This is a genomic window from Streptomyces sp. NPDC059866, assembly GCF_042731325.1.
In the GTDB taxonomy this organism is placed as follows: Bacteria; Actinomycetota; Actinomycetes; order Streptomycetales; family Streptomycetaceae; genus Streptomyces; species Streptomyces flavusporus.
The window spans coordinates 228,545-284,580 of record NZ_JBHWJT010000006.1 but is presented as its reverse complement, the minus strand read 5'-3'; the positions used below and the strand labels follow the sequence as shown (position 1 = coordinate 284,580).

50 protein-coding genes, 1 tRNA gene and 3 pseudogenes are annotated in these 56,036 nt (G+C 69.6%); 27 read left to right on the top strand and 27 right to left on the bottom strand.

Annotated elements, in window-relative coordinates:
- Positions 1-64 precede the first annotated feature (64 nt).
- Both ACFV7R_RS11795 and ACFV7R_RS11790 read left to right on the top strand, forming a co-directional pair.
- Complete coding sequence (locus ACFV7R_RS11795; RefSeq protein ID WP_385262644.1) at positions 65-631, top strand: hypothetical protein; 567 nt, start codon at positions 65-67, stop codon at positions 629-631.
- Positions 632-1,691: 1,060 nt separating this feature from the next.
- A complete protein-coding gene (locus tag ACFV7R_RS11790) occupies positions 1,692-4,286 on the top strand; it encodes an NB-ARC domain-containing protein (RefSeq protein ID WP_385262641.1) in 2,595 nt (864 codons plus the stop codon).
- 254 nt (positions 4,287-4,540) lie between these two features.
- Here ACFV7R_RS11790 and ACFV7R_RS11785 read toward each other — a convergent pair whose 3' ends face one another.
- Together ACFV7R_RS11785 and ACFV7R_RS11780 are read right to left on the bottom strand one after the other, a co-directional pair.
- Positions 4,541-4,936, bottom strand: coding sequence for a hypothetical protein (locus ACFV7R_RS11785; protein WP_385262639.1), 396 nt, complete (start codon positions 4,934-4,936; stop codon positions 4,541-4,543).
- Between the two features lie 190 nt (positions 4,937-5,126).
- On the bottom strand, positions 5,127-5,672 hold the full coding sequence (locus ACFV7R_RS11780) for a hypothetical protein (protein ID WP_385262636.1): 546 nt from the start codon (positions 5,670-5,672) through the stop codon (positions 5,127-5,129).
- Positions 5,673-5,954: 282 nt separating this feature from the next.
- Between ACFV7R_RS11780 and ACFV7R_RS11775 the strand changes: the two genes are divergently transcribed.
- The gene (locus ACFV7R_RS11775) at positions 5,955-6,350 is read left to right on the top strand and encodes a hypothetical protein (protein WP_385262634.1); all 396 of its coding nucleotides are present in this window, start codon (positions 5,955-5,957) and stop codon (positions 6,348-6,350) included.
- Between the two features lie 504 nt (positions 6,351-6,854).
- Here the strand turns inward: ACFV7R_RS11775 and ACFV7R_RS11770 are convergent.
- Positions 6,855-8,177 carry a hypothetical protein gene (locus tag ACFV7R_RS11770; RefSeq protein ID WP_385262630.1) on the bottom strand — a complete coding sequence of 441 codons (1,323 nt, stop codon included), beginning with the start codon at positions 8,175-8,177 and terminating at the stop codon, positions 6,855-6,857.
- A gap of 445 nt (positions 8,178-8,622) precedes the next feature.
- Positions 8,623-9,720 (bottom strand): DUF1152 domain-containing protein, encoded by a 1,098-nt coding sequence (locus tag ACFV7R_RS11765; RefSeq protein WP_385262628.1) that lies wholly within the window; start codon positions 9,718-9,720, stop codon positions 8,623-8,625.
- 99 nt (positions 9,721-9,819) lie between these two features.
- On the opposite strand from ACFV7R_RS11765, the gene ACFV7R_RS11760 reads away from it, so the two are divergent.
- The 13 genes from ACFV7R_RS11760 to ACFV7R_RS11700 all read left to right on the top strand — a co-directional run bounded on the left by ACFV7R_RS11760 (position 9,820) and on the right by ACFV7R_RS11700 (position 18,383).
- Positions 9,820-10,560: a GntR family transcriptional regulator gene (locus ACFV7R_RS11760; RefSeq protein WP_385262626.1), complete on the top strand. Its 741-nt coding sequence runs from the start codon at positions 9,820-9,822 to the stop codon at positions 10,558-10,560.
- A gap of 276 nt (positions 10,561-10,836) precedes the next feature.
- Complete coding sequence (locus ACFV7R_RS11755; protein WP_385262623.1) at positions 10,837-11,274, top strand: ATP-binding protein; 438 nt, start codon at positions 10,837-10,839, stop codon at positions 11,272-11,274.
- Between the two features lie 92 nt (positions 11,275-11,366).
- The gene (locus ACFV7R_RS11750) at positions 11,367-12,095 is read left to right on the top strand and encodes a GntR family transcriptional regulator (RefSeq protein ID WP_385262622.1); all 729 of its coding nucleotides are present in this window, start codon (positions 11,367-11,369) and stop codon (positions 12,093-12,095) included.
- 134 nt (positions 12,096-12,229) lie between these two features.
- Positions 12,230-12,580 (top strand): hypothetical protein, encoded by a 351-nt coding sequence (locus tag ACFV7R_RS11745; RefSeq protein WP_385262620.1) that lies wholly within the window; start codon positions 12,230-12,232, stop codon positions 12,578-12,580.
- A gap of 5 nt (positions 12,581-12,585) precedes the next feature.
- Positions 12,586-13,959: an FtsK/SpoIIIE domain-containing protein gene (locus tag ACFV7R_RS11740; RefSeq protein WP_385262618.1), complete on the top strand. Its 1,374-nt coding sequence runs from the start codon at positions 12,586-12,588 to the stop codon at positions 13,957-13,959.
- Positions 13,960-14,039: 80 nt separating this feature from the next.
- Entirely contained in the window at positions 14,040-14,696 is a 657-nt protein-coding gene (locus ACFV7R_RS11735) for a DUF2637 domain-containing protein (RefSeq protein ID WP_385262615.1), read from the top strand.
- An 18-nt stretch (positions 14,697-14,714) separates the two neighbouring features.
- Positions 14,715-14,906 carry a hypothetical protein gene (locus ACFV7R_RS11730; RefSeq protein ID WP_385262612.1) on the top strand — a complete coding sequence of 64 codons (192 nt, stop codon included), beginning with the start codon at positions 14,715-14,717 and terminating at the stop codon, positions 14,904-14,906.
- Complete coding sequence (locus tag ACFV7R_RS11725; protein WP_129798710.1) at positions 14,906-15,097, top strand: mobile element transfer protein; 192 nt, start codon at positions 14,906-14,908, stop codon at positions 15,095-15,097. Before ACFV7R_RS11730 ends, ACFV7R_RS11725 begins: the two co-directional genes overlap by 1 nt.
- Before the next feature lie 9 nt (positions 15,098-15,106).
- Positions 15,107-15,301: a hypothetical protein gene (locus ACFV7R_RS11720; protein ID WP_385262609.1), complete on the top strand. Its 195-nt coding sequence runs from the start codon at positions 15,107-15,109 to the stop codon at positions 15,299-15,301.
- A 26-nt stretch (positions 15,302-15,327) separates the two neighbouring features.
- Positions 15,328-15,585: a SpdD protein gene (locus ACFV7R_RS11715; protein ID WP_385262606.1), complete on the top strand. Its 258-nt coding sequence runs from the start codon at positions 15,328-15,330 to the stop codon at positions 15,583-15,585.
- 152 nt (positions 15,586-15,737) lie between these two features.
- On the top strand, positions 15,738-17,021 hold the full coding sequence (locus tag ACFV7R_RS11710) for a replication initiator (RefSeq protein WP_385262604.1): 1,284 nt from the start codon (positions 15,738-15,740) through the stop codon (positions 17,019-17,021).
- The gene (locus tag ACFV7R_RS11705) at positions 17,014-17,226 is read left to right on the top strand and encodes an excisionase family DNA-binding protein (protein WP_385262601.1); all 213 of its coding nucleotides are present in this window, start codon (positions 17,014-17,016) and stop codon (positions 17,224-17,226) included. Before ACFV7R_RS11710 ends, ACFV7R_RS11705 begins: the two co-directional genes overlap by 8 nt.
- Positions 17,226-18,383, top strand: coding sequence for a tyrosine-type recombinase/integrase (locus ACFV7R_RS11700; RefSeq protein WP_385262598.1), 1,158 nt, complete (start codon positions 17,226-17,228; stop codon positions 18,381-18,383). The genes ACFV7R_RS11705 and ACFV7R_RS11700 overlap by 1 nt, the downstream gene beginning before the upstream one ends.
- A gap of 81 nt (positions 18,384-18,464) precedes the next feature.
- On the opposite strand, the gene ACFV7R_RS11695 is transcribed toward ACFV7R_RS11700, so the two are convergent.
- The 5 genes from ACFV7R_RS11695 to ACFV7R_RS11675 all read right to left on the bottom strand — a co-directional run bounded on the left by ACFV7R_RS11695 (position 18,465) and on the right by ACFV7R_RS11675 (position 23,360).
- Positions 18,465-18,537 (bottom strand) — tRNA-Arg (locus ACFV7R_RS11695).
- Positions 18,538-18,667: 130 nt separating this feature from the next.
- A complete protein-coding gene (locus ACFV7R_RS11690) occupies positions 18,668-19,891 on the bottom strand; it encodes a beta-ketoacyl-[acyl-carrier-protein] synthase family protein (RefSeq protein ID WP_385262596.1) in 1,224 nt (407 codons plus the stop codon).
- On the bottom strand, positions 19,881-20,177 hold the full coding sequence (locus tag ACFV7R_RS11685; protein WP_129799994.1) for a phosphopantetheine-binding protein: 297 nt from the start codon (positions 20,175-20,177) through the stop codon (positions 19,881-19,883). The genes ACFV7R_RS11690 and ACFV7R_RS11685 overlap by 11 nt, the downstream gene beginning before the upstream one ends.
- Before the next feature lie 119 nt (positions 20,178-20,296).
- Positions 20,297-21,970 carry an IclR family transcriptional regulator C-terminal domain-containing protein gene (locus ACFV7R_RS11680; RefSeq protein WP_385262593.1) on the bottom strand — a complete coding sequence of 558 codons (1,674 nt, stop codon included), beginning with the start codon at positions 21,968-21,970 and terminating at the stop codon, positions 20,297-20,299.
- Positions 21,971-22,070: 100 nt separating this feature from the next.
- A complete protein-coding gene (locus ACFV7R_RS11675; RefSeq protein WP_385262591.1) occupies positions 22,071-23,360 on the bottom strand; it encodes a M6 family metalloprotease domain-containing protein in 1,290 nt (429 codons plus the stop codon).
- Between the two features lie 311 nt (positions 23,361-23,671).
- Here ACFV7R_RS11675 and ACFV7R_RS11670 point away from each other — a divergent pair, with 311 nt between their 5' ends.
- On the top strand, positions 23,672-24,316 hold the full coding sequence (locus tag ACFV7R_RS11670) for a TetR/AcrR family transcriptional regulator (RefSeq protein WP_385262590.1): 645 nt from the start codon (positions 23,672-23,674) through the stop codon (positions 24,314-24,316).
- Between the two features lie 147 nt (positions 24,317-24,463).
- Positions 24,464-26,011 (top strand): MFS transporter, encoded by a 1,548-nt coding sequence (locus tag ACFV7R_RS11665; RefSeq protein WP_385262588.1) that lies wholly within the window; start codon positions 24,464-24,466, stop codon positions 26,009-26,011.
- Between the two features lie 102 nt (positions 26,012-26,113).
- On the opposite strand, the gene ACFV7R_RS11660 is transcribed toward ACFV7R_RS11665, so the two are convergent.
- Positions 26,114-26,623 carry a MarR family winged helix-turn-helix transcriptional regulator gene (locus tag ACFV7R_RS11660; protein WP_385262586.1) on the bottom strand — a complete coding sequence of 170 codons (510 nt, stop codon included), beginning with the start codon at positions 26,621-26,623 and terminating at the stop codon, positions 26,114-26,116.
- Between the two features lie 130 nt (positions 26,624-26,753).
- Between ACFV7R_RS11660 and ACFV7R_RS11655 the strand changes: the two genes are divergently transcribed.
- On the top strand, positions 26,754-27,521 hold the full coding sequence (locus tag ACFV7R_RS11655; RefSeq protein ID WP_385262845.1) for a dioxygenase: 768 nt from the start codon (positions 26,754-26,756) through the stop codon (positions 27,519-27,521).
- A gap of 16 nt (positions 27,522-27,537) precedes the next feature.
- Here ACFV7R_RS11655 and ACFV7R_RS11650 read toward each other — a convergent pair whose 3' ends face one another.
- The gene (locus ACFV7R_RS11650) at positions 27,538-28,056 is read right to left on the bottom strand and encodes a GNAT family N-acetyltransferase (RefSeq protein ID WP_385262584.1); all 519 of its coding nucleotides are present in this window, start codon (positions 28,054-28,056) and stop codon (positions 27,538-27,540) included.
- A 188-nt stretch (positions 28,057-28,244) separates the two neighbouring features.
- Here ACFV7R_RS11650 and ACFV7R_RS11645 point away from each other — a divergent pair, with 188 nt between their 5' ends.
- Together ACFV7R_RS11645 and ACFV7R_RS11640 are read left to right on the top strand one after the other, a co-directional pair.
- On the top strand, positions 28,245-29,243 hold the full coding sequence (locus tag ACFV7R_RS11645; protein ID WP_385262583.1) for an RNA polymerase sigma factor RpoD/SigA: 999 nt from the start codon (positions 28,245-28,247) through the stop codon (positions 29,241-29,243).
- A 501-nt stretch (positions 29,244-29,744) separates the two neighbouring features.
- Positions 29,745-30,437 carry a TetR/AcrR family transcriptional regulator gene (locus ACFV7R_RS11640; protein WP_385262843.1) on the top strand — a complete coding sequence of 231 codons (693 nt, stop codon included), beginning with the start codon at positions 29,745-29,747 and terminating at the stop codon, positions 30,435-30,437.
- Positions 30,438-30,466: 29 nt separating this feature from the next.
- Here ACFV7R_RS11640 and ACFV7R_RS11635 read toward each other — a convergent pair whose 3' ends face one another.
- Positions 30,467-31,447, bottom strand: coding sequence for a helix-turn-helix transcriptional regulator (locus ACFV7R_RS11635; RefSeq protein WP_385262581.1), 981 nt, complete (start codon positions 31,445-31,447; stop codon positions 30,467-30,469).
- Between the two features lie 63 nt (positions 31,448-31,510).
- Here ACFV7R_RS11635 and ACFV7R_RS11630 point away from each other — a divergent pair, with 63 nt between their 5' ends.
- Positions 31,511-33,031: an MFS transporter gene (locus ACFV7R_RS11630; protein WP_385262579.1), complete on the top strand. Its 1,521-nt coding sequence runs from the start codon at positions 31,511-31,513 to the stop codon at positions 33,029-33,031.
- A gap of 375 nt (positions 33,032-33,406) precedes the next feature.
- Entirely contained in the window at positions 33,407-35,197 is a 1,791-nt protein-coding gene (locus tag ACFV7R_RS11625) for an HEXXH motif domain-containing protein (RefSeq protein WP_385262577.1), read from the top strand.
- Between the two features lie 67 nt (positions 35,198-35,264).
- On the opposite strand, the gene fxsT is transcribed toward ACFV7R_RS11625, so the two are convergent.
- From fxsT to ACFV7R_RS11595, 6 genes and pseudogenes are all read right to left on the bottom strand, one after another.
- Positions 35,265-39,008 carry an FxSxx-COOH system tetratricopeptide repeat protein gene (gene fxsT, locus ACFV7R_RS11620; RefSeq protein ID WP_385262574.1) on the bottom strand — a complete coding sequence of 1,248 codons (3,744 nt, stop codon included), beginning with the start codon at positions 39,006-39,008 and terminating at the stop codon, positions 35,265-35,267.
- Positions 39,009-39,199: 191 nt separating this feature from the next.
- A complete protein-coding gene (locus ACFV7R_RS11615; RefSeq protein ID WP_385262572.1) occupies positions 39,200-40,168 on the bottom strand; it encodes a MoxR family ATPase in 969 nt (322 codons plus the stop codon).
- Between the two features lie 73 nt (positions 40,169-40,241).
- Positions 40,242-41,750 (bottom strand): hypothetical protein, encoded by a 1,509-nt coding sequence (locus ACFV7R_RS11610; protein ID WP_385262570.1) that lies wholly within the window; start codon positions 41,748-41,750, stop codon positions 40,242-40,244.
- Positions 41,747-42,142 (bottom strand): annotated as a pseudogene (locus tag ACFV7R_RS11605) (toll/interleukin-1 receptor domain-containing protein); the annotation flags it as partial. The gene ACFV7R_RS11610 and the pseudogene ACFV7R_RS11605, both read right to left, overlap by 4 nt.
- A gap of 21 nt (positions 42,143-42,163) precedes the next feature.
- Positions 42,164-42,301, bottom strand: a pseudogene (locus tag ACFV7R_RS11600) (DUF2510 domain-containing protein); the annotation flags it as partial.
- A gap of 42 nt (positions 42,302-42,343) precedes the next feature.
- Positions 42,344-42,583: pseudogene (locus ACFV7R_RS11595) on the bottom strand (hypothetical protein); the annotation flags it as partial.
- A gap of 276 nt (positions 42,584-42,859) precedes the next feature.
- Here ACFV7R_RS11595 and ACFV7R_RS11590 point away from each other — a divergent pair.
- The 3 genes from ACFV7R_RS11590 to ACFV7R_RS11580 all read left to right on the top strand — a co-directional run bounded on the left by ACFV7R_RS11590 (position 42,860) and on the right by ACFV7R_RS11580 (position 46,864).
- The gene (locus ACFV7R_RS11590) at positions 42,860-43,621 is read left to right on the top strand and encodes a DeoR/GlpR family DNA-binding transcription regulator (RefSeq protein WP_129799978.1); all 762 of its coding nucleotides are present in this window, start codon (positions 42,860-42,862) and stop codon (positions 43,619-43,621) included.
- Positions 43,618-44,565, top strand: coding sequence for a 1-phosphofructokinase (gene pfkB, locus ACFV7R_RS11585; RefSeq protein ID WP_385262567.1), 948 nt, complete (start codon positions 43,618-43,620; stop codon positions 44,563-44,565). Before ACFV7R_RS11590 ends, pfkB begins: the two co-directional genes overlap by 4 nt.
- 232 nt (positions 44,566-44,797) lie before the next feature.
- Positions 44,798-46,864 (top strand): fructose-specific PTS transporter subunit EIIC, encoded by a 2,067-nt coding sequence (locus tag ACFV7R_RS11580; RefSeq protein WP_385262564.1) that lies wholly within the window; start codon positions 44,798-44,800, stop codon positions 46,862-46,864.
- 75 nt (positions 46,865-46,939) lie between these two features.
- Here the strand turns inward: ACFV7R_RS11580 and ACFV7R_RS11575 are convergent, their stop codons facing one another.
- From ACFV7R_RS11575 to ACFV7R_RS11560, 4 genes are all read right to left on the bottom strand, one after another.
- On the bottom strand, positions 46,940-47,686 hold the full coding sequence (locus tag ACFV7R_RS11575; RefSeq protein ID WP_385262563.1) for a DUF6227 family protein: 747 nt from the start codon (positions 47,684-47,686) through the stop codon (positions 46,940-46,942).
- Between the two features lie 194 nt (positions 47,687-47,880).
- A complete protein-coding gene (locus ACFV7R_RS11570; RefSeq protein ID WP_385262561.1) occupies positions 47,881-49,107 on the bottom strand; it encodes an Ig-like domain-containing protein in 1,227 nt (408 codons plus the stop codon).
- A 151-nt stretch (positions 49,108-49,258) separates the two neighbouring features.
- A complete protein-coding gene (locus ACFV7R_RS11565) occupies positions 49,259-50,299 on the bottom strand; it encodes a P1 family peptidase (protein WP_385262560.1) in 1,041 nt (346 codons plus the stop codon).
- Positions 50,300-50,365: 66 nt separating this feature from the next.
- Positions 50,366-51,607, bottom strand: coding sequence for a low temperature requirement protein A (locus ACFV7R_RS11560; RefSeq protein WP_385262558.1), 1,242 nt, complete (start codon positions 51,605-51,607; stop codon positions 50,366-50,368).
- A gap of 82 nt (positions 51,608-51,689) precedes the next feature.
- On the opposite strand from ACFV7R_RS11560, the gene ACFV7R_RS11555 reads away from it, so the two are divergent.
- Positions 51,690-51,872, top strand: a complete 183-nt coding sequence (locus tag ACFV7R_RS11555) for a hypothetical protein (RefSeq protein ID WP_385262557.1) — start codon at positions 51,690-51,692, stop codon at positions 51,870-51,872.
- A 49-nt stretch (positions 51,873-51,921) separates the two neighbouring features.
- On the opposite strand, the gene mscL is transcribed toward ACFV7R_RS11555, so the two are convergent.
- The 5 genes from mscL to ACFV7R_RS11530 form a co-directional block, all read right to left on the bottom strand.
- The gene (gene mscL, locus ACFV7R_RS11550) at positions 51,922-52,398 is read right to left on the bottom strand and encodes a large conductance mechanosensitive channel protein MscL (protein WP_385262554.1); all 477 of its coding nucleotides are present in this window, start codon (positions 52,396-52,398) and stop codon (positions 51,922-51,924) included.
- A 141-nt stretch (positions 52,399-52,539) separates the two neighbouring features.
- Positions 52,540-53,040, bottom strand: coding sequence for a hypothetical protein (locus ACFV7R_RS11545; RefSeq protein WP_385262553.1), 501 nt, complete (start codon positions 53,038-53,040; stop codon positions 52,540-52,542).
- A 270-nt stretch (positions 53,041-53,310) separates the two neighbouring features.
- The gene (locus ACFV7R_RS11540; RefSeq protein ID WP_385262550.1) at positions 53,311-54,144 is read right to left on the bottom strand and encodes an S-methyl-5'-thioadenosine phosphorylase; all 834 of its coding nucleotides are present in this window, start codon (positions 54,142-54,144) and stop codon (positions 53,311-53,313) included.
- 99 nt (positions 54,145-54,243) lie between these two features.
- Positions 54,244-54,546 (bottom strand): FmdB family zinc ribbon protein, encoded by a 303-nt coding sequence (locus ACFV7R_RS11535; protein WP_385262547.1) that lies wholly within the window; start codon positions 54,544-54,546, stop codon positions 54,244-54,246.
- Positions 54,547-54,614: 68 nt separating this feature from the next.
- Positions 54,615-55,904: an MFS transporter gene (locus ACFV7R_RS11530; protein WP_385262544.1), complete on the bottom strand. Its 1,290-nt coding sequence runs from the start codon at positions 55,902-55,904 to the stop codon at positions 54,615-54,617.
- Positions 55,905-56,036: the final 132 nt, after the last annotated feature.

The following is a 56,036-nucleotide window of genomic DNA, read 5'->3' as shown; positions in this document are numbered from 1 at the left end:
ACTGGTTGGGCTGAGCCCTCCTGCGACGAATAGGCGCCGCCTTGCCCAGGGCAGGATGGACGCCATGAATGAAGCCTGGGCCGCCATCATCGCCGCCATCGCAGCCGGCGTCTTCGGCATTGGGGGCGCTTACGTCGGTCTCATTGCTGGCCGCCGCCAGACCGCCGATCAAGCCCACGTTGAGCACGGCCAATGGCTGCGTGGCCAGCGTCAGGAGGCGTACCTCGCATTTCTCGACGCCTGGGACGCTGCCATCCGGGACCTTCAGCAGTTCCAGAACGGCTGGGACGACATGGTTCAGGAGGCGCGCGAGTATGGCGAACTCCCGGGTCCCTCCGAGACAGCCGAGGAGAAGCTGACCGAGGTGTGGACCGCGGTGCGTGTCCGTCTTGAGCGTGCAGAGCTTCTCGGCCCGCAGGCCGTGGACCTGGCGGTCAGGGGCATAGAGGACGCGTTCCGGCAGCTTCGCGAGGAACTCATGGAGCAGGCCGACCGAGAGCCGCCTTGGGCGGACTGGGAACGGTGGAACCGGGTTCTGGGCAAGGCGTTCGTGGCGCGGGGAAACTTCCAGGTGGCCGCCATGCAGACGTTGCGGACACCACCGAGCCCGGTAGGGGAGCCGCTGCTGTGACCTGGCGGCGGCCAGGCTCGCAATGATCGGCACCGGCGAGAGACATGCGTGCCGGACCGGCCAACTCGTGCTGCGCCTTTGGCGTGTTGTGACATCAGCTTGGGAAGCTGCGAACATTTGGGGCCCGTTGGGCCGCTGAACTGGGCGGACGGCCGAGGGATGGCCTTGTCGAGCTTGGCTGCTTTCACCGTGATTCCCCGCGGTTCCCCGCTCGATCTGGTGCGCTTGTGGTGCGACCGTGAGCACCCGCGTCGAGACTTGATGTCACCGGGACACGCAGACAAGGCGCCCATAATCTTCGATCTGCTTCTGTTGTTCTTCTGGGCGAGGCGCGTACTCGTCGTCTCCGCATCGGAGGACCGTTCCGTCGTCTCCTTCAAATACGGAGACAACGCCTCCGTGATGGCTACAGGCTCCTCGGCTGCCGATGGACTCTGAGGACCACCCGTCTGCGCACTCGTAACCCTGACTCGTCCAGTGAACTGGGGTGTACGTGGCCGACGGAGTCCCAGAGCTGACAGGCAGATCCTCGACATCGCCGTTCCAGCCACCGAGTTGAGCTGTGACCGGGAGGACGACGAAGATGCCCACGCCGATGAGGCCCGCCAGGGAGTAGCACACCACCCGACCGATCTGCCAGGCACGGCTCTTGACGAGCCTTCGCAGGAGACTACGCACAGAAGACTTGTAGCTCAGCGATAAGCCGAAGGGAGCGTCTACGCCGACATTGGCGACAGCTCACATCAGCGGCGGTGGAGAGCGGTAGCCCGCTGTCGTGCCGCCGGCCACCGCACCCACCAAGGGGTCTTTTGGCGGATTGGCCAGGTGTCTGTGTCGCAACGCGCAGAGCGTGCGCCCCCATGCACCCTACGTGCCGCAAGCGCCTGCCGTTCCTGTGACGACCACCTGACATGGCGTCATCCTTCACATAGCCTGAGGTGCACAAGGCGGAGGGGGCCACTTGCTTCACACTCGCATGACGCGTGCACGACTTTACGTACTCGTGGACTCGTTCGAATCTGACGTACGGCAGATGATCCTGAGGTTCATCCTCGACCACATGAGTGAGACCGAGGCTCTGGGCGACAGCTATGTGCGGGCAGCTGAACGCCGTCACGCAGACGCCAGTGACGACGAGCTCTCCATTGTCGAATACCTCGACATGCGTGAGGCGTACGACATTCTGAACCGCCATCGGGAAGCACTCCCCGTGGAGCTGGCCCGGGAATTGCGCCATGGCACGCCACGAATGGACATCCTGGTACCGATCCGCAACCGTGTTATGCACGGACGTCCGCTACAAGCTGGTGACGCCGAAAAGGCGGTAAGTGCATGTCGAGAATTTAAGAGTCGATTTTGGCCAACGATGCGTGACACCTTGGACAGGTTGAGCGCTGAGCCGGAGTGGGAGCCGGCATTCAACGGCGCAGATCGACGTTACTCGGACCGAATTCTCCATAATCTTCCACCATTCGACTACGACGACACTGGCCTTATCGGAAGGGCTCAGGCATGCAGCGCCATAGTGAAGCACCTTTTGAGGCGCCGCGAGCCTATGATCACTATCACAGGGGAAGGCGGAATCGGTAAGACAGCCCTCGCGTCTGACGTCGCCTATTCACTCCTTGACAATCCGGATTCCCCTTACGAGTGCATTCTGTGGACTTCTTTGAAGACGGAGCGACTAACAGCTAACGGAGTCGTGGAGATTGCGGGCGCAGTGCGCGACATCACCGGTGCCACTCAGACCTTGGGTAAGGTGCTAGCAGACGATTTTAAGGGCGGCGCCGAAGAGCTAGCTGAAGCTCTCCAGGGAATTGAGACGCTACTCATCATCGATAACCTCGAAACGGTTAGCGGTAGCGAGATCGTAACGCTGTATGAAACGCTCCCCGATAACGTCACGTACCTAATGACGAGTAGGATCGGCGTGGGGCAAATTGAGCGCCGCATCCCTCTTCCCCCGCTAGAGAAGAAAGACGCACAGACGCTCTTCAGGTCGTTTGCTAGAGTGCGCGGGGGGCGGGCCGAATTCTTGGCAAGCCTGAAGCAGGAAACTGTCGAGCAGATTGTCACTCGACTGCGTTTCAGCCCATTGGCTATTCGATGGTACGTCCTTTCCGTTGAATCCGGGCGAGAACCTCATCCCACCTTGACTGATCAGGACGAGTTGATCGACTTCTGCGTCCGGTCGGTATTTGACGCCCTCAGTGAAACACCAAAAGCAATCCTATCCGTTCTCTATGCTCTCGATCGATCTTCGACATTCGACGAACTGGCAGTCCTGACCGACTCTCCAATCGATGCCCTGAACCTAGCAGTTAAGGAGCTAAGCGCAGGTTCTCTGGTAAGTCAGAAGCCAGATCCCGATGACGAGTTGATTTCACGAGTCCAGATAACTGAAGCGGCTCAACACTTCCTGCGTCGAGTCGCGCCGCCGCCAAAGGCAGACATCAGTAGGACACTGCTGCGAGAGCAGGAATTCAAGCGCTCAGAGGAGCAACGTCGTGCGGACGAGAGTAAGCGTCAGCTTGCTCCCAACGTTGTGAGGGTTCGTTCGCCTCATGACGAGCCCACAGCGCATCTACTGCGGCTCGCATTGGCGCAGTCGCGCGCGGGGTCAATCGACCGTGCTCAAAGTTATCTGACGCGTGCCCGGGCCCTGAATCCCGAGTTCTGGGAGGTGGATCGCGTGGAAGCCTTCATCCTCTCCCAAAACGATCAAATCGACCAGGCCAGCTCCCTTTACCGCTCGGCCCTGCGTAAGGCTGATGAGGCCGGTAAGGCTGTTATCTCCTACTACTTCGCGGGGCACCTTGCCGGCCGCGGCCACGATGTGGATGCCGCTCTGCCTCTGGCCGAGTCGGCTCATGAGCACTTTCAAACTGCTGATACCGCACAGCTACTGGGTAAAATTAATCTCTGGGCCCGCAACTATGAAGAGTCCCAGATGCACCTTGAATGGGCCCTAGAAAACATGACTGGTCGAGGAAGGCTTCGACTGATCATCCTTACCAGTCTCGTGGACTCTTGGCGCCGGTGGTCTGAGTCGCTACTTGAAGATGATCGGCGGCCCATGGAAGCCGCGCATAAGGCATCGGCAGGGTTCTCTCAGGGCATTAAGGAGCTGGACTCGGGGGCATGGGATCAACGACTTGCCGAGATGCTTCTTGAAAGTGCGAATGCTTTCCTGCGAGCGATTGGCGAGCTCGGGATATTTCCTCCCAATTTTGAGAATGATGCAGTCCGCATCCTGAAAGGGGTGAAGCGTCATGCTGTCCTTTTTGAGCGCTGCGTTGCATGGCGTCACTTTCCCGGACGGGTCGGCAGGTTGTATCGCCTAGCGGGCATCAGCGAAGAAGTATCGAGTCTTTGTGAGGACTTGGTGAATGTGGCCAAGCCGAAACTGGGTGGTGGCTCAGATACGTCACCCCGAGGGATTATCAAGGCCTGGCGCGGGACTTACGGTTTCATCTCGCACCCCGACTATCCTAGCGACGTCTTCTTTCCCGGGGCGGCAGTGCAAGAAGTGCACGGTGTGAAATGGGACCCCCTTAACCCTGTAGGCGTACACGTTGTTTTTGAAGTCGACGAGCACGGCAAGGGGGACCGCCCGCGCGCCAACTACGTGTCTCCTATCTCCGTAGACGAGTAGCGAGGATGCTCCGCCATTAACACAAGGGCGGCGGAGTCTCAATGGGCGTGGCAAGCGCCGGCAACTGCGCTCAGTAGCCGGTCTACTGATCACCGCTTCCGCTGACCAGCGGAGCAGAAGAAGCCCACGGCTCTGACCAGCTCAGATGCCGTGGGCTTCTGTCGTTGCTGGTCGGCGTCGGGTGACCTTGGACGGCCCAGAGACGGCCCAGACTGAGCCTAGGGACGTCGCCGGTTCCAGCGGCCTGGGCAGTCCTAGAGGTCGATGCGGGACTCGGTGTCGCCCCGCCTGAGAACGACGTGCGCCGGCCTGAACGGCAGACTGCGCAGAGTCGGCTCCATGACCTTGAAGAGAGCATCTGCATCCGGACCGTAGGCATACAGCACAACTTCGCCGCCTCCGAACTCGTTGCCGTCGACCTCCCCGACACCGGCCTCCTCCGTCGCTGCTGCCATCACCTCCTCAGCTTCGTAGACCTGCTCTCGCTGGTCGGCGTCGCCAAAACCGCCAGCAGCAAGCTGGAAGTGGGCAATGACAGCGTGCTCTTCATCCCCGTTGTCAGGGGCTGTAGGTGTCTCCATGCCCGACACACTCTCATCGGGTTCTGACATCGCCGGACTGAGGTCACCACTGCCAAGCGCTGATGCCACGACCTCTTGGTCCCGAAGCAACCTGGACAGGATTCGGACCAGGGGTAAGTGTTCGGCTGATCTGCTGCGACGGTACGCCGTTGTCCGCACCTGTCCATCGTTGTCCGTCGCGGTTGTCACTCAGTCAGATACTCACTACGGCTGGTCCTGCTCCGTGATGCCCACGCCCGCCCTCGTCACGGCGGGGCCTTCAGGCGTCGCCCGTGTTCTGAGTCAGGGCGCCCAACTCGTCCAGATTCCAGCGGACTCCAGCCTCGTCGACGAAGCTCACCGCGATCAGCCCCACCACGGTGTCTGGCCGTGCGAACGCAGCCCCCTGGCCCGAGCCGAGGACCTCCACAGGCGGATCACCGCCATCGAGCTCGCCTCTGAGGAGCGCCTGCAACTGCGCTTCAGGCGACTGATCACGGGAGACGTACGCGGTTCGCCTGACTTCGTCGCCGAAATGACAGACGACGTCTCGGATGGGCCCCTCACTGCCGTTCACGACACTGAGGTATGGCCGTGTGAGCTCCATCCGCACCCTTCGAGCTTGGGCCTCTTTGCGCTCCTGCGCCACGGCTATGAGCTCGGCCCGTTCCAACTGCAGGTTGGCCGACTGCTCCTCGATGAAGCGGCGCTGCTCGTCGATCTGGTCACGCTGGCTCTTCAGGGTCCAGATAGCGGCCGCGGCCGCCGTAGCAGCGAATACAGCCCCGGCCCAGGTAGGGGCATCACCCCAGTCGATCAGGCTCATGCAGGCAGCCTAGTGATCGCCCCGTGAGGTGTGCCGCGTGAACGCCGCCTTGTAAGTTCGATCACTCGACGGTGGGGCCTCCTCTAACGGTGCCTTGGGTTCGGCTCTCGCTCCTGGCGGCGGTCGTCGCTGTCCGCCATCGTTCAGCGCCGTTGATGTCAGCTGGTGATGTCAACCAGACGGCTGTGGGTCGGCGCGTTCGCCCACCCCCTCTCGCTCGCGCGCGTCCGGCTGACCCGCTAGGTTCTGGTCGACTGTCGACCTGGGGAGTGGAGGCGTCGGGTGCAGATCTCAGGTGTTGAGGTGTACGTGAATCACCCGGTGCTGCACCTGGGCGCGACCGATTGGGTACCCGTCTCCCTGGAGCTGGGCGATGCGGACGCAGCAAGTTGCGAGACCCATGTTGCGGTCCGCGTCCGGGCACAGTCGGATCTCATTCGCGTGCGCCTGTTCCAGGACCTCGGCGACTCCGTCTGCGCCGACCCGTCGTTCATTACCGTGTTCGACGGCCAACTCCTACTGGACAACGGACGCCTGGCCGTCGGCGACGTCGAAGGCCTCACCCGCTTCGTGCACCAGGTGGGTGACCGAGGAGCCTGGAACGTCCGTGTAGCCGTGGACCGCCCGGGCTGGGACGCTCGTGCCATTGACGTAACCGTCAGCCGACCCGCCAAGTAGTCACGAGCGATGTCCAATGACGCCATGACCTCGGCTTGGGAAGCTGCGAGCATTCGCGGCGGGTCTGGGCTCTGACCTGGGCGAACCGTCGGGGCATGGCCCCGTCGGGCTCGGCTGCTTTCACCGTGATTCCCCGCTGTTCCCCGCTCAATCTGGTGCGGTTGTGGTGCAGCCGTGGAACCGACGATCTTGAAAACCGTCGTGGCAGCGAGGTCACCGTGGGTTCAAATCCCACCGCCTCCGCTCCTTGAGCAGTGAGAACGGCCCCTGACCAGGTCAAACGGACAGGGGCCATTGTGCTGCGTGGTGCCCGCTCGCCGCCGCGGTTCCCCGTGGTTCCCCGAGCGATCGGGCACGGAAGGGGCACGGACCTCTTCGTCCCGAAGCAACTGGGAGAGGCGTCCGACCTGGGATAGCGGTGCCTCTGCCCTGTTGCGATCGTCCACAGGCGTCCGTACTCGCCAGGATGTCAGCAGAGATGCGGTCGGCGCGCGAAATTGCTGACTATTCCTGAAGTGGGTTATCGGTAGCATCTGGTTCGGCGATTGGGATCGACTGAGCTTCGAGCTGGACGACGCTTTCTGCCACAGGGCGCCCCCTACTGGGCTGCAGCGGAAGATGCGGCGTCGGCACTTCGTCTGCTGGGTACTCCTTCCCGGTTGCCTGCTCTTCGATTTCCCTGGGTTGTGGACGGGTAGCAGACTTAGGCTTTTCATGACTGGCAAATACTGCTGAGATGAAGATGTGGGGATCGACGGTTCCCCCGTCCTTCATCCACCTTGCTTGCTCCTTGTGGATACGGTGGTAGTCAACATCCCCCTCCGGTGTGTCCGGGCGGCGGAACGCTTTGCACGTGCAGCCAATTGCATCGAAGATGGGCTCTTCCCAGCGTTCAATATTCTCTACTGCCTTTTCCAGGGCCTCCTTTAGGTGTGATAGGTACTCGTCAAGGAAATCCTCATGCACAATATCGTAGAGTCGGACGTTTCCCTCAGTTCGGCTAGTCCCCCCTCTCGGGGAAGGGGCTGGCTCAAGCCGGGACATACGGACCCAGGGCACGTTTTGGAGAACCTCGCCTGACTTGGCGCGACTCACGGCCACCATAGGGGCCCTTAGAACAGCCAGACCGAGGATGAAGCGCAAGTTCACGAACATACGCTCGCTCTTGGGCTCATCCGCATCGGGCCTCACAAGCGAGGACAGGTGGTCCATGGCCTTGAAGATGGGCAGCGTCAGAGACCTGTAAGCCTCTTCACCCGTGAGTTCCAGAGACCCACCCTTGCGCCAAGCCGCCTTAGAGAGGGAGATTGCAAGCGGGGCCATTTCGCCGCTGAAAAACGGGATCCGCATGAAGCGTAGTGCGTCATGATAGGTCATTCCGTATCCGGGAAACCTATCCTTCCTCTCCGCCTCTGCGTCAAAATCTTCCGACTCGAAGAAAAGAGATATGAACTTCCCTTGCAGGCCTCCGAGTTCCGGAAAGTTCATCGTCGCGGAAAGAGGGTGGTCCCGAAGGAAGAAGATGTAGGGCAGAGTGGATTGCTTACATTCGACGATAAGATTTAGGTATGGCGAGATGCTTCCCAGCTTCCTTTCGCGAGGTTCCTTAAGGGCGAAATCTACCAGGGCGTCTACGGCCCTCACTTCGCCACTATCATTGTCGACATAGGTCCACTCCTCTTGAATGAAGGAGTTCGGTCCAAGTATCGGGAAGTGTTTCGAAAGCTTGTCGACAACCGTGGACTGCATGAGGTATCCAGATTTGTCGATTGCGGCTTTCAGTGCCGCCTCAGAAATCCCATCACCGAATTCGGTCTCTGCGCTCATTCGCCCCCCCGGCGTCTCCTAGTGGGGCGGTATCTTACTGCTATCCGGCCGCCTGGCACCAGGAATAACCCATGATAGGAAGGTTGTGTGCGTGCTCGAACATGCTGGCGAACACTCAGGTTGGCAGAGCGGCTTTGGGCTGGAGCTGCTTTGGGGCGAGTGATCATGGCCCCGTAAGCTTCCGGCGCGTCGGGCAGTCTGTGGACCTGCCCGGTAAAGCACGACGTTGGGGCCATGATCTTAGAGGCTCGCCCCAAAGTGGCTGCCTAAAGCCGTGGAGCCGACCGCCCCAGCCACAGAGGGTGTCTCCCACTTCTTGCCCGCAGCCGCGAGCGCGCCGCCGGGCGCGGCCAGCCGGGGCGAAGACAGGAGGCAGGCCGCGCCGCAGAGGCGGCGCGCGCCCGCGCCGTGCGCGGGCACTTGAACCCGTGAAGAAGGTTGTTACTCAGGCGCCCTCTGAGATGTGCCACAGCGGGGGCGCGTACTGCTCCGGTCGGCTGTTGATGAGCAGTTGGCGCAGGGCCTCGCGCTGAGTGCCATCGAGGTTCAGTGCCTCGGTGAGGCGGCGGAACGTCGTGTGGGTGACGCCGCGGCTCCGGGCCTCAGCCTCGAACTGGTCGAGTTGGGGTAGCACCTCCTCGGCGTCCAGCTTCGCCGGCCGCTGCTCCTTGAGCCACAGCGCCTTGTTGCGCTCGTAGTCGATTTCCGAGAAGCCGCACACTTCGCGGCTGAGGGCCTCTACCTCGTCCAGGGTGGCCGTCGTCATGATCGCGCGGGCCAATTGGTTGCGGCTCAGTGCCTCGTCCAGGTCGACTTCGTGGACCGTCGGGCCCTCGTCGGTGAGGGGGATGGGAAGTCCCGCGTCTCGGACCTCGCATGTGCCCTGTACTCCTCGGGCCGTCGCTGCGAGCATGCCGGTTGCCTCGGAAGGGTGCCACTCCAGGACCGAGCTGACCGGCTCCACATCCTTGGCAGTGAGGGTGTGGACAACCGGTCCGAGCATGCCGCGCATGTCGTCGAGCGAGAGTTCACCGTCCAGACCCGGGCCCGCGATCAACAGGCGGATAGGCGCGTTCACCTGGGCGCACGCCGCCAGCGTGAGGGCGTCCGCGAGGGGGCTCTTCAGTGTCGGCTCGTCGCCCCGCGCTAGTACATCGCCGCCCACGTCCAGGAGGTCGATCGACTCGGGCTCCAAGTGGCTGACCAACTCTTCGAGTTGGCGTGTGACACCTTCGGCGCCGTGCCCTGGGTCGATCAGCGCGAATGGGTGCGGGAGCTCTGCCGCGAGCCGGGGGAGCGTGGAGCCTGCCGGGGCGATCGGGCGGGCCTGCGCCGGCACTTTCCATACGGCTGGGGTGATCGATTCAAGGCCGGTGAAGTTCCCGGGGCCTCGCGGGCCCGGTACCGGGTCGATCAGCAAGCGGTCCCACGCGTACGTGAGGATCACTGCTCGGCCGTTGTCGTCGCCGTATAGGGCGGCGTCAAGCATTGCGGCGGCGACTGCGTCGCCCCCTCCTCCTGCTGCGACGATCAACCTCGTCATGGGCCCAAGACTAGGGGGTCGGGTCTTGACCACTCACCCTATAGTGGCTAGAGGCCATAGCCACTTTGCCGCCTGAGCGGCACTGAACGAGGAGGGGGCATGCCCAAGATCGAGGAGGCTCAGCCGAAGTATCTCCAGATCGCGCACTACATCCGCGATCAGATCCTTCGGGGCGACCTGCGGCCGGGGGACGAAGTCCCCTCGGAGCGGCAACTGGCAGCAGACTGGGGGGTGTCCAGGCCGACGGCGGCTCGATCGTTGGAGGCGCTGAGCCATCAAGGGCTCGTCGAGAAGCGCCAGGGGTCCGGCACGTACGTGCGGAGCCTCGAAGTGAACCGGCGTGCGCGTGAGTTGTACGGCCGTGCTCGGCAGACGGGGAAGATCTACACGCCGGGTGAGTACGCGGTCATCACGTCGGCCGGCTGGCTCGAGGCGCCGGACCACGTCGCTGAGGCGCTGGGTTTGGTGAAGGACCGGCGGGCTGTTCACCGGCGGCGAGTGACCAACAACCAGGACGGACCCATCACCCTGTCCACCTCGTGGTTCGCGCCGGACGTCGGGCAGCGTGCGCCGAAGCTGGTGGATCCCGAGCGGATTCAGGAGGGGACCCTGATGTATGTCGAGAAGATGACTGGGCGTCAGGGAAGCTACGCCGAAGATCGCATGTGTGCCCGGACGGCGACGGACGAGGAGGCGGCTGATCTCCAACTTGACCCGGGGTCCGCTGTCTTGGTTGTGCATCACGTTGTCTATGACCTCCAGGACCGGCCGCTGGAGTTCGCCGAGGCCACCTACCCGCCGCACCGTTGGGCGTTCGAGCAGGGCTACCCGCTCACCTGACGGCCAGTCAGTTGAGGCGAACCGCTTGCGTCGCGAAGTGGCTAATGCCACTATCCAGGAAGTGGCTAAGGCCACTTCATCGGAAGGGGGCACGGTGTGACGAGTCAGCGGCCGGATCAAGGCACGCACTTACCTTGCCGGGGTTGCCGGGGGCGCGGCTGGAAGCGTGTCGACTCGCGTACGACCCTGGCCCTTGCCACCGCCGCCGACCGCACCCGTGCCACATCGAAGCGGCGCTGCCTCGACTGCGACGGCAGCGGCAAGGAGTGAGCACGGATGGCCTACACGATCGACCGCTATCCCTCTGAGGACTCACCGCGGCTCGGCGCGATGAGCTTGCATCCTGTCGCGGAGTCCGTGCCTCGGGCTCGGCGCTGGTTCCGGAAGTTCATCGCTCCGTACAACCCAGCCTGCTCGGTCGACGACTGCGCCCTGATGATCTCGGAGCTGGTGACCAACGCCATCGTCTACGGCCGGTCGGACGACCCCTGGGTTGTCCGGGTGGAGTGGTTCCGCGACGGGAGTTCACTCCGGGTCGAGGTGCACAACCCCGGATTCCCGGCGAACGTGCGGCTGCGCCAACCCGATGCCAACGATGCACACGGACGCGGGCTGCTTCTGGTCGACTCCATCGCCGACTCCTGGCACTGCGGGCCCAGCCACTTCGGTGGAACGGTGGTCTCCTTCGAGATGGTCGATGCCTGGCCTTCATGAGCGGAATACGCTCCGCTGGTACTGCGCCGGCGGAATCGTCGCTAGTCTGGTTGACCAGTTGACTTGGCCAATCTCGACAGGCGGCGGCATTCATGGCGTATGAAGTGGAGGCACCGAAGTACGTTCGCCTCGCTCAGACCCTTCAGCGTCGCATCGAGGACGGAACGTACCCGCCCGGCACCCGTGTGCCCAGCGAGAACCAACTGGTGCAAGCCTTCGGGATGTCCCGACCGACCGTCGTCCGTGCGCTGGAGCTGCTGAAGCGCGACGGCTGGCTGGAGTCCCGGCAGGGGTACGGCACCATCGTGCGGGGCCGTCCGGCGGTCGTCGAGCACAAGGACCGCCGGGGAAGTGAAGCGCTCGTGCGTGACGAGTCGCAGGCTCCAGGGCGGTTGGTCGAGGTCGGCTACGTCCCTGTTCCGGCGCGAGTCGCCTCCGTGCTCGGGTTGCCCAAGCGAGCCAAGATCCTCATGCGCCGCTTCCTGGTCGAGGAGGGCGGCGAACCGGCGGAGCTGGTCTCGTCGTACTTCCCCGCCGGCCTGGTCGAGGGCACCGAGCTGGAGAGTGTCGAAGCGCTGAGCGGCAGTACCCGTGCACACCTGGAGGCGCGGAAGAAGGTCCGATTCGACCACGTGACCGAACGGGTCTCAGCCCGGCTGCCCGAGCCTGCCGAAGCCGAGCTTCTGGACCTGCCGGACGGCGTTCCCGTCCTCAGCGTCCTGGTCGTCGCGTGCGACGCTTCCGGGCAAGCGCTGCAAGTCTCCGATGTGCTGCTTCCTGCCGACCGGCAGGAACTGGAAGACACCTACCGCCTCAACTGAACCTGTTCCGAGGTCAGTTCATCTCGACTTCCATCCAGTTCGCGCTTGACAAGTCAACCTGGCATCCCTAGCTTCGAACTTGCTAAGTCAACTTGTCAGGTGGCGAGTTGATCGACTCAGAAGGAGAAATCTCTGTGCGTGTAATCCGCGTTGACGCCTCCACCGCCACGATCCTGCTCACCGAAGCACCGGCGCCCAAGGTGCGCGACCGGCAGACCGGTGAGATCGCCAAGGACGCCGTGACCGGTGAGGCACTGATGACCGTCGGCGTCGTCTACATCGACGAGGGCGAGTCGTCGCTGATCCAGGTCACCATCCCCGAGAGCGGTGTGACGGACGGCCTGACCGTCGGCGCCCCGGTCTCGCTGCCGGGGCTCGTCGCCCGGCCCTGGCAGAGCGTGTTCAACGGCCAGCAGCGGCACGGCATCGCCTACCGGGCCACCGCCGTGGCTCCGGGCGCCTTCCCGATGGATCAGGCGGGCTGATCGTCGTGGCGGACCTGGTGACGTGGGCCGAGCTGGGCGGGTCGCTCGCTGCGATAGGCGGCGCGGCCTACGCCCGGCACGCCCACCCGGCGGCGTACTGGTCCACGGTGGGGCTGCCGCTCTCGGTGGCCCGGCTGTTGGCCACGTACTCCTCGACCATGGACGCGTGCGGCCTGACGGTCGAGCCGTCCCGGTTACGGGCCCTGGCCGTCAAGGCGACCACGCGCCGTGAGGTCCGACCGGTGCCCCCGCGCCGGGGCATGATCCGGCCCACCTCAACCGGCCTGCGGCTCCGGCTGCGGCTCGCTCCGGGGCAGGAACCGGCGGACGTGGCGGCCTCGGCCGAACGGCTGCGGCACGCCTGGGGTGTGCACGCCGTGTACGTGCGGGACGTCAAGCCTGGGGTGGTTGAACTGCGGCTCGTCGGCTTCGACGTCCTGCGGAAGGTACGGATGCCTCGCCGGACCGACGCCGGTCCGCTCCGCGTGCCGGTGGCTCTGCGGGAGGACGCGACCGCCTTCGTACGGGACTATCGGGCCGTACCTCACGAACTCGTGCTCGGCGCCACCCTGTCCGGCAAGTCGATGTTCCTGCGGAATCTGCTCGCCGGGCTGGCCTCTCAGCCGGTGGTCCTGGTGGGGATCGACTGCAAGCGCGGGGTGGAGCTGGCGCCGTTCGCTCCTCGGCTCTCCGCGCTGGCGACCGATCCGGAGCAGGCGGCCGAGCTGCTGCCCGTGCTCGTCAAGGAAATGGAGGATCGATACGACCTGATCAAGACCCGGCAAGGCATCGCACCCGGCACCCCCGAGGAGCTGATCACCTCGGACATCTGGGGTCTGCCGGACGGCGAACGCCCGGCTCCCCTCGTGCTGTTCATCGACGAGGTGGCCGAACTCTTCCTCGTCGCAACGAAGAAGGAGGAAGAGCGGCGGGACGAGATGGTCACCCAGCTCATCCGGCTCGCTCAGCTCGGCCGCGCGGCCGGCATCTATCTGGAGGTGTGCGGGCAGCGGTTCGGGGCCGAGCTGGGTAAGGGCGCGACCATGCTCCGGGCTCAGCTCACCGGCCGGGTCTGCCACCGCGTGAACGACGAAGCCTCCGCCAAGATGGCGCTCGGCGACATCGCCCCCGAGGCGGTCTACGCGGCCTGCGCCATCGCCGCCGAGCTGCCCGGCCTCGCCGTCGTCGGCGACACGTCCGGCGGCTGGTCCCGTATCCGTACTCCGCACCTGGCCCTCGCCGACGCTGCGGCCACCTGCCGCGAGACGGCGCACCTGGCCCCGGATCTACCGGCGCTCACGCCGTTCCGGCCGTACGTCCCGCCCGTGCCGGTGAAGGAGTCCGGCCCCGTGGCCACTCCTCAGCCAGTCACCGAATAGCCCACCCGTTCCACCGGTCGGCGCGGCCGTTCCGCGCCAAGTCCCTACCCGACCCATGCCCGGAACTGGAAGGAGTCACCGTGCGCGCCCTGCCTGACCGCGTGGACGCCGTACTCGTCCAAGCGCTGATCGCCGCCGCACTGTCCTTCGCCCACCTGCATGACCTGGCGCTGGCCGCCGGACAGGACGGCTGGAAGGCATGGGCCTACCCGGTCTCCGTCGACCTGCTGATGGTCGCGGCCTGGCGGCGGCTCCACTCCGGTGAAGCGAAAGCGGCCGGATGGTGCTGGTTCCTCGTCGCACTGACCGCGTCCCTCGGCGCCAACGTCGCCACCGCCGGACTGCTCGACCTGAACGACGTACCGGCCTGGCTCCGCATCCTCATAGCGGGCTGGCCCGCGGTCGCCTTCCTGGGCGGCACCCTGCTCGCCCACGGAGCACCGAAGCCGACCAACGCTCCGGGGGCGGCATCCGAACCGCCTTCGACGGTCACAGCGCCGGAACCTACTGCCGCAGAAGTCGAACCGCCCTCCGCGGCGGCCGAACTCCCCGCCGGTGAACCAGAGTCGGCTACGGCCTCGCCTTCCCCGGTGCCGCCCGCCCTCGTCGCTCTCGCCCGGAAGGTCGCCGACGAACACCGCGCCCGGACCGGGACGCCCATCGACACCTCGACGCTTCGCGCCCGGCTCGGCGTCCCGATGCCGCTCGCCGAAGCCATCGCCATCCAACTCACCTGACCCGGAGGACTTTTCCCCGTGCGCCCGTCCACGCTCCGCGCGCTGAAGCGCGCCGCCGAGCTGACCCGACAGAACCGCTTCACCGAGGCCGTGCTGATCGCCGAGCCGGTGATCCTCGCCGCCGACAGCTACGAGGGCGACGAGATCCGTTGCTGGCTCGCCGACCACGTCACCGACTTCACCGGCGAAACCGAACAGGAGACCCCCTGATGCCCGCCAACCGCCGCTTCCGCCGCGTCGTGCGCATCGGCCCCGTACAGGTCGGCACCTACTACGACGGCCGGGGCCGCGAGAAGCACACCGCCGCCTGCACGGCACCGCGCTGCGGCTTCTCCACCGACTACGACAGCCGCGCCGCCGCCGAGCTGGCCGCCCGCACCCACCGCTGCCCCGCCCGCTGAGGAGATCCCGTGACTGTCTCTCTGCCGCTCGTCTTCGTCCTGGGCGTCATCGCCTGGGCCGCGATCAAGTTCCTCGGCGTCCGCCTCTGGGTCGCCGTCGTGATCACCCTGTTCGGCTTCTGGCTCTCGCACACCTTCCTGGCCCCGGCCATCGAATCCGGCACCCGCTCCGGGGTCGACGTCGTCAACGGCACCCACGACTGACTCCCCGACCGACAAGGAGTTTCGCGATGTTCCGTCCCAAGCTGCCCGACACTCCGCACGTTCCGAGCATCACCACCCACATCCCGCAGGATCACACCCCGGCCCCCTCCGCCGGCCGCCCGGTTACCCCGTTCATGGGGGTCGGCGTCGGCGCGGTCGCCGCCGTGGTCGTCGTCGGCGTCGTGCTCACCGCGCTCCTGGCGGCGGTCGCCGTCTCGGCCATCTCCGTGGCCATCGCCGCAGTGGTCCTGCGCTCCCTCGTCAACGGCGCGAACAAGCGCTGACCGGCCGCCGGGGCGGCAACAAGCCGCCAAGCATCCCGCCGCCCCGGGGCCGTCCCTCCCAACCGCCGAAACAGCCGAAAGGAAGTCTCATCATCACCCGGCAGACTCCGCCCCCGCTGGCGGAACTCTCCACGCTGGCCTCCCTCGGCACCATGCCCGAGCTGGCCCGCCAACTCTCCACCCTGGGCGGCTGCACCCGCCCCGTACGCCTCGACGGCCACCGCACCGAATACGCGGTCGACATGACGACCGGCGAGATCGGCAGCGTCCTGCACCACCTCGACTCCACTGCCCTCCCCGCCGGACAGCTCCTCGTCCGCTGCAACAACCGCCGAGCCACTCGCTGCGCGGCCTGCGCCGAAACCTACCGTCGCGACACCTACCACCTGATCACCGCCGGACTGCGCGGCGGCAAGGGCACCCCGGAACAGGTCGCCACCCACCCGCGCGTCTTCGCCACCTTCACCGCCCCCAGCTTCGGTCCGGTTCACAACCGCCCGTCGAGCGGCCGGGACTGCCGCTGCGGGATCCGCCACGACGAGACTGACCCCGCCCTCGGCACGCCCCTCGACCCGGACACGTACGACTACGAAGCGGCCGTGCTCTGGAATGCGCACGCCGGGGACCTGTGGCGGCGGTTCTCGATCTACCTGCGCCGTGAGGTCGCCAAGCGGGCCGGTCTTACGCAGCGTGCCTTCCGTGACCATGCCCGCGTCTCTTTCGCCAAGGTGGCCGAGTACCAGAAGCGCGGCGCCGTCCACTTCCACGCGGTCATCCGCCTCGACGGGCCGGAGGGCGGCGACACAGCTCCTCCGGCCTGGGCAACGGTCGAGCTGCTGACCGACGCGATTCGCGCCGCTGCCACCGCCGCGGGCGTCAAGGGGCCGGAGGTCGACGGCCGGACCCACACCTTCACCTTCGGCCGTCAGCTCGACGTTCGCCCGATCCGTTCCGCCGACTTCGACGACGGCCAGGAGCTGACCGAGCGAGCCGTGGCCGCGTACATCGCCAAGTACGCCACCAAGGGCGCCGAGACTGCGACCGGCACCCTTGACCGGCCGATCCGCTTCCTTGCCGAGCTGGCACAGGCCCGGATCACCGACCACGCCCGCCGCATGATCCGCACAGCCTGGACCCTCGGCGCACGCCCCGAGCTGGCAGACCTCCGGCTGCGGGCCTGGGCCCACATGCTCGGCTTCCGCGGCCACTTCTCCACCAAGTCCCGCCGCTACTCCACCACCCTCGGCGCACTCCGCAACGCTCGGGCCGACTGGCGCCGCGCCCAAGCGGCTCCGCCCGTCCTACAGGACGGCGAAACCACCCTCGTCCTCGCCCACTGGGTCTTCGCCGGAACCGGCCTCAGCACCGGCGAGCAGTGGCTTGCCGCATCCCTCGAACCGGCCCCCGGAACGGAAGGAGAGCCCACCCGTGCCTGACCGCTACCTCACAGTGGCGCAGGTCGCCGAAGTTCTCGGCACCACTGAACGCTTCCCGCGCCGCCTCATCGCGGAGCGGCGCATCACGTTCGTCAAGGTCGGCCGGCACGTACGCATCCCCGAGAGTGCGTTGGGTGCGTTCATCAATGCCAACACCGTTCAGCCGCTCCGTCCGCGCGGTGCCAGGCTGCGGAGGGCTGCCTGATGGCCAACAAGAAGGGGCAGCGACGCAGTTTCGGATCCGTCCGTCAGCTTCCTTCCGGCCGCTGGCAGGTCCGCTATCGCGACCCCGAGACGGGGCAGCTGCGTCCGGCTGAGAAGACCTACCCGACGAAGTCGGATGCCCAAGTTGCGCTCACTCACATCGAGGCAGACATCACGCGCGGGCAGTGGTCGGACCCGGATGCAGGGGCGGTCAACTTCGAGGAGTACGCGACGGCATGGCTGCGGGACCGGAAGCTGGCCAACCGCACCCGCGAGCGGAACGAGTCTGTGATGCGGCTGCACATTCTTCCGACCTTCGGCTCCGGATCGGTCGCCGACGTCACCACTGCTCGCGTGCGGAGTTGGCGCGGGAAGCTTCTGGCTGCTGGGATCGGGGAACCCACAGTGGTCAAGGCGTACCAATTGCTGCGGGCCTTGATGAACATGGCCGTGGACGATGAACTCATCCGACGCAACCCTTGCCGGATCAAGGGCGCGGACAGCTACGACGTGCCAGAGCGGCCGGTCCTCACGGTCGGGGAGGTCTTCGCCGTCGCCGACGCCATCACCCCCCGCTACCGCTTGCTCGTCCTCCTGGCGGCTTTCACCACGCTCCGCTTCGGCGAGCTGGCGGCCCTGCGGCGCAAGGACATCGACCTGGAGGCGCTGACCGTGACCGTTCGGCGTGCGCAGGCCGAATTGCAGAACGGCCAGCTCTTCGACAAGGCGCCGAAGTCTGCGGCCGGGGTGCGCGCGATCTCGTTCCCTGCCGAGCTGCTCGACGAGATCACGCGCCACCTGGAGCAGTTCGCCGCGTCTGGCCGCGACGGTCACGTTTTCGTCGGTCCGCAGGGCGGGCAACTGCGGCGGAGTAACTTCCGGGACGACTGGGTCAAGGCTCGGAAGGCTGCAGGCGTCACGGCCGAGCTGCACTTCCACGACCTTCGGCACACGGGCAATACGCTCGCCTCGACGGCCGGGGCCAGTACTCGGGAGTTGATGACCCGCATGGGCCACAGCAGCTCGCGGGCCGCGCTGATCTATCAGCACATGACCAGTGATCGTGACCGGGCCATCGCCGACCGGCTCGGTGCCATGATCCGGGGCGGTGGGGGAGGGGGCTCGGGCTCCTCCGAGGAGGATTCCACAGGCCCGTAGTGGCACGCGTGTGGCACGGCACCTGAAACGGTGAAGGGCCAGCCTGGGAGGAAACCCCTCCTGAGCTGGCCCTTCTCGTTGTGCCCCCGGCAGGATTCGAACCTGCGACACCCGCTTTAGGAGAGCGGTGCTCTATCCCCTGAGCTACGAAGGCGGGGATCTCGGTGAGATCCGGCGACTAGCCTAGCGGATAAGGGATCGGCGGTGGCAAGGTTCCCGTTTGCGCAGGTCAGAAGTCACTCGAGGGGGGCAGTGGCGGGACCGCCGAGGGCGGTCGGCCCCGGTCAGGGAGTCGTGAACAGCAGGACGGCGTTCTGGCCGCCGAAGCCGAAGGAGCAGGTGATGCCCGTGTCCGCTCCGGTCGGGCGTGGGTGGCCGGTCACGATGTCGAGCTTGTGGTCGCCGTCCTGGCCCTCGAAGTTCGCCACCGGCGGGACGCTGCCGTGGCGCAGGGCGAGGACCGTGTACGCGGCCTGGATCGCGCCGGCCGCGCCGAGGGCGTGGCCGATCACGCCCTTGGATGCGGTGACCGGGGGGACCTTTCCGCCGAAGGCCCGGGTGAGGGCCGCCGCTTCCGCCGCGTCGTTGAGCGGGGTGGACGTGCCGTGCGCGTTGACGTGCCCGATGTCGCGGGGGTGGCAGCCCGCGTCGGCCAGGGCCGCGGCGAGGGCCCGGGCCGCGCCGTCGCCGTCGGGGTGCGGGGCGACGGGGTGGTGGGCGTCGGCGGTGGCGCCGTATCCGCGCAGCAGCGCCAGGACGGGGGCCCGGCGGGCCCGTGCGGTGGACAGCCGCTCCAGGACGAGTACGGCGGCGCCCTCGCCGAGGACGAAACCGTCCCGTGCCGCGTCGAACGGCCTGCTGGCGAGGGCCGGGTCCGTCCGGCGCCGGGACAGCGCCCGCATCCGGGTGAAGCAGGTGGCGGTCATCCGGGAGCGTGCGGACTCGCTGCCGCCGGCCAGCACGATGTCGCACGTCCCCGACCGCAGCAGGTCCCGTGCGACACCGATCGCGGTCGCGCCCGAGGCGCAGGCGCTGGAGGTGGTGAAGCTGGGGCCACGCGCCCCGAGGTCGATCGAGACCTCGCCCGCGGCCATGCTCGGCACACTGCGCGGCAGCGCGAGCGGCGACACCCGCTCCGGCCTGCCCGCGGCCAGATGGCAGAACTCGGTGACGTAGGTGCTCAGGCTGTTGGATCCGACGCCCAGGACGACCCCGACCCGGTCCCCGCGCCACGTACGGTGATCGAGGCCCGCGTCGGCGACGGCCCGGCGCGCGGCGACCAGAGCGAACTGGATGAAGCGGTCCAGGCGCCGCGCGGGTGACCGGCCGAGCTCCGACCCGGCGTCGAAGTCCCGCACCCGGCAGGAGAAGTCGACGGGCAGCCCGGCGAGTTCGGGGTCGGGGGCGGCCGACGAGCGGCCCCGGCACAGGGCCGCCCAGTTCTCCTCCGCGCTGTGGCCCGCCGGGGTCACCAGGCCCAGCCCGGTGACCGCGACCTCAGGCCGCATCCCGGAACGCCCGGGCCGCGTCACCGAGGGTCGAGCCGGGGGAGAGGTCGAGGGAGTCCTCGGGCAGGACGATCCCGTACTCCTCTTCTGCCGCCACCACGAGCTCCATCAGCGACAGCGAGTCCATGCCGAGGCTCTCGAACGTCGTCGTCGTGTACAGCTCGCCGGGGTCGGCCGCCACGTCCAGATGGCCGGTCAGCAGGGCGATGAGCCGCTCGGGAAGCACGGGCTGTGCCGCCCGCCGTGTCCGTTCGGTCCGTTCCGCCTGCTGCGCTGACTGGGTCATGCCGAGGTCTCCTGTTCCATGGCCGCGAACCTCCTACCTGTGCGCACGGTGTGAACGTCTGCACGGCAGCCAGGAAACGCTTCGGCACCCGTTCGAGCGAGCGAGACCGGCGCCGACGGTCAGGTCACGGGTACGTGGGTGAAGCGGGCGGACACATGGAGGTCGGACTCGATGTGGGCGGCCGTCGTGCGCAGGGCGGGGACGAGGTGCTCGACGCATTCCTGGAGGGTGTGGCGGGAGCTGTGCATCGCCGTGTTGAGGGCGGCGACCGCCCGGCCCGTACGGTCGCGGACGGGCACCGCGATCGAGCGCAGCCCTTCCTCCAACTCCTCGTCGACCAGGGCGTATCCCTGCGCTCCGACCTCCTCCAGGGCGCGGGCCAGGGCCTGCGGGTCCGTGATCGTGCGGGGCGTCAGCGGGCGCAGCGGGCCGGTGCCCAGGTGGCGTTCGGCGGGCGGGAGGTCCGCGAGCAGGACGCGGCCCATCGACGTCGCGTAGGCCGGCAGGCGGGTGCCGACCGTGATGTTCACGCTCATCACGCGGCTTGTGGCCACCCGTGCCGTGTACTGGATCTCGTCGCCCGCCGCCGTCAGGACCGCCAGCGACGTCGACTCGTGGATGCGGTCCGCGAGGGCGGCCAGATGCGGTGCCGCGATCTGCGGGAGGGACGTACGGGACAGGGGCGGGTAGCCGAGGGAGAGGACCTGCGGGGTGAGGCGGAAGGCGCCCGTCCGTGACTGGGTGACCATGCCCAGGTGTGCGTAGGTGATCAGCGCCCGGCGGGCGGTCGCCCGGGCCAGGCCGGTCGCCTTGGCCACCTCCGTCAGCGTCAGTTCCGTGCGGCCCTCGCCGAAGGCCGTCAGTACGGTCAGGCCCCGGGCCAGCGACTCGACGAACTCCCGGCCCAGCTCCTGCTTCGACGCACCCGTCCAGGTCGCGAGCCCCGAGGGGGCCGGCGCGGGCTCCGGCGGGGGCGCCGTGCGCAGGTCCTCCTCCATCGCCGCCACCGCCTCCCGCAGCCGCGGCAGCAGCGTGTCGCGCAGGCCGGCCGCCGTGTGCCGGCTGGTGTGGCTGACCACGCTCGCCACACAGGCGATCCGGCCGGTACGGGGATCCCGTACGGGCACCGACACCGCCACCAGCCCCGGCTCGATCAACTGGTCGTCCAGTGCCCAGCCGTCCTGCCGGGCCTGCGCCGTCCGGCGCGTGAACTCCTCGGCAGGAGTGGGGTGTTCCCTCGGTGGTACGGCCGGGAAGCGGTGGTTCTCCGGGTCCGCCGCCCGGCGGGTGCGCCAGCGCTGCCAGTCCTCGGACGTCCACTCGGTCGCGAACAGCGGGCCCGGCGCGGTGCGTTCGGCGGGCAGCAGGTCGCCGATGCGGAAGCTCAGCGACATCGCGCGGCGGCGGGTCGCCTGGTGGATGAAGCGGATGCCGTCGCCGTCGCGGACCGCCAGCGACACCGACTCGTCCAGTGCGTCGGCGAGGGCGTCGGCGCGCGCGTCCAGCAGCGCGGGCAGGCGCAGGGCGGCCAAATAGGCGTTGCCGAGTTCCATCAGCCGGGGGGTGAGGACCGCGTCCCGGCCGTCGAGGCGGACGTATCCCATCCGGGCGAGCGTGGCCGTGATCCGGTCGACCGTGGAACGCGCGAGGCCGGTGGTCCGTTCCAGGGCGCTCAGGCTCAGGGTGCCGCCCGCCTCGGTCAGCTGCCGCAGGACGGCGATCCCGCGGATCAACGGCGTGACCGCCTCGGCCGGTACGGCGGCGGCCTCGTCGAGCGTGGGATGGGCGGGCATCTGTTCTCCGGTACGGCGATTGTTCTCCGGTACGGCGATCGCGGCAGGCCTACGGTAACCGCGGATCCGCCGACGGCGTTCCCGGTGAGCCGCCCACCGGCTACCGCCGGGTCACCCGCACCGTGTGGTTGCCCTCCAGATCCGCGCTCGCCACCGCGATCCGTATGCCCCGCCGCGGGTCCACGAAGTTCTCGCCGGGGGTGAAGGGGGCGTCGGAGAGTTCGGCGTGGACGTTCGGGCTGCGGGTGCAGCCGCCGCTGTCGCGCTGGGAGTCGAACACCTTCACCGGGCCGAGACCGGTGTCCACTTCCGCGTCCACCTTGTAGATCAGCACGCCCGCCCGGCACACCGCCTCGTCGTTGCCGTCGCGGGTGCGCAGTTCGACGGCGTAGCCCGTGCGCTGGTCGAGGGGTACGAAGACGAGCTTCGGGCCGCCCTCGCCGGCCAGCGGGGTCAGCGTGTGCTCGGTCGTGCCGCGGGCGGCGGCGCAGCTCACCTGGGACGCGTTCAGCCAGCCGAGTTTCCACTTGTGCCAGCCGAGGAGGTCGTTGTTGGCGCCCCAGTCCTCGCTCATGATGTCCCAGTGGCCGACCGCGCCCCCGCCTTCCTGGGTGTAGAGGTCGGGCAGCCCGAAGACATGGCCGTTCTCGTGCGGCAGGACGCGGAAGCCGGTCTTGTCGTAGGAGCCGGAGCCGTCGTCCTGGCGGGAGTAGACGAAGGACGCGTTCGCGAGGGGTATGCCGTCCGCCGTGGGTGCGTCGCCGTTGCCCGCGAAGGTGACGGACAGGACGGTGTCGAGCGCCGACGGGCCCGCGTTCGGCGTCACCAGCACGTTCAGCAGGTCGTACGCGCGGAAGTCGATCTTTGTGTCGGTCTCCGCCACGATGTCCTGGACCAGCCGGCGGTAGCCGGGTTCGAAGGGCGCGCCGCGCTCTATGCCGTACGCCTTGAACGACTTCGGCATGCGCAGCCAGCCGCGGACCGGGGTCTCGGGGCGGTAGTCGAGGCGGCCGTAGGAGCTGGTGCGGAACCATTCCCGGGTCTGCGGGAAGAACTCGTGGAAGCGGTCCATCGCCTTGCCCTGACCGGGCGCGTCCGAGAAGTCGATCATCAGGGTGAGCGCGCGGACGGTGCCGGTGGAACGGGAGTAGCCGCCGGGTGTCGGTATGCCCTCCGACATCTGGACGTCCAGATCGCTGCGGATCATGCAGGGGGTGAGGGCGGAGGGGTGGGCCGGGAGGGTGAGCGGACGCGCCCCCGCCGACACCGAGCCCGCCGTGTGCCGGCCCGTGCCGGCCGAGGTGCTGAGCGCGAAGGTCAGCGTGGTCACCGCCGCGAGGGCGGCCGCACGCCGCCTGCGTATCCGATGGCTGGACGACTGCGGCTGCATGCTTGGACCTTTCGCTCCAGGCAGCCACCGGGCTCCGGCTGCACCCTCTCGCTCACCCTGTGCCGGGTGGGGCGCGGGCGCGCGCTGGAGGCGACCGATCGTGGGAATTTCCGGTGCGTAAGCGCCGGTCAGCGGGCCCTTACGGCCATATGATCGACCTTGTGACGCGGGTCACAGGAAATCTCTCCCGGAGCGGGAAATAACCGGGGATCGAATCCCCGTTTAACCATGCGTCCGAGCGAAACGGGGATTCGCTCCCCGGATCGTCAGTCCACTGAGCTCATCCGCCTCACCAGTCCCAGGAGCACACCGTGCAGACCGCCACTCCCGAACGCCGCAAGGCAAGCCGGCCGCGCGCCGACGCCCTGCGCAACCGGGAACGGATCGTCACCGCCGCCCGGGAGATGTTCGTCGAACACGGCCCCGATGTGCCGCTCGACGAGATCGCCCGCCGGGCCGGCGTCGGCAACGCCACGGTGTACCGCAACTTCCCGGACCGCGACGCCCTCGTCCGCGAGGTCGTCTGCTCGGTCATGGACCGTACGGCCCGGGCGGCCGAGCACGCCCTCACGGAGAGCGGCGACGCCTTCGAGGCACTGGAGCACTTCGTGCACGCCGCAGCCGACGAGCGGATCAGCGCGCTGTGCCCGATGATCGCCAGCACCTTCGACACGCAACACCCCGACCTGGAGGCCGCGCGCGTGCGGGTCGAGCAGCTCGTCGCGGACCTCATGGGCCGCGCCCAGGCGGCCGGGCAACTGCGCACCGACATCGGCGTCGGTGACCTGATGATCGTCGTCGCCCAGCTCAGCCGGCCCCCGGCCGGGTCGCCGTGCATGAGCGTCGACCAGTTCGTACACCGTCATCTCCAGCTGTTCCTGGACGGACTGCGGGCGCCGGCCCCCTCCGCCCTGCCGGGCAGGGCGGTGACCGTGGAGGACCTGCGCCTGGCATAGAGGCCGACCGATCCGCACGTTCCGAAATCCCGAAGCAAGTCCCGAATTCCCGTACCGACGTACCGAGTTCACCGTTCCGACGTACTGAGTTTTCCGTCCCGACGTTCCGACGTCTTGAAGTCCCGAAGTCCTGAAGTGGGTACCTCCATGTCTGAAACAGCCCGAAGCGTCCCCGACGCCTCCGCATCCGTCCCTGATCCGGCCCGCTGGAAAGCGCTCGTCTTCATCGCGCTCGCCCAGCTGATGGTCGTCCTCGACGCGACCATCGTGAACATCGCCCTGCCCTCCGCCCAGCAGGACCTGGGCATCTCCGACGGCAACCGGCAGTGGGTCGTCACGGCCTACGCCCTCGCCTTCGGTGGTCTGCTGCTCTTCGGCGGCCGCATAGCCGACCTGTGGGGCCGCAAGCGCACCTTCGTCCTCGGTCTGGCCGGCTTCGCCGCCGCCTCCGCGCTGGGCGGCGCCGCCACCAACGAGGCGATGATGTTCGGCTCCCGCGCCCTGCAGGGCGTCTTCGGCGCCCTTCTCGCGCCGGCCGCGCTGTCCCTGCTCGCCGTGATGTTCACGGACGCCAAGGAGCGCGCCAAGGCCTTCGGTATCTACGGTGCGATCGCCGGTGGTGGCGGCGCCGTCGGTCTGATCCTCGGCGGTTTCCTCACCGAGTACCTGGACTGGCGCTGGACGTTCTTCGTCAACATCCCGTTCGCGGTGGTCGCCGCGGCCGGTGCCTGGTTCGTCATCCGTGAGCCCGAGGGCAGCCGCAACCGTTCCCCGCTCGACATCCCCGGCGTGATCCTGTCCACCCTCGGTCTGGTCGCGCTCGTCTACGGCTTCACCCGCGCCGAGTCCGAGGGCTGGAGCGACTCCGTGACGATCGGCATGTTCGTCGGATCCGCCGTGCTGCTCGCCGCGTTCGTGTTCGTCGAGGCCAGGGTCAAGGCCCCGCTGCTGCCGCTGCGTGTGCTCACCGAGCGCAACCGCGGAGGTGTCTATCTCTCCCTGGGCCTGGCGATCATCGGGATGTTCGGCCTGTTCCTCTTCCTGACCTACTACCTCCAGATCGTGAAGGGCTACTCGCCGGTCAAGACCGGTTTCGCCTTCCTGCCGATGATCGTCGGCATGATCGTGGGCTCGACCCAGATCGGCACCCGCCTGATGACCCGGGTCGCGCCGCGCCTGCTGATGGGCCCCGGCTTCCTGGTCGCGGCCGTCGGCATGCTGTTGCTGACCCAGCTGGAGATCGACTCCTCGTACGCGGCCCTGCTGCTGCCGGCGATGCTCCTGCTCGGCCTCGGCATGGGTACGGCCTTCATGCCGGCGATGTCCCTGGCCACCCAGGGCGTCGAACCGCGGGACTCCGGTGTCGCCTCCGCGATGGTCAACACCTCGCAGCAGGTGGGCGGCGCGATCGGCACCGCCCTGCTGAACACGATCGCCGCCTCGGCGACGACCTCGTACATCGCCGACCACATCCGCTCGGCCACGTCCCCCGCCCAGCAGCAGGTCGTGCAGCTGGAGGGCATGGTGCAGGGCTACACCAGCGCCATCTGGGTCGCCGTCGGCATCCTGGTCCTCGCCGCGGTGATCGCCGTGACCTTCATCAACGCCGGCCGCCCGGACACCGCCGCGGTGACCGGCTCCGGTTCCGGTGAGGGTGCCGAGGACGAGGTGGCGGTGCCGGTGATCGCACACTGACGCCGACACCGGCTCGTACCCCTTCGGGCCATCCGTACGGACGAGGAGGGGACGCCTCGTCCGTACGACCCCCAGGATCTGCCCTGGTTCCCTGAGTTCGCTCTAGCGGAGCCAGGGCAGGTCCGCTCCCGCGTCATCGGGCTGGAGTCCCTCGGCGACGATCTGCATGATCTCGCCGAGGGACTTCTGCTGTTCCGGGGTGAGCCGCTCGAACAGCGCCTGTCGTACGGCGGCCACATGGCCCGGCGCGGACCGCTTCAGCACCTCCATGCCCGCGTCCGTCAGCACCGCGAGCTGGCCCCGCTTGTCCGAGGGGCAGTCCTCGCGGCGCACCCAGCCGCTCTTCTCCAGGCGGGCGATCGCGTGCGAGAGGCGGGAGCGGGTGATCTTCGCCTTCATGGCCAGTTCGGTCATCCGCAGCCGGCGGTGCGGGGCCTCGGCGAGTCCGACGAGGAGCCCGTAGTAGACGTGCGGCATGCCCGCGTCGCGCTGGAGCTGGCGGTCGAGGTGGTCCTCGAGGAGGGTGGTGGCATGCAGGTAGGAGCGCCAGATGCGCTGCTCCTCCTCGGTGAGCCAGCGGGGTGCGTCAGCGGATCCGGGTGCCGTGTTCATGGGCTCCACTGTACGAGCCCTCTTCTTGAACTTTGAACAAACGTGGCGTAGTCTTCTAGGCGACAGCTTGAGACTTCAAGTAATCCGTCAGGGAGCCGCCGTCATGTCCGCCGCAGCCGCCCAGGAGCGCATGCCCGCCCTCTATCTCAGCCACGGCGCCCCGCCCCTCGCGGACGACCCGGTCTGGCCCGGTCAGCTCGCCGCCTGGTCCGCGGACCTGCCCCGCCCCAAGGCGATCCTCGTCGTCTCCGCCCACTGGGAGGAGGCCCCCCTCGCCCTCGGCGCCACCCGGACGATCCCCCTCGTCTACGACTTCTGGGGCTTCCCCGAGCACTACTACCAGGTGCGCTACGAGGCCCCCGGCGCCCCCGAACTCGCCGAGTCCGTACGCAAGCTGCTGCGCGCCCCCGGCATGCCGGTGCAGGACATCCCCGACCGGGGGCTCGACCACGGGGCGTACGTCCCGCTGGTGGAGATGTTCCCCGAGGCCGACCTCCCGGTCCTGCAGATCTCCATGCCGACCCTGGACCCCGTGCAGCTGATGGACATCGGCCGCCGGCTGGCCCCGCTGCGCGACGAGGGCGTGCTCATCGTCGGCTCCGGCTTCTTCACCCACAACCTCGCCGCGCTGCGCCACACCGGCGGGGGAGTGCCGAGCTGGTCCTCCGAGTTCGACGACTGGGGCCGGCGTGCACTGGAGGCCCGTGACGTGGACGCCCTGCTGGACTTCCTCCACAAGGCGCCGGCGGGCCGCTACGCCCACCCCCGCACCGAGCACTTCGCGCCGCTGTTCGTGACCATGGGCGCGGCGGAGGTGGCCGGCGAGCTGGACGCGCAGAAGTCGGTGATCGACGGGTTCTGGATGGGGATGGCGAAGCGGTCGGTGCAGTTCGGGTGAACCCCGGGGGGAGGGGCTACAGCTCCTTCTCGTACCAGGCGACGTCCCAGTACCGCCCGAACTTGCGGCCCGCCTCCCGGTACGTCCCGACGTACCGGAACCCGAAGCGCTCGTGCAGCCGCGTGGACGCCTCGTTGGGCTGTGCGATGCCGGCGTAGGCGCGGTGCAGGTCCTCGCCGGCCAGGGCCTCGAAGAGGGCCTTGTAGAGCAGCGTGCCGACGCCGCGGCGCCCGGCGTGCGGGGCGACGTAGACCGTGACCTCCACGGAGGTGTCGTAGGCAGGCTTCGCGCGATAAGGGCTGGATGTGGCGTACCCCAGAATTTCCTGTGAGTCCGCGTCCGTGGCAACCATCAGCCGGTGCGGTCCGTCTTCAGGGTGGGAGAGCAGCCAAGGGCGGCGCTCTTCCGGAGCGAAGACCGTGGTATCGAATGTGATGGGCGTCTCACGTACGTAGTGGTTGTAGAGGTCGGTGAGGGCCTCGAGGTCACTCTCGGCTCCTGGCCTGACCTGCACCTCTGTACGTCCCGGCCGCATCACGCCTCCCTGCTCGGCCGGACAGGGTACTGCATGATCAGAAAAATCGAGGGTGGGTTGGGAATTCTGTCCGGATTCCAGTCGTTGTTTCCATCGGATGCAGGGCACCCGAAGAGCCGCAGAAAGCGCCGAGAGTGCTGAGCGTCCGCAGGACCACCCGCTGACCTCATCATCGCAAGGGAGCACGCATGGCAACCCGTGCCGTCGCCCGTCGTACGTCCGCCGCGGGCGAGACCGTCGACGCGACCAGCAGTGTCCGCGCCCATGGCGGCGAGATCGCGGACCGCGATCTGGTCGGCATGTACCTCGACGAAATCGCGCGTACGCCGCTGCTCGACGCCGCAAAGGAGGTCGAGCTGTCCCAGACGATCGAAGCGGGTGTGTTCGCGCGACAGGTCCTCGACGGATACGAGGAGACCCAGACCGACGCCACCCGCGCCGAACTGGAGGCCCTGGTCGCCGAGGGCGAGCGGGCCAAGGACGTCTTCATCCGCTCCAACCTCCGCCTGGTCGTCGCCGTGGCCCGCCGCTACCCCCGGAGCGGTCTGCCGCTGCTCGACCTGATCCAGGAGGGCAACGCGGGCCTGGTGCGCGCGGTCGAGAAGTTCGACTACCGCAAGGGCTTCAAGTTCTCCACGTACGCCACCTGGTGGATCCGCCAGGCGATCACCCGCTCCATAGCCGACCAGTCGCGCACCATCCGCCTGCCCGTCCACCTGGTGGAGGAGCTGGGCCGGATCCGGCGCGTGCAGCGCGAGTTCAACCGTGAGCACGGCCGGGACCCGGAGCCCACCGAGGTAGCCGCCGAGCTCGGCTCGTCGCCGGAGCGTGTCATCGACGTGCTCGACTGGGCCCGCGACCCGGTCTCGCTGAACATGTCGGTGGACGACGAGGGCGAGACCCAGTTCGGCGACCTGCTCGAGGACACCTCCGCGGTGTCGCCGGAGCAGTCGGTGCTGACGCTGCTGCGCAGCGAGGAGCTGGACGACCTGATCGGCCGCCTCGACCAGCGCACGGCCTCGATCATCAAGATGCGGTACGGCATCGAGGACGGCCGGGAGCGCACGCTGACCGAGGTCGGCAAGGAGCACGGCCTGACCCGCGAGCGCATCCGCCAGATCGAGAAGCACGCGCTGCTGGAGCTGAAGAAGCTGGCGCGGTCCACCGGGTTCGACGCGGCGGCGTGACCGCCCGTCGGACCGGCGGTCGCCACCCGGCGGGCGTACGACCCGTGCGGGCGCGTACGCGGGGTGGCGAAAGGCCGCGCAAACATGGCGATGTAACGCCGCTTCAAGCGGCGCGGGCCAGGGAACAAGACCTCCGGGCACGGGAGTTCGGGGGCCCGGCCCGGTCGCAGCCGGACCGCATCCGCAACCAGAGCCACGTCCCGACGCACTCCCCCCGGCGCCGGGACCTTCCCCAGCCGGGCTTCGGCGCCTTCCCCCGGGCGTCGGGGCCCGGCTGTTTCTCTTCCGGGCGCGGGCACGACTGGGCGGCGGGGCACCCCGTACCTGAACACCGGGGTGGCCCGCCGAATGGCAGATTGTGTCACATGGGCATAGCCTGCCGACGTGAGCAGCACCACCTCCGCGCAGAACCCGCGCCGTTCTTCGTCCCATACCTCCCGGTCCTCCGCTTCGTCCTCCCCTGCGTCCTCGCTGACGGAGCGGCGTAAGGCGGCAACGCGGATGGAGATCGCCCGGGCGGCGGCGGGACTCTTCGTACGACGCGGCCTGCGCGCCACCCGCGCCGAGGACATCGCCCAGGCCGCGGGCATCGCCCCGCGCACCTTCTACCGTTACTTCGCCACCAAGGAGGAGGCGGTCGCCCCGCTCTACGCGGCCGGCGCCCAACGCTGGGCCGAGGCCGTCCGCGAGGCCCCCGCCGGTCTCTCCGTACCCGAGGCCCTGGAACACGCGATACGCCACACCCTGACCCCGGGCCTGGGTGTCTCGGCCGCCTCCTGGGAATGGGTCCGCACCCTCATCCACCTGGCCAACACGAGCCCGGCCATCGGAAAGGTGTGGGCAGAGGTGTGCCGGGCGTCGGAGGACATGCTGGCGGAGGTCCTGGCGGAAAGGGCGCGGGCCGGGACGTCTTCGGTCACAGAGCGTCAGGACAACGTTGCCGACCGGATCACCGTGACCCCGGAACTCCGCTTCACCGCAGCGGTCGCGAGCGCAGCGGTCCGCGTGGCCGTCGAATCCTGGGCATCGGGCCCGGCCCCGGCCTCGGGCCCGAACGGCCCGGCCCCGGCCTCGGGCCCGAACGGCCCGGCCCCGGCCTCGGGCCCGAACGGCCCGGCGGAGCTGGCGCTGCGAAACCTTGGGGCACTGCGGGGGTTCCGGTGGGAGGGGGAGGCCGAAGCGGGCGGCCACTGATCGCACGCACACGCCAAAGCGCGCCCGCCTCACCCGGCGCCCACCCCACCCCCACCCGCCCGGCTCAACCGTCCACCCAACTCCCGTACACATTCCACAAGTTCCCCCGGCCCCTCCACGGCGAACTCCACCCCCACCATCGCCAGCCGCACCGCGAACCACTCCACCGGATCCCCGCCGGCGCCGGCCAGCCGGCACCGCCCCGCCCCCACCGCCTCCGGCACTCCGAGCCACCGCGGCAGCCGAGCCGCCACCACCTCCGCCGACGCCTCGAACGTGACGGCGAACTCGTACGTCTCCTGCCGCCGTCCGATCGACTGCCGCAGGTACTCCGCCGCACTCCCCGTCGGCAACTCCCGCGGAGCGAACCGCACCCCCGTGGCGAACGGCTCGCTCACCCGGTCGACCCGGAACGTCCGCCAGTCCGCACGATCGAGGTCGTAGGCCACGAGGTACCACCGCCGCCCCGTCGACACCAGTCGGTACGGCTCCGTCAGCCGCCGCGACTCGCTGCCGTCCTTCGCCCGGTACGCGAACCGCAGCCGCTCCCGACCGGCCACCGTGGACGCCATCGCGGTCAGCGTCTCGGGCGCGATACTCGGCCCGTCCCCGCTGGTCAGCGGCGTGGTCGCGGCCTGCAGCGTGGCCACCCGGCGCCGTAGCCGACCCGGCAGCACCTGTTCCAGCTTGGCCAGCGCCCGTACCGACGCCTCGTCCACGCCCTCCAGTGCGTGCCCCGCCCCGGCCCGCAGGCCGACGGCGATGGCCACCGCCTCCTCGTCGTCGAGCACGAGCGGCGGCATCGCCTTGCCCGCGACGAGCCGGTAGCCGCCGTCGGCCCCTTTGGTCGCCTGCACGGGATAGCCCAGCTCGCGCAGCCGGTCGATGTCCCGCCGCACCGTGCGCCGCGACACCCCGAGCCGCTCGGCGAGCTCGCCGCCGGGCCATTCGCGGGGCGTCTGGAGGAGGGAGAGGAGCTGGAGGATGCGTGCCGGAGTGTCCGTCGTCATGAGTTCGAGGATGCCGCAGCATTAGGACATGATCTGACCTACTGCGCCCCTAGGTTTCGGGACATGACCTCCACCGAGACCTCTTTGAGCACCTCAGCCGGGGCCGGAGCGGCCGACCGCCGCCGCTGGTTCGCCCTCGCGATCGTGATGACCGCGGCCTTCATGGACCTCGTCGACGTCACGATCGTGAACATCGCGATCCCGTCGATCCAGCGGAACGAAGGCGCCTCCTTCAGCCAGATCCAGTGGATCACCGCCGGTTACGCGCTGGCCTTCGCCGCCGGTCTGATCACCGGCGGCCGACTGGGCGACATCCACGGCCGCAAACGCGTCTTCCTCGTCGGCATCGGCGGCTTCACCCTCGCCTCCGCGCTGTGCGGCCTCGCCGCGAACCCGGAGATGCTCGTCGCCTCCCGCATCCTGCAGGGCGCGATGGCCGCGCTGATGGTGCCGCAGGTCCTGGCGATCGTGCACGCCACGTTCCCGGCGCACGAACGCGGCAAGGTCTTCGGGCTGTTCGGCGCGGTCGTCGGCCTCGGCGCGGTATCCGGTCCGCTGCTCGGTGCCCTGCTGACCGAGTGGAACCTGTTCGGCCTCGAATGGCGCCCGATCTTTCTGATCAACCTTCCGGTGGGTGTCGCCGGCCTGATCCTGGGCCGCCGTTTCATCACCGAGTCCAGGGCCCCGTACGCCCTGAAACTGGACCTCGTCGGCGTCGCCCTGGTCACGCTGGGTCTGCTGATGCTGCTCTACCCGCTGACCCGCGGCCGTGAGCTGGGCTGGCCGCTGTGGGGGCACGTCTCGATGGGCGGCGCGCTGGTGGTGCTCGCCGCGCTGGTGGCCTACGAGCGGCGCAAGGCGGCGCGGGACGGCTCCCCGCTGATCGAACTGTCCCTGTTCAGGGTCAAGAGCTTCGCCGCCGGTATCGCCGTGCAGACCGTCTTCGGGGTCGGGCTCGGCATCTTCTTCCTGGTCTGGACGCTGTACATGCAGTACGGCCTGGGCTGGGGCCCGCTGCGGGCGGGGCTGACCGGGGTGCCGTTCTCGATCGCGGTGTCGGTGGCGGCCGGGATGTCGGTGCAGAAGCTGGTGCCGCGCTTCGGGCGCGGGGTGCTGCAGGCGGGCGCGCTGGTGATGGCGGCCGGACTGGCTCTCTACGTCTGGGAGTCCGAGCGGTACGGTCTCGCCATCGCCTCCTGGCAGATGGCGCTGCCGCTGATCGTCATGGGTGCGGGCATGGGCCTGATCGTCGCTCCGCTCACGGACGCGATCCTGTCGGAGGTGCCGCGCGAGCACGCCGGTTCGGCGTCCGGGCTCATCAGCACCGTGCAGCAGATGGGCAACGCGCTCGGGCTCGGGCTGGTGTCGGTGGTGTTCTTCGGGGTCGTCGACGACCGGCCGGCTTCGGCGCAGCCGGGTCCGGCGTTCGTGGACGGCTTCCAGCATGCGGTCGGGTGGGTCGCCGTGGTGATGGTGGTGATCTTCCTGCTGATGTTCGCCCTGCCGAGGCGTCCGGCGCAGCATGTGGAGGGCGCGGGGGAGGACTCCCGTGCCTCCGACAGCGAGCCGGTGCTCGTGGGCTGAAGCCCTGGTGCCGTGCCCGTCCTCCGGCGCCGGAGGACGGGCACACCGCCGTGCGGGCGTACCTGTTTTCCGCCCCGGGAGTGCATCTTGATATACCGTGACGCCATGTCATCGAGGGAACACGCAACCCCCCGTGGAACGGCGGGGTCCGGGGAGCCGCAGTCCTGGCTCCCGTCCTTGTCGGGTCTGTCGCTCGAGGAGGTCGCGGCCCTTGATGACACCGTTCTCCGGCCGTCGATCGAGCGTCTTCAGAATCAGGTCAGCCGTCCCTTGTCCACGATCGCGGGCAGCGACGGCGGTTAGGGCCCCTGTCGCGAACTGCCGCAGCGTGCCCCGGCCACCTCATGATTCGATGAACGAGGAAATGTCGCGCCGATGCGCCTTCACCACCTCACCGATGCCGTCCTGCAGTCGCTGACCTCCGTCATCGAGGAGAAGGAAGCCGTCGCCTTTCTGCTCGACGCGGAGTCGAGCCGACGGCTGCTGTTGCTCCGCGCGATTCTGGACGCGGGCGGTGGAGCCGATGCGCGGCCGGGGGACGCCGACGAGGTGCGCCGGGCCTGGCGTCTGCTCGAATCCGCCGAGCGGTCGGCTCCGGCAGCCTTCCGCAGGGTGCTCCTCGATCCGCAGACGGGTGTGTGGGCGGCGAACCTGCTGCGCAGACTGTCCCGACAGAGCCCGGAGGCGACCGCGGGTGAGGTACCCCTGCGCGTGGAGCTGGGGTACCTCAGGCAATGGGCGGCAGCCGTGTTCGCTGCCGCCGGCGTCGACTTCCGCACCCGCGTTCCGCTGCGTGACGGCCGGGTGTTCCTGCCGGGGCTGGGCCGGGCGACCGTCGGCGGCGATCCCTGGGGCACCGCCGAGGTGTGGGGCCGCGACGGTGTGGTCCGGGTCGCGGCGGGCGGCGTGACCGTGACCCTGCCGGAGGAGACGGAGGGCGACGTACCCGGTTGGGAGGGACAGCGGCGGCTGCGTGCCGGGCATGCGGGAGTGCACCTGACCCTCGCACTCGACGACCTCGGGCCGTACGTGCCGGTGCCGGAGCTGGGGGCGCCCAGGAGGCTCTCCGAAGCCCAGTTCGCTTCCTGGCAGCACTGGTTCGAGCGTATGTGGCGGGTGCTGGTGGACGACCACACCGACAGCGCCCGGGCTCTGACCACGGGGCTGCTGTCCCTCGTACCGTTGCCCCGAGGGGAGCGGCTGCGCGCGCGGGCGGCCTCGTCGAGCGACGCCTTCGGGTGCCTGCTGCTGTCCGAGCCGGACGACGACGGCGTTCTCCCGGTGCAGCTCGGGGTGGCCGTCCTGCACGAGTTCCGGCACACCCTGCTCAACGGACTCCTCTTTCTGTCGCCGCTGTTCGAGGAGTGCGACGAGGCCTTCTACGCGCCCTGGCGGGATGATCCGCGCCCGCTCGGCGGGCTCGCTCACGGGGCGTACGCCTTTTCGGGAGTGGCGCACTACTGGCGCACACGCGGTGTGGAGGGGCTTGCGGGATTCGAGTTCGCGCTGTGGCGCAACGCCGTACGGACCGCGTTCGAGACGCTGCGCGACCATTGCGCCCTCACTCCGCTGGGACAAGCGCTGATCGGCAGCCTGGACGAGCAGACCGCGGGGTGGCACGCCGAGCCGGTGGGCGCGCGGGAACAGCGTCTCGCGCACCTCTCGGCCGTATACCACCGTGCGACCTGGCGCGCACACCATCTCCGGGTACCGTCCGCGCACGCCCGGGAGTTGGCGGATGCCTGGCGCGCGGGGCGGCCCGCGGACTCGGCATCCCGCCCCGAACCCACGCTGCACGCCGACCCGCACGCCTGCCGGCTGGACACGCTGGCGCTGCTGGCGCGGCTCAGACTCGTCGCACCCGGCGAGTTCGACGCCCTGCACGCGATGACGGACCCCGGCAGCGAGGTTCCCGGTGTGGTTCCGGCCGATCTGGCCCTGGTGGACGGCGACGCCGCGACCGCGGTCAAGCTGTACGCCGACGAGCTCACCTCACCCGGCGCCAGACCGGCGGCCTGGGCGGGGCTCGGCCTGGCCCTGGCCGAGTGCGGAGAGCGGGGCGCCGGGACCGCCCTCACGGAGCGTCCCGAACTCGCCCTGGCCGTTGGCCACTCGTTGCCCTCCCCGCCGGATCCGGTGGCGTTGGCCCACTGGCTCGCGGGGTAGCGGCACGCGCGGCTGCGCCGGGGCGCGGGCGGCGCACCGGGCTCCGTACCGGGGCGGCCCGGGGCCGTCAGAGGGGCATCGGGTCGATGTCGCAGTCAGCGCGGTGGCCCCAGTCGGCGACCTGGGCGACCGCAGGGTGATCGCCGCCCAGCTTGCGACCCAGACGCTCGCGGGTGTCGTTGCGCATCGCCTCCGCCTCCTCGGCGCGGTTCACCGCCCGCAGGTCCATCGCGAGGTTCGCGGCACAGGCCAGGGTCGAGGGGTGGTCGTCGTCGAAGACCTCCCGGGACCGGCACAGCGTCTCGGTGTCGAGGTCCAGCGCGCCGGCGGCGTCACCGAGGGCGTAGTGGTCGCTGGCGAGATTCGTGCGGCACACCAGCGTGGACGGGTGCGTCGGGCCCAGCTGCTCGGTGAGCTGTTCCAGGGCCACGGCGTCGATGTACTGCGCGGCCGCCGCGTTGCCCAGCAGACGATAGGTGATGGCCAGGTTCACGGCCGCCGACAGGGCGTGGGGGTGGTGCTTGCCGTACGTCTCCTCGTACCGATGGCAGATTTCCGCACCCAGCCGCAGCGCCTCCTCCAGGTTTCCCCGGTGCCGCAGGTGGATGGTCAGCTCCAGGGTGGCGGCCATGGACTCGGGGTTGCGGTCGCCGTACCGGCGCAGGAGCTCGGCGTGGATCTGTTCGGCCGTCGCCGCAGCCTCCTCGTGCTCGCCGGCCTTGCGCAGGGCGACGGCCAGGAGGCGGACACAGTGCAGGGTGAACGGATTGCTGCTGCCGAGCAGCGTGGTGGCCTGCTCGGTTATCTCGTGGTGGTACATCAACGCCGTGTGGTAGTCGCCGAGTTCACGAAGATCGACGATCAGGCTCAGCCAGGTGCGCAGCGAGTGGATGTGGTCCTGGCCGAAGACCTCCGTGCGGCTGCGCCACGTCTGCTCGTCCAGTTCCAGGGCACGGTCGAACTTTCCCACCAGACGTAGGCTCACTCCGAGGTTGTGCGCGGCGCGGAGCGTCTCCGGGTCGTCCGGACCGATGAGTTCCACATACTGCTGGTGCACGGATTCGGCGAGTTCGAGTGCCTCTGAGAACGCGCCGCGTACCCGGCGGTCTATGGCGACGTGCTGGATCGCGGCGAACGTGTCCTGATGGTGGGGGCCCATCGACCTGAGATACGCCTCCAGGGTCGCCGCGTTGAGTTCGGCGGCCTCCTTGTAGCGGCCCATGCTGAACTGGAGGAATCCCAGCAACCGGGCGATCTCCAGCGTTTGCGGGTGCTCTTCGCCCAGCCGGCCGGACCATTCGCCGTGTGCGGAGCGGGCCAGTTCCAGGCAGGACTCGTAGTCGCCCCAGCGCAGCAGGTACCCGACCTCGTTCACGACCAGCCGGCGAACCCAGGTCTCGTCGGACCGCATCGCCTCGGAGACGACCACGTGGGGATACAGGGTGCCGTAACGGTCCCAGCGAAGCGCGTTGGTGGGGTCGTTGGGATCGCTCGCCACCAGCAGCATGTGGGCGCCGTGGCGCATGGTGGCCCGGTCCTCCTCGGTCATCCGGAACTGCAGGGCCGCCTGCACCAGCCGGTGCATCTGCAGGGAATTGGTGCGGTGGTTGAAGCGGGCCAGCGAGTAGCGGCCGATGTCGCGTATGGCCTGGCCGAGACGGATCGGATCCTCCAGGGCGGCGTCCAGCTCGGGGGTGAGCGGGCTGAGCGGCATCCGCATGAACATGCTCCGGTCGATCGGCTCGGGAGCAAAGAAGGAGCACACCTGGAGCAGCTGGTACGCGGCCGGGTTCTTGACCTCCAGCTGGTCCAGCGAGATGTTCCAGGCGGCTATGACGGGATGCTGGTTGTCGAGCGGCGCCGTGCCCCGCAGCAGGTCCACGCGCTTCTCGTCGAGCAGGCGCAGGTACTCGTCCACGGGCATGCCGGTCTCGGCGTGCCAGGCGGCGGCCTGCTCGATGGCCAGCGGCAGGTCACCGAGGGCCTGGGCGAGCCGGTCGGCGTCCTCGTCACTGATTTCGGGACCACGTACCCGCAGCAGTTCCTTGCTCTCCTCCCGCATGAAGACGTCGACCTCCAACGGCCGGGCGAGGGAGGCCCATTGGGGATTGCGTGAGGTGACGAGGATGTTCCCGGGCCCGCCCGGCGGGAAGAACTGCCCTACGGCTTCCGGGCTTTCCGCGTTGTCGAAGACAAGGATCCAGTTGGCGTAGGGCACGCCGACGCGCAGGGCCTCCAGCACCGCGGCCACGGTCGACGAAGCGTCGGAACCGGTCGGCACGCCCAGCCGCGGGGCCAGTTCCACCAAGGACAGGGAGATCTGCGCCGTGCGTTCGGCGGAGATCCACCAGACCAGGTCGTAGTCGGTCATATGGCGGTAGAGATACTCGACCGCCAGCAGGCTCTTGCCGACGCCGCCCATTCCGTGCAGCGTGTGGGGCAGCACAGCGGTCGCCTTCTCCCGCAGCAGCCGCTGGTGCAGTTCCTCGAGGAGTGCCTCGCGGCCGGTGAAGTTCGGATTTCTCGGCGGGATGTTCCCCCATACCGTGGGGGTGCTCCTGGTGCGTCCGTTGCCCACCGCGCTCGCCGGGGCCTGCTGCGGCATCACCGGCCTCCTCTCCCCGTGATCGGTCGGTCGGTCGGCGTCACCCGGCTGCCGGGCGACGGCATTGCTGAATGCTGTGGGTGTGGTGGTGCCGTTCTGCTGTGCGTGCTGCGGGCCCTGCCGACCGGCCGTGGCGGCTGCGAGGGCCTCGTCGACCTCCCTCGCCGGCTTCAGGAACGGTCCGGACAAGGCGTGGAGCACCGCGCTCTCCGCCACGAGCCACGGCCCGGACTCCTCGTCGACCGGCGGAAGCCGGTGCACGGCGGCACCGCCCAGCAGCCGGGGCAGTCGCCACAAGTGTTCCCCGCTGGATCCCCGGCGATCCCCCATCAGCTCGACGACCCGCACGACGTCGGCGCGCCGCCCGGTGGCCAGCAACTCCTCACGGACACCGGGCAGGAAGGCGAATGCCGTGTCCCCCCAGGCCGTGGGAACGAGCAGGCCGTACACCAGCAGGTGTGCGAAGTCGGCGACGGAGCTGCCCGGGACCAGCGCGCGCTGCACCTCGTTGACCAGCTCCGCGGTGAGGGGGACGGCGGCGAGCATGGTGGCGAGCGTGAACACGTCGCCGGGCACGGACGAGCGGAAACGCGCGACCCTGGCCGCCGGCGTGGGAACGGGCTCCTCCTCGGCCTCTGCGGAGCCGGCAGGCACGCGCGCGCGGGGGAACATCACCGTCATCGGCAGCCATGCCGGTGGTGCCCCGCCCAGCAGCCTGGACCAGGCTTCCAGCCAGCGGGGGGTGAGTTCGAGCACCGGAACCGCCAGGTCAGGACGGTGGCCGGACGGCGTGCCGTCCTGGACGTCGGGGCCCAGTCCGCGGGGCCGCCAGCGCATCCGGTGGCCGGCCGCGCCCGGGGCGGGGGAGCGCAGCAGCACCTGCCAGCCGCGCAGCCCCGTCGCGTGCCACACCGAGTGGGGCAGCAGGTGGATGAGCGCGGTCGGTCCGGACTGTCCCCAGCGGCGCAGCAGCGGTTCCACCTCGCGGGTGCGCCAGCGCGGGCCCACGCCATCGGTGAGGAGCAGCGTCAGCCGGGTGCCGGCACCATGACGCGGCAGTGTCGCCGGATCGGCGCTGTGGGCGAACGGCAGCCGGTGCGTGGTGATCCGCCCGAAGGAACCGTCCCGGTGCAGTTCCCTGGCGAGGTCGTGCGCCGTCTGCTGCCACAGACCCATCGTCGGACCCGAGTCGGCCACCAGCGCCACGTCCCTGACACGGCCCCGTCCGAGCGCGGTGCCGAGGCGCCGCAGTGCTGCCGGAAGCCCCGGTGGGAGGGCGGCGGGAAACGGGCCGGGGGGAGAGAGCCGCGCCCGCTGGGATCCCGGGGTCCGCCCGGGCGGCCGCGGTTTGGAAGCGGCGCCCGGTTCGACCGGGAGCGGCTGTCGGCGGGGCCGGTTCACGGCTCCTCCGGTGCGGTCCACCGCCACAGGGTCTCGACGGCCTCCTGCCAGTCGCCGTCCTCGGCCATGGCCTGCAGGACGCCGTCGGCGGCGAGCCGGAGGGCGTCCAGGAACCGTTCCACGACAGGCCCGTCGGCAGCGCAGGCCCGTTCGACGAAGGCGTCCACCACGTCCTCGGCCGGGCGGGGACCTCCCGGCCCCGGCGGGAAGCGGTTCGCGGCGAGGGCACGCAGCAGCTCGGGGCCGGGCCGGTGCGTCCGGAGGGTCACACAGCGGCGTACGAGATCCGGCGGCAGGTCCCGCTCGCCGGTGGTGGTGATCACGACGACGGGGAAGGCATGGCAGCGCACGGACCCGTCCGGCAGCTGCACCGCCGCCGACGGATCGTCGTCCGTCGACACCCGCAGGCCGGCGGGGACGGCGCAGGGCAGGATGAACCCCCCGCCTCCCAGCACCGTGCACAGGTCCTCGGGCAGCGCGATCTCGGCCCGGTCCAGCCGGTCGATCAGCAGCACGCGCGGCCTGCGGTACGGCAGGAATGCGGTCCCCAGCGGCCCGAGCCGGATCCCACCCCCGTACCCGCCCTCGTGCCCGTCCCCGTACAACCCCTCGCGAAGTGTGCTCAGGGACGTGATCCGCCAGTGCAGGACGCGGCCCAGGCCCAGTTCCCGGCTGATGCGGTACGCGAGGGACGACTTGCCGGTGCCGGGCTCGCCGGTGAGGAGCAGCGGGCGACGCAGGTGCAGCGCCGCGTTCACGCGGGCCACCTCGTCCGGAGGGGCCAGCAGGGGCTGTCGTACGGCGCCCAGCACCACGGGGGCGTACGGGTCGTCGACGGGCGGCGGGGGAAGGTCGGGGCCGCCTCCGAAGCTGCGCCAGGCCGGTGCGTCGGGCCACTCCTTCTCGGTTGCCCCGGGCAGCCCCGTGCCTCGGTACGGTCCCCACGACTCGCTGTTCGACGGCATCTACGGCGTCCCTCCGGATGACGGCTGGGGTGTGATGGGCGGACCGGACCCGGCCGGACACGCCGACAGGTGGTCACGGCGGCTCGGGAAAGACGGGTTTGCGGTCGGGGTCGTCCCACAGGACCGTGAGATGGCGGCCGATGTGTGCCGCGCTCTTGTCGTCGGCGGAGTCGATGGCCGCCCGGCGGCGATAGGCGGCCATCCTGGCCGGGAACCGCGGCAGACCGTCGGCGAGAAGCCCGTCGAGAACGTCCCGGAACTGCTTCGTGGAGCGGCCCGCACGGTGCCAGATCACCACGGGCAGCCCGCTGCGCAGCGCCGCCTGCAACTCGCGGCGCCCGTGTTCGTGGCCGGGCAGCGGCGGCTCGCTCAGCACCAGGGCGACGCAGCTCTCGTTGTCGCTGAGGCGGGCCTCCAGACCGCGCAGATGGTTGCCGTTCCTGCGTGCGACGTTGACGTACACCGACTGCGACGTGTCCTCGTCCCGCTGCAGCTGCTGCCAGCGGGTGCGCCAGAACCGGTACCAGTCGGGGTTCTGCAGCCGGTCCAGGCTGCGGACCACGACCGGGTAGTCCACCGCGAGCGGCACATGCGGCACTTCGGCGGTGTCCCGGGGCCACCAGTCCACCGGCAGGTTGAGCAGTTCGAAGGGCAGGACGAACTCCAGCCACACGTCGGCCAGCCGGTCGCCGCCGACTCCCTCGACCGTCTTGATGACATGGCTCACGGCCTGCTGGAGCCCGTCGGTGGGCACCCGGGGGATCGGCTCGCCGTGCTTCCAGCTCGGGCCGTGGGCGTCGGACATGAGGGAGTGCGAGACGGTGTAGTGCCCGTTCTCCAGCGGGTCGGGCGCGATGTGGATCGCCAGGTACTCCTGGTTCGGCCGGACCGCCGGGGGGACCGGAGACCTGGCCCGGTCGAGATCGAGCAGCTCGGCCAGGCCGCAGCTCAGGGCCCACTGACGGTTGCGCGCGAGCAGCTCGCCCGCGAGGGGCCGGTCCATCACGTCGGCGATGCGGTCCAGATAGACCATCCACGGCGGCAACCCGCCTCGCGGAGCGCCCTGTCCTGCCATGTGCAGGAAGTCGTGCCAGCACGTCTCGGCCTGCGGCGGTGGCGCGGAGACCCTGGTGTCGGTGGCCACCCGGACGAGTGCGGTCCGCATGCCGTACGACAGCGTCAGCGCCCCGAGGGCGTCGCCGAGGAAATCCCAGGAACCCGTGACGTCGGGCAGGCCGTGCAGCGCGTCCACGGCCGTCCACTCGTCGGCGAGCCGTTGCACGACCTGCGCCTGCGCGCACCCCGGCTCCAGCAACGACAGCTTCCGTGCCAGGGCCGGCAGCCCGTCCTGATGCCGAGTGCAGAAACGGAACAGCTCCAGCAACTGCAGCGGCACAGTGGTGTGCTCCCGCAGGTCGGCCCGGCGGCCCACGGCCTCGCCGACCAGCTCGATCAGCAGGGCTCGCGCCGGCCGGTCTTGGAGCGAGGGGACCTCGAGCAGCGCGGCCAGTGTCTCCTCCCCGATCCGGTCCCGTATCCGTACCACCGGATTGCCGCGGTCCGCGCCGCCTTGTCCCGTCAACGTCGCCCCGCCGGGTCGGGGAAGGAAGGCGGGGAGGCGGCCGGTCCGGCGCGGCCTGTGGGGGTGGCGCCGACGGCGTGGAGCAGCCGGGCCCGGGCCTCGTCCTCGCCCAGCCCGGTGAGGTCGGTGTACGGCACCTGGGACAGGGGCCACTCGGGTCGGCAGGGCTGCACCACGACCGGCACGAGTGTGTCCGCGAGGCCTTCCGGATCCTGTTGGTGCACCTGTACGGATTCGAGGTAGGCCGGGGACAGCAGGGCGATCACGCGTTCGCCCTGTTCCGGCTCGGTCCGCGGGCCGATGCTCGCGTTGCCCTCCAGGACGAGTACGCGCAGTCCCGCGTTCTCCAGCTGCCAGGCGGTCCAGTCGGCCCAGGAGCGGTCGGCCGCGACGCAGGACACGAGGAAGCGGACCGGTGCGCCGGCGGCGGCCGACCCCACGGGGCGGATCTGGTCCGTCCATGCCCTGCCGTCCCACCAGCGCTCGGTGGCGGGACCGTCACTTGTCCGTCCGGGGTCGGGGTACCACCCGGGAAGAACTGCCTGCGGCACCGGGGCGGGAGTGGTCCTGGTGGCGAACTCCCGCACCAGACGACCGACGGTCTCGGCGGTCCGGCTGGGGCCTTCCAGCAGCGACACGGCGTGGGACAGCGCAGACAGCCCGTCGTTCCCCGCGCGGATGCAGAACCGCACCAGCTCGAGCATGTGCAGCTGCAGGGTGGCCTGCTCCCGCACCACCACCGGCCGCCCCAGCTCCTCGCCGATCAGCTCGGCCAGCATCGCCCTGGCGTTGCGGTCGTAGAGGATCGGCGAGTCGCACAGCGTGTGGACCACGGCTTGCTGCCAGTCATGGTCCGGGCGGGCACGGAGACCGTCCCTGTCCACAACACCCCCCGAGAAGCTGTGTCCCGGGATCCAGGATACGGACGCGGTGACACGGCGTCAGGGCTTCTGCAGTGCCGTCCGGCTTGATCCGGAGGTCTTGCTTCTCGGGCAGAAACCAAAGCCCGTTTGTGCCCGACTGAGTCTGAACCTGTTTACTTTCTGGAAATCCAGGCGTAGCCTCCGAGTGAAACCACACGTTCGGGCATGGTTCGGAGGCGATCGGGCATGTACGCACCGGAGCGGCAACAGGAGATCGTCCGTCTCGCCCGTGACGGCGGCCGGGTGGACGTGGTGTCGCTGGCCGAGGAGTTCCAGGTCACGGCGGAGACGATCCGCCGCGACCTGAAGGCCCTCGACCGCGCGGGCCTCCTCCGCCGGGTGCACGGCGGCGCCATCCCGGCCGGCCGGCTCGACTTCGAGCCGGACCTCGCCGAGCGCGAGTCCACCGCGGCCGACGAGAAGGACCGCATCGCGAAGGCGGCCCTGGCCGAACTGCCCACCGAGGGCACGATGATCCTCGACGCCGGTACGACCGTGGCGCGGCTGGCGGCCGCCATCCCGCCGGAGTCCTCGCTCACCGTCGTCACGCACAGCCTGCCGATCGCGGCCCGCCTCGCGGACCACCCCGGCATCCAGCTCCACCTCGTCGGCGGGCGCGTACGGCATCGCACGCGCGCCGCCGTGGACGCCTGGGCGCTGCGCGCATACGGCGAGATCCGGGCGGACGTCCTCTTCGTGGCCGCCAACGGCTTCTCCGCCGAGCACGGCCTGACCACTCCCGACCTCGCCGAGGCCGCGGTCAAGCGGACGGCCCTCGCCGCCGCCCGCCGCGTGGTGCTGCTCGCCGACTCCTCCAAGCACGGCCAGGAGCACTTCGCCCGCTTCGGTGACCTGAGCGATGTGGACCTGCTGATCACCGACACCGAGCTGAGCCCCGAAGACGCCACCGCCATCGAGCGCGGCGGCACGGAAGTAGTGCGCGCATGATTCTCACCGTCACCCCGAACCCGTCCCTCGACCGCACCTACGAGGTCCAGGCCCTGAAGCACGGTGAGGTCATCCGTGCCGAGACCGAGCGCGTGGACCCCGGTGGCAAGGGCGTGAACGTCTCGCGCGCCGTCGCGGCCGCCGGGCGGCGCACGGTGGCGGTGCTGCCCCTGGGTGGTGCGCCGGGGGCGCTCGTCGCCGACCTGCTCCACGCGCAGGGCATCGAGGTCGCGCCGGTCCCCGTCGCCGGCGCCACCCGCTCCAACATCGCGCTCGCCGAGGCCGACGGCGTCCTCACGAAGATCAACGCGCCCGGTCCGGAGCTGTCGGCCGACGAGCAGGAGCTGCTCTTCGAGACCGTACGCCGGCAGGCGCGCGACGCCGACTGGATCGCCTGCTGCGGCAGTCTGCCCCGGGGCCTCGCGCCGTCCTGGTACGCCGACCTGGTCGCGCGGGCGCACGCCGACGGTGCGCGCATCGCACTGGACACCTCCGGCCCCGCGCTGCTCGAAGCGCTGCGCGAGCGGCCCGACGTGGTGAAGCCGAACGCGGAGGAGCTCGCGCAGGCCGTCGGGCGCCCGCTGGCGACCGTGGGGGACGCCGTGAAGGCGGCCGAGGAGTTGCGCGAGCGGGGTGCGCGCACCGTGCTGGCGAGCCTGGGCGCCGACGGGCAGCTGCTCGTGGACGGTGCGGGTATCTGGTTCGGCAGCGCGCGCGTCGACGTCGTGCGCTCCAACGTGGGCGCCGGCGACTCCTCGCTCGCCGGCTTCCTGATCGCCGGCGGCAACGGCCCGGAGGCGCTCGCCTCCGCGATCGCGCACGGCGCGGCCGCCGTCCAGCTGCCCGGCAGCGTGATGCCGGCGCCGGGCGACCTGGACCCGGCCGCGGTGACGGTGACGGCCGAGGTCCCGGTGGACCGCGAACTGACGGAGCCGGCGTCATGACCGTACGGACGACATCCCCGACGCCACCCCTCGAACCGGCCACGCAGCGGCGACACTCGCCGTTACTCGCCGCGGCCGCCGGACGGCAGGGCACCCTGAGCCGCCCTGCCGTCCGGTGGAGGCGGGGCCTCCCCGGCTCCGCCTCCACTGCACCCCCGACCCCCCACTGCACCCCCGTCCCCTCTTCCGCCCACCCCACTGACCGGGCGATACGCGTGCGAAGGAGCCCGCGATGAGTGACATGATCACCGCGGACCTGGTCGATCTCGACCTGTCCGCCGAGACCAAGGAAGCGGCGGCGCGCGCCCTCGCCGAGCGCATGGTGGCCCTGGGCCGGGTGACCGACCTGGAGGGCTTCCTCGCCGACGTGGCCGCCCGCGAGGCGCAGATGCCGACCGGCCTCGACGGCGGTATCGGCATCCCGCACTGCCGCAGCGAACACGTCACCGAGCCGACGCTCGGCTTCGGGCGCAGCGCCGCCGGCATCGACTTCGGTGCCGCGGACGGGCCCGCCGACCTGATCTTCCTGATCGCCGCGCCCGCCGGCGCCGACGACGCCCACCTGACGATCCTGTCGTCGCTGGCCCGGCAGCTGATGAACACCGAGTTCACCGACGCGCTGCGCTCGGTGGGCGACGCGGCGGCCGCGGCGGCGCTCATCCGCGGGGAGGAGCCCGAGGCGGCTACGGCCGAGGGCACCACCGAAGGCGCCGAGGGCGCCACCGAAGACTCCGTGGCGGCGTCGGGGGCGGCCTCCGCCGACGCCGCCGCGGGTGACACCGCCGACGACTCCGCCGGCGACCGCCCCTTCCGTATCGTCGCCGTCACCTCCTGCCCCACCGGCATCGCCCACACCTACATGGCAGCCGAGTCGCTGGAGAACGCGGGCCGCGAGGCGGGCGTCGAGGTGGTCGTCGAGACGCAGGGCTCGGCCGGATTCACCCGGCTCGACCCGAACGTCATCGCGGCTGCGGACGGCGTGATCTTCGCCCATGACCTGCCGGTCCGCGAGAAGGACCGCTTCGCCGGGAAGCCGACCGTCGACGTCGGTGTGAAGGCGGGCATCAACCGTGCCGCCGAGCTGATCGCCGAGGTGCGCGGCAGGGCGGAGCGCGGTGAGGTCACGGCCGCCGCCCGCCCCGGCACACCGGTGGAACGCGCCGGTGAGCCGGATGAGGGCTACGGCACCAAGCTGCGCAAGTGGCTGATGTCCGGCGTCAGTTACATGGTCCCGTTCGTCGCGGCCGGCGGTCTGCTGATCGCCCTCGGGTTCGCGATCGGCGGCTACCAGATCAACGAGGCCAAGTCGGTCACCGAGCACTTCGACTGGGGCCAGGTCGACAGCTGGGGCGCGCTGCTGTTCCAGATCGGCGCGGCGGCCTTCGGCTTCCTCGTCCCGGTCCTCGCCGGATACATCGCCTACGGCATGGCCGACCGGCCAGGACTCGTGCCCGGCTTCGTCGGCGGAGCGATCTCCCTGACGATCGGCGCCGGGTTCCTCGGCGGTCTGGTCGCCGGTCTCATCGCCGGTGCTGTCGTGCTCGGCATCCAGCGCATCGACATCCCACCGGTGCTGCGCGGCATCATGCCGGTGGTGGTGATCCCGCTGATCTCCACGGCGGTCGTCGGATTCCTGATGTTCGTGGTCATCGGCAAGCCGATCGCCGAGGCGCAGCAGGCCCTGACCGACTGGCTGAACGGCCTGTCCGGCGCCAACGCCATCCTGCTCGGTGTGCTGCTCGGCCTGATGATGTGCTTCGACCTCGGCGGACCGGTCAACAAGGTCGCGTACACGTTCGCCACCGCAGGCATCTCCGTCGCGGCGCCCAGCGACTCCGCGATGAAGATCATGGCCGCGGTGATGGCCGCCGGCATGGTCCCGCCGCTGGGCATGGCCCTCGCCACCACCCTGCGCAAGAAGCTGTTCACCAGCGCCGAGCGCGAGAACGGCAAGGCGGCCTGGGTCCTCGGCGCCTCCTTCATCTCCGAGGGCGCCATCCCGTTCGCGGCGGCCGACCCGCTGCGGGTCATCCCGGCCTCCATGGCGGGTGGCGCGGTGACCGGCGCGCTGACCATGGCGTTCGGCTCGACCCTGCGCGCCCCGCACGGCGGCATCTGGGTCACCTTCCTGATCGGCAAGCCGTTCCTGTACCTGCTGGCCATCGCGGCCGGTACGGCGGTGACGGCCGGCCTGGTGATCCTCCTCAAGGGCCTGCGCAAGCCGGCGCCCGGCGCCGAGGCGTCCGAACCGGCGGGCGGCCCGGCCGCGGCGGAGGTGAAGCAGCCGGTGGCGGCGTGAGGCTCACACGCACCATCCGGCGGCGGGTGTAAGGGAGTTCATGGTCCCGGGACTTCGGTCCCGGGACCATGGCGTCTACGACACCTGCGCGGCCCTGCGCTCCATCGCGTCCCGCGCTGCGTCCTCCGTCGTGTACACCTCGCACATGTGCCGGCCGTCCGGTGTGGCCGTGTGCTCCACCTCCCAGAGGGAGATCTCCTGCCCGTCGTGCAGCAGGAACGCATGCTCGTAGAGCGAGAAGCACAGCCCGGCGCGTCCCGCGCGGCAGGGGCGCCCGAAGGCCTGCGTGATCTGGTGCGCGCACGCCGTGGCCAGCAGCGCGGCCGTCTCCGCACCGGGCCGGTCCGGGTTCTCCGCCCGGCGCAGCAGCCGACGCGCGTGGTCCGCCGAGTCGTCGGGCACGTACGCATGCCGCGGCTCGAGGACCGGCGACAGCTGCATCACCATCGGCAGCTCGAACTCCGGTGGGTCCGGCGGCAGCGGCAGCCGGGCGCCGGCGGCGCGCAGCTCCTCCGCATCGACATAGACCTCGTACTGCGGGGCACCGCCCGGCGTGGTGTTGTGCACGAGCTCCCAGAGCGTGAGCGCCGAGCCGTCGGCGAGCAGCCAGGTGTGCCGGTACGTCTCGCGGTGCAGGCCCGCGCTGTAGTGCGCGGAGTGCAGCGAGCTGTCATGCACGAGCGCACCCTCGAGCCGCCCTATCGTCTCGTCGGGCAGCTCGAACGAGTTCAGGGCACGGCCGAGCAGTCGCGTGAGGTGCTCCTCCGGAGACTCGGGCGACTCGGGTGGTTCGTACGCTGCCGTCTCGTACGGAACGCTCAAGGTTTCTCCCGGCGTTGCTGCATGTCACCTTGTGGGTGCATACCGTAGCCCCTCGGTCGGACATCATGTCCGGGAACCGAGAAAACGTACGCCCGGAAAACGGGCGGGCCGCGGACGAGGTTCCCATGCGACCCGACGTCTCATCAAAGGCGGCTGGTGAGAGGCCACTTGCGGTGATCTGTTGATCCCGGCGGTCAGGTGGCGCTGCCGGCGATCCACTCGCTCCACGCCATGTTCCAGCCGTTGAGGCCGTTGTCCGGCGCCACCGTCGTGTCGGGAGAGTTCTTGACGATCACGACGTCCCCGACGAGCGAGTTGTCGTAGAACCACTTGCCAGGAGTGTCGCCCTGCGCGCCCTGCACGTCCTCGAGCCCGACGCAGCCGTGGCTGGTGCCCTGGCGGCCGAAGGGCGGACTGCCCTTGCTGTACCAGTAGTTGCCGTGGATGAACGTGCCGGACCTGGTCAGTCGCATCGCGTGCGGCACGTCCGGGATGTCGTACTCCCCGCCGAAGCCGACCGTCGAGCCGTTCATCCGGGTCTGTTCGAACTTCTCGGAGATCACCATCCGGCCGTTGTACGTGCTGTGCTGCGGGCTGCCCGCCGAGATCGGCACCGTGCGGACGGTCCTGCCGTCCCGCACGACCGTCATGGTCTGGGTGCCGGCGTCGACCGTGGAGACCTGCGAACGCCCGATGGTGAAGGTGACGGTCTTCTTCTGCACCCCGTAGACGTCGTTCGCGCCCTCCACGCCGTCCAGGTCGATCTTCATCGTGACCTTGGAGCCGGCCTTCCAGTACTCCTCGGGCCGGAAGTCCAGCCGCTGCGACCCGAACCAGTGCCCGACCACCTTCTGTCCGCTGCTGGACGTGACCGTGATGTGCGACTGCACGGCCTTCTTGTCGCTGATCGCCTTGTCGAACTCGAACGACACCGGCATCCCCACCCCGACCGTCGTGCCGTCGTCCGGGGTGTACGTCCCGATGAAGCTGTTGGCCGAAGTGACGGTGGTGAAGACGGAGTCGGCGGCGGTGGTCCTCCCGTCCGCGTCCTTCGCGGTCGCCGCGATCTCGTACTTCGTCCCCCGCTCCAGCTGCTCCTTCGGCTTCCAGCTCCTGCCGTCGGAGGACAACGCCCCCGGTACGGCCTGCCCGGTCTCCGCCACCGTCATCTTCACGTCGGTCAGCCGCCCGTCGCTGACCTTCACGCCCGTCGTGTTGATGGACGCGCCCGTCGAACCGTCCTTGGCCGAAATGGCGATCCTCGCCGCTGAGGTCTTCGCGTCGTCCTTGCCGCCGTCGCCCCCCTTGCCGTCGCTGCTGGCCTTGGCGCTGCCGCCACAGGCGGTGAGGGTGAGGGCGCCGACCATCAGGGCGGCACTGGCCACCAGCGCGCGCCGCTTTGCCATGTCCGGCGTTGTCACGGGCTGCTCCCCATTCATGTGATGTGCGTGATCCGCTCCAAGCGTCGAGAAAGAGGGGATCGGCGACCGGTGGGGTTCCCTCCGGTCGCGCTGAACGCCATCACGTGACAGAACCGGGACAAACGGCCCGGCCGGGTGGGCGCAGCACCGATCAGCGCCGGACCGCGTCACTCCCGTACAGCTCGGTGTACGACGGCCACACCCCACCCGGCCCGTCCACCGACTCCGCGGCGCGCACCGCGCGTACGATCGCGCGGGTCACCACATCCGCGCCGGCCGCGAGGATCTCGTTCAGCGCGAGGGGCTGCCCGGCGTCGAGCCCGCGCACCCCCGTCGCCAGCGCGAACACCGTGTCGCCGTCGTTGAGCAGATGCACCGGCCGTACCGCGCGCGCGATCCCGTCGTGCGCCGTGCCCGCCAGTTTCTGCGCCTGTGCCTTCGACAGTGCCGCGTCGGTGGCGACCACCGCGAGCGTGGTGTTCAGCGGAGGCGGCGCGTTCCTGGCCGCGCACTCGACGAGGCGCCGGCGCGCCGCGTCATGGACATGCGCCTCCGGGTGGTCGACCCGCCCCTGGAACAACTCCCCGTACAGGACGCCCGTCTCGGGATCCGTCGCCGACCCCGCCGCGTTGGCCACCACCAGCGCCGCCACCGTGATTCCGGAGCCGAGGACCGTGCTCGCGGTGCCGATCCCGCCCTTGACCGGTCCGACCGTGGCACCCGTACCGGCACCGACACAGCCCTCCGCCACGGCCGCGCCGACCTCGCTCGCCGCGGCCGCCTCCACCGCGGCCCGCCCGAGGGCGGCGTCCGGCCGGGCGCGGAACTCCCCGCCCCGCCCCAGATCGAAGACACAGGCGGCCGGCACCACCGGCACGACATGCGCCGGATCCGCCCCCACACGCACGCCCCGCCCCTGCTCCTCCAGCCAGGCCATCACACCGGACGCCGCGTCCAGCCCGTAGGCGCTGCCGCCGGTCAGCACGATCGCCTCGACCTTCTGCACCAGGTTGCGCGGGTCGAGAGCGTCGGTCTCCTTGGTGCCGGGACCTCCGCCGCGTACGTCCACCGCGGCGACGGCCCCGCCCTCGGGGGCGAGTACCACCGTGGTGCCGGTGAGCCAACCGTCGCCGGTGCGGTTCGCATGCCCCACCCGCAGGCCTGTCACGTCCGTCAGAGCGTCAACTGTCATGGGAATCAGTCTCGCTTCAGGGCCCGCCCCCGGCACGCGCGCCCCCGCACCGCCCACAGCAGGGCGTCAGCCCGCCGGGGTCGTGTCCCTCGCCTTGAGCCGTCCGAACGCCATACGTGCCGTCAACGTCTCCCCGGTCGCCACGGTCAGCGCCGAAACGATGCCGGCCGCGAGGACCGCCCAGTCGCCCAGGAAGGCGCAGCAGATCACCAGCAAGGCCCCGGTCGGCAGCACCAGTTGCTCGGTGATGCCCACCTTGAAGTGGCGCGAGTGCAGTGCCCAGACGGTGAGCAGGTAGAGCGCCGTCGGCAGGGTCACCGCGGCAGAGGCGGACAGGGTGGAGATGTGTGCCTTGCCGACCGCCTGCTCGACCGCCACCTCCAGGCCGGCGCCGATCGCGGCCCCCGAGGCAAAGATCAGATAGTGGCCGTAACCCCACACGAACGCCTGTCTGCTGGACCGCAGATGCCCGTGAATGGGCACCACGAAATAGATCCACCAGGCGGAGAACACGATCAGCAGGCCGCCCATCGTGATCGGCAGCAGTTCGCCGAGCGCGTCGTTCTCGTCCACGCCCGACTTCACGGCGACCGTGGACGCGGCGATCGTCTCGCCGAGCACGATGATCGTGAACAGGCCGTACCGCTCGGCGATGTGGTGCGGATGCCAGGACGTCATCGAGGCCCGCTCCGCGTAGATCGGCACGCACAGCTCGGCGATCGCCATCACCAGGAACCACCAGGGGCGAGCGGGCTCGGGCAGGAGCACCAGCCCCGCCCAGCCGACCAGGCAGAGCATGACGCCGGCCGCGTACCGCAGTGCCGACGTTCTCGCCGCGCCCTCGGCGGATCTCGCGGCCCGCAGCCACTGGGCGGCCATCGCCAGCCGCATGACGACATAGCCGAGCCAGACGAAGAGGAAGTCATGGTCCTCGAACGCCCGCGAGATCCCGGCGGCGAGCACGAGCACGCCGGCGATCTGCACCAGCGTCACGACGCGGTAGAGGGCGTCGTCGTTGTCGTACGCCGAGGCGAACCAGGTGAAGTTCATCCAGGCCCACCAGATGGCGAAGAAGACCATGGCGTAGTTGAGGATGCCCTCGCCCGCATGTCCTTCGGCCACGGCGTGCACCAGCTGGATGCCCGCCTGCGCGACGGCCACGACGAAACACAGGTCGAAGAAGAGTTCCAGCGGCGTGGCGGCGCGATGTGCCTCGTCGCGACCGCGGGCCGTGAGTCGGCGCAGTGGGCTGCGTGGACGGCCCGGCGCGCCTGCCTGCGAGGACGATGGAGTGGGACTGGACGTCATGGTGCACAGCACAGCAGATATCGGCCGGAAAGTCTTGATCGGATTCGCAGGAGAAGAGTCCTCGGCCCCGTACCCTGGGGGTATGAGCACCTCCCCCGCCCCCGAGCAGCGCGACCCCAGGGCCGCGCTGATTTTCGACGACCCGCTGACCGAGCAGTCCTCGGACGACACGGACCGGGGCTGGGGTGAGCGGCCGGGCACCGGCGGGGACGCGGCGGACGACCTGAAGCGCTTCCTCGACGAGAAGCCGCCCCACCACCTGTGAGCCGGCAGGGCCCGGCGGACAATCGCCCTCGGGGCCCTGTGAACCGGCCCTAATGCTCGGTGTGGCCCGAGCCGCGCTGCGCGACCAGCGAGTCGCGGATCTCCTTGAGCACCTCCAGCTCGGTCACCTCGATGACCTCGTGCGTGCCCTCCCTCGCCTTCCTGCGGGCCTCTACGCGGGCCAGGTACTTGGCCATCGGCAGGACCATCAGGAAGTAGACCACCGCCGCGGTGATCACGAAGCTGAGCGTGGCTCCCAGCACGGAGCCCCAGAGGATCATGACCCCGTGTGAGACCGAGCCGTCCGCCGCCAGCGTGCACGGGCCCTTCAGGCACGAGCTGTAGCTGTCGAGGTTCTTGGTGCCGATCGCCCCGACCAGCGGGTTGATGACGCCCTTCACCACCGAGTTGACGATGTTGGTGAAGGCGGCGCCGATGACCACCGCTACCGCCAGATCGACGACGTTCCCGCGCATCAGGAAGGCCTTGAAGCCGTCCCAGACGCCCGGTTCCTTCTTCTCGCTCACCTCGTGGCCTCTCCTCGTCACACGCACAGGTTGTGGAACAAACAGCTCCGCAACCTACGTCAGGGCGAGGCGGCACTGTCCAATCCGGTAGCTGGAACGAGGGACTCGACGGTAAATGGCGCCCCCTTCGCAAGGTTCGGTTCAGCACAACGTCACCGCCAGTCGCGCCGTGGCGCTCGCCCCGGCGAGACGGGCCGCGGTGGAACGCGGTACCGAGAGCACCACCAGCGCACCGCTGTCGACCTCACCGTCCAGCGGCTCGGGCACCTTGGTCACCAGCGCCCCCCGCGCGATCACGCCGGCCTCTCCGCCGGTCGCCGTCTCCTCGGCGGCGACGACGTCGACCCGGTCGCCCGGCTGCAGCAGCCGCACCGTGGCCGCGTCGGCGATCCGTACCGGCGCGGAGACCCGCTCCACCGGTCGGCGCTCCGGCGACCGGTCCGCCACCGGATGACCGCGGGCCTGATCGTTGCGATGGGGGTCGGCCGGGCCCCGCGGGCCTGCCGCCACGAGCGCGGCAGCGGTCACCGCGAGCCCGGCCGCGAGGGCCCGCCGCCGGTGCCGTCCGAGCCGGTGCAGCAGAAACCGCCCACCGCGCACGCGGACGGGAGCGAAGTGCGGCACCTCGCACGTTGCGGGCACGTCGCCACCCGGCGGATGGGGAGCGGAAGGAGAGGGGGAGAGCTCCGCGTAGGACGGAGAGGGGGAGAGCTCCGCGTAGGACGGAGAGGGGGAAGGCGAGGGAGACAGGGACACGTGGACCACCTCCTGCGATGCGGATTCGGCTTGCGAGCCCACGATGAGGCTTCGCGCCGCAGTCCGCTGAGAGAGGTGGACTACCGACAGGTTGTGGAAAACTCCCTCACCCGAACGGGACGTTCCGCGCTGCGGCAGCGCGAACCCCGCACCGCGCTACGGCAGCGCGAACCCCGGATCCATCCCGCCGAGCGCCGTCGTGCACAGGCAGTCCCGCTCGTCGTTCGCGGGCAGTGCGGCCACCGCGTCGAACAGCACGCCCCGCAGCCGGTCCACGTTCGCGGCGAACACCCGGAGCACCTCGTCGTGCGAGACGCCCTCTCCGGTCTCGGCGCCGGCATCCAGGTCGGTGACCAGGGTCAGCGACGTGTAGCAGAGCTCGAGTTCACGGGCGAGCGCCGCCTCCGGGTGGCCCGTCATGCCCACTACCGACCAGCCCTGCGCCCGGTGCCACAACGATTCGGCACGGGTGGAGAAGCGCGGCCCCTCGATCACGACCAGCGCGCCGCCGTCCACGGGCTCCCAGTCCCGCCCACGCGCCGCCTTCAGCGCGGCGGCCCGTCCGGCAGGGCAGTAGGGGTCGGCCAGCGAGACGTGCACCACGTTCGGCACGGTGCCGTCGGGCAGCGGCAACCCGTCGAAGTACGTCGACATCCGGGACTTCGTACGGTCGACCAGTTGGTCCGGGACGAGCAGCGTGCCCGGCCCGTATTCGGGCCGCAGACCGCCCACCGCGCACGGGCCGAGCACCTGACGCACCCCGAGCGACCGCAGCGCCCACAGGTTGGCCCGGTAGTTGATCCGGTGCGGCGGAAGATGGTGGCCGCGTCCGTGCCGCGGCAGGAAGGCGACCCGTCGGCCGGCGATCTCGCCGAGGAAGAGGGAGTCGCTGGGCGGCCCGTACGGCGTCTCCACCTGGAGCTCGGTCACCTCGTCGAGGAACGAGTAGAAGCCGGAGCCGCCGATTACACCGATCTCTGCGTTCGCCATGACCAGCACAGTAGCTGGCACCCGGCGACGCGTACGGGCCGGTGCCGAAAACACCGAAGCCCCTGCCGCCCTACGACGGCAGGGTCCCGTGCGGCTGAATCAGGCGGCGGTGCTGCCGGCCGAGGTGCCGGTGCCCGACGCCTTCGAGTCCGAGGACGAGGAGGACGACGTCGACGAGGACGAGGTCGACGGCTTCGACGACGCAGGCGAGCTGCTCGACGAGGAGCCGCGGCTGTCGTTGCGGTAGAAGCCGGAGCCCTTGAAGACGATGCCGACGGCGGAGAACACCTTCTTGAGGCGGCCACCGCAGTTGGGGCACTCGGTCAGGGCGTCGTCGGTGAACTTCTGCACCGCCTCGAGGCCCTCGCCGCACTCGGTGCACTGGTACTGGTAGGTCGGCACTTGTCTTCCTCCTGGCACTCTTACTCGATGAGTGCTAACGACGGTCCATAGTGACGTATTCCTCGGGTTCAGTCCACTGCGACCGGCGTGCGGTGACCGACGCCACGCGCGACGGTGCGGCTGTGAGACCGTGCCGTGAGCCGCGAGCGGAGCGCCACCAGTGTCGCCAGGGCGAGCGCCGTGCCGCCGAGCGGAACGAGGAACCCGGCGCCGTTCCAGAAGCGGTCCTCCAACTGTCCGGCCACCGTGACCGCGCCCGCTTGGCCGAGCGCCACCGCGCCGGTCAGCCAGGTGAAGGCCTCGGTGCGCGCCCCGGCCGGAACCAGCCCCTCGACCAGTGTGTAGCCGGTGATCAGGGCGGGCGCGATGCACATGCCGACCAGGAGGCCGAGACCTGCGAGCAGGAGCACCGAGTGTGCCGCCCACAGGCCGGAGGCGGCCAGGGCGAGGGCCGCGTATCCGACGACCAGGCGCTGTTGGGGGGCCGCCTTCCATGCGATGGCGCCGCAGGCGATGCCGGAGAGCATGTTGCCGGCGGCGAAGGTCCCGTACAGGACGCCGTTCAGGCCGGGCTCGCCGATCGACTCGGTGAAGGCGGCCAGCGACACCTGCATGCCGCCGAAGACGGAGCCGATGCCCAGGAAGGCCACGACCAGAACACGCACCCCGGGGACCCGGAGCGCGGAAACGTGCTGCACGCGCGCGTGCCCACCGGCGGCGACCGCGGGCTGGGTGCCCTTCTGTGCGGCGAACAGCAGGCCTCCGACCAGCGTCAGTGACGCCTCCGTCACCAGGCCTGCGGCCGGGTTCACGGCGGTGCACAGCGCGGTGGCGAGCAGCGGGCCGACGACGAAGGTCAGCTCGTCCGTGACCGACTCGAACGCCGCCGCCGTCGTCATCAGCGGCGAGTCCTTGAGCTTCACTCCCCAGCGGGCGCGCACCATGGGGCCGATCTGCGGGACCGAGGCGCCGGTGGGGACGGCGGCCGCGAACAGCGCCCACAGAGGGGCGTCCGCCAGCGCGAGCGCCGTCAGGGTGAGGCCGGACAGCGTGTGCACCAGCACGCCGGGGATCAGTACGGCGCGCTGCCCGAAGCGATCCGCCAGGCGGCCGCTGTAGGGCGCGAACAGCGCCATGGAGACGCCGGTGACGGCCGCGGCGGCGCCTGCCACGCCGTACGAGCCGGTGGTGTGCTGCACCAGCAGCACGATGGAGATCGTGAGCATGGCGAACGGCTGGCGCGCCGCGAAACCGGGGAGCAGGAACGTCCAGGCGCCGCGGGTGCGCAGCAGTTGTCCGTATCCCGGGCGGGAGGAGGGGGCCGGCGAGTCCTTCGACGGCGTGACCGTGGACGCCACGGCCTGTGCCTTTCTGCCGCCTGGTAGCGCGCCCGTGCGGGTGCGCCGAGAGCTGTCCTCTTGCGCGGAACTGCGGTAGATACCGGCGCCCACTGAGGGAGGCGTCCCGGCCGCCATACGGTCGCGCCAGCT

Excerpts from the sequence above, each read along its gene's own strand:
- ACFV7R_RS11795 (WP_385262644.1), top strand. The coding sequence starts at position 65 with ATGAATGAAGCCTGGGCCGCCATCATCGCCGCCATCGCAGCCGGCGTC.
- ACFV7R_RS11790 (WP_385262641.1), top strand. The coding sequence starts at position 1,692 with ATGAGTGAGACCGAGGCTCTGGGCGACAGCTATGTGCGGGCAGCTGAA.
- ACFV7R_RS11780 (WP_385262636.1), bottom strand. The coding sequence starts at position 5,672 with ATGAGCCTGATCGACTGGGGTGATGCCCCTACCTGGGCCGGGGCTGTA.
- ACFV7R_RS11770 (WP_385262630.1), bottom strand. The coding sequence starts at position 8,177 with ATGAGCGCAGAGACCGAATTCGGTGATGGGATTTCTGAGGCGGCACTG.
- ACFV7R_RS11765 (WP_385262628.1), bottom strand. The coding sequence starts at position 9,720 with ATGACGAGGTTGATCGTCGCAGCAGGAGGAGGGGGCGACGCAGTCGCC.
- ACFV7R_RS11760 (WP_385262626.1), top strand. The coding sequence starts at position 9,820 with ATGCCCAAGATCGAGGAGGCTCAGCCGAAGTATCTCCAGATCGCGCAC.
- ACFV7R_RS11755 (WP_385262623.1), top strand. The coding sequence starts at position 10,837 with ATGGCCTACACGATCGACCGCTATCCCTCTGAGGACTCACCGCGGCTC.
- ACFV7R_RS11750 (WP_385262622.1), top strand. The coding sequence starts at position 11,367 with ATGGCGTATGAAGTGGAGGCACCGAAGTACGTTCGCCTCGCTCAGACC.
- ACFV7R_RS11725 (WP_129798710.1), top strand. The coding sequence starts at position 14,906 with ATGCCCGCCAACCGCCGCTTCCGCCGCGTCGTGCGCATCGGCCCCGTA.
- ACFV7R_RS11715 (WP_385262606.1), top strand. The coding sequence starts at position 15,328 with ATGTTCCGTCCCAAGCTGCCCGACACTCCGCACGTTCCGAGCATCACC.
- ACFV7R_RS11710 (WP_385262604.1), top strand. The coding sequence starts at position 15,738 with ATGCCCGAGCTGGCCCGCCAACTCTCCACCCTGGGCGGCTGCACCCGC.
- ACFV7R_RS11700 (WP_385262598.1), top strand. The coding sequence starts at position 17,226 with ATGGCCAACAAGAAGGGGCAGCGACGCAGTTTCGGATCCGTCCGTCAG.
- ACFV7R_RS11690 (WP_385262596.1), bottom strand. The coding sequence starts at position 19,891 with ATGCGGCCTGAGGTCGCGGTCACCGGGCTGGGCCTGGTGACCCCGGCG.
- ACFV7R_RS11685 (WP_129799994.1), bottom strand. The coding sequence starts at position 20,177 with ATGACCCAGTCAGCGCAGCAGGCGGAACGGACCGAACGGACACGGCGG.
- ACFV7R_RS11680 (WP_385262593.1), bottom strand. The coding sequence starts at position 21,970 with ATGCCCGCCCATCCCACGCTCGACGAGGCCGCCGCCGTACCGGCCGAG.
- ACFV7R_RS11675 (WP_385262591.1), bottom strand. The coding sequence starts at position 23,360 with ATGCAGCCGCAGTCGTCCAGCCATCGGATACGCAGGCGGCGTGCGGCC.
- ACFV7R_RS11665 (WP_385262588.1), top strand. The coding sequence starts at position 24,464 with ATGTCTGAAACAGCCCGAAGCGTCCCCGACGCCTCCGCATCCGTCCCT.
- ACFV7R_RS11660 (WP_385262586.1), bottom strand. The coding sequence starts at position 26,623 with ATGAACACGGCACCCGGATCCGCTGACGCACCCCGCTGGCTCACCGAG.
- ACFV7R_RS11655 (WP_385262845.1), top strand. The coding sequence starts at position 26,754 with ATGCCCGCCCTCTATCTCAGCCACGGCGCCCCGCCCCTCGCGGACGAC.
- ACFV7R_RS11650 (WP_385262584.1), bottom strand. The coding sequence starts at position 28,056 with ATGCGGCCGGGACGTACAGAGGTGCAGGTCAGGCCAGGAGCCGAGAGT.
- ACFV7R_RS11645 (WP_385262583.1), top strand. The coding sequence starts at position 28,245 with ATGGCAACCCGTGCCGTCGCCCGTCGTACGTCCGCCGCGGGCGAGACC.
- ACFV7R_RS11640 (WP_385262843.1), top strand. The coding sequence starts at position 29,745 with ATGGAGATCGCCCGGGCGGCGGCGGGACTCTTCGTACGACGCGGCCTG.
- ACFV7R_RS11635 (WP_385262581.1), bottom strand. The coding sequence starts at position 31,447 with ATGACGACGGACACTCCGGCACGCATCCTCCAGCTCCTCTCCCTCCTC.
- ACFV7R_RS11630 (WP_385262579.1), top strand. The coding sequence starts at position 31,511 with ATGACCTCCACCGAGACCTCTTTGAGCACCTCAGCCGGGGCCGGAGCG.
- ACFV7R_RS11625 (WP_385262577.1), top strand. The coding sequence starts at position 33,407 with ATGCGCCTTCACCACCTCACCGATGCCGTCCTGCAGTCGCTGACCTCC.
- ACFV7R_RS11615 (WP_385262572.1), bottom strand. The coding sequence starts at position 40,168 with ATGCCGTCGAACAGCGAGTCGTGGGGACCGTACCGAGGCACGGGGCTG.
- ACFV7R_RS11590 (WP_129799978.1), top strand. The coding sequence starts at position 42,860 with ATGTACGCACCGGAGCGGCAACAGGAGATCGTCCGTCTCGCCCGTGAC.
- pfkB (WP_385262567.1), top strand. The coding sequence starts at position 43,618 with ATGATTCTCACCGTCACCCCGAACCCGTCCCTCGACCGCACCTACGAG.
- ACFV7R_RS11580 (WP_385262564.1), top strand. The coding sequence starts at position 44,798 with ATGAGTGACATGATCACCGCGGACCTGGTCGATCTCGACCTGTCCGCC.
- ACFV7R_RS11565 (WP_385262560.1), bottom strand. The coding sequence starts at position 50,299 with ATGACAGTTGACGCTCTGACGGACGTGACAGGCCTGCGGGTGGGGCAT.
- ACFV7R_RS11560 (WP_385262558.1), bottom strand. The coding sequence starts at position 51,607 with ATGACGTCCAGTCCCACTCCATCGTCCTCGCAGGCAGGCGCGCCGGGC.
- ACFV7R_RS11555 (WP_385262557.1), top strand. The coding sequence starts at position 51,690 with ATGAGCACCTCCCCCGCCCCCGAGCAGCGCGACCCCAGGGCCGCGCTG.
- ACFV7R_RS11540 (WP_385262550.1), bottom strand. The coding sequence starts at position 54,144 with ATGGCGAACGCAGAGATCGGTGTAATCGGCGGCTCCGGCTTCTACTCG.